Source organism: Vibrio coralliirubri (genome assembly GCF_024347375.1).
Classification (GTDB): domain Bacteria; phylum Pseudomonadota; class Gammaproteobacteria; order Enterobacterales; family Vibrionaceae; genus Vibrio; species Vibrio coralliirubri.
Genome location: NZ_AP025470.1, coordinates 3,628,437 through 3,681,934, shown reverse-complemented (window position 1 = coordinate 3,681,934; position 53,498 = coordinate 3,628,437). Strand labels below are relative to the sequence as shown.

Here is a 53,498-nt window from a genome sequence, read left to right as displayed (position 1 = left end):
GGTGCCCTCACTCTATTTAAAGTAATATGAAATGACCGCTAATTTTACCTGTTGATAAGTCAGATCACCAGCAATTGATCACAGATCCAGTGAATAAGATCCAAGTTATTCACAATAAATTTGTAATTTATCGGTGGATCCACACATCTTGCCCCTAATTTACTCACACAATGATCCACTTATGCCCGGATCCTTGCTAGTTATCCCCAAATCGGGAATTCAATCTGGTTATGGTTAATAACATCTGGTTATTTATTCTAGTGAGCATTTTCCCAGTAACATCCAAACCCATAAATATAAGGAGTTACCAAATGAATAACTGGATTAAGGCTGCAATTGCGGCTATCGCACTCTCTGCTGCTACTGTTCAAGCTGCGACTGAAGTTAAAGTCGGCATGTCTGGTCGCTATTTCCCGTTTACGTTCGTTAAACAAGACCAACTACAGGGTTTTGAAGTGGATTTATGGGATGAGATCGGTAAGCGTAACGATTACAAGGTTGAATACGTAACGGCAAACTTCTCTGGTCTGTTTGGTCTTCTTGAAACGGGTCGCATCGATACCATTTCAAACCAAATTACAATGACGGATGCACGTAAAGCGAAATACCTATTCGCAGACCCATACGTAGTAGACGGCGCACAAATTACCGTTCGTAAAGGTAATGACAGCATTAAAGGCATCGAAGACCTTGATGGCAAAACAGTTGCGGTAAACCTAGGCTCAAACTTTGAACAACTGCTTCGCAGTTACGACAAAGATGGCAAGATCAATGTAAAAACCTACGATACAGGTATTGAACATGATGTGGCACTGGGCCGCGCCGATGCATTCGTAATGGATCGCCTATCAGCACTAGAGCTTATCAAGAAGACTGGTCTACCATTACAACTGGCGGGTCAGCCATTCGAAACAATTGAAAACGCTTGGCCTTTCGTCGACAACGATAACGGCAAAAAACTGCAAGCAGAAGTAAATGAAGCATTAGCAGCAATGCGCGCAGATGGTACGCTAGAAAGTATCTCTCAGAAATGGTTTGGTGCGGACATTACTCAGAAGTAATTACTCACTTTCTCCATTCAAGGCCCACTGCTTTATACAGCGGTGGGCTTTTTGCTTTTGTGCACTGATTAAAAAATCTGATAGAACAGTACTTACATATAGAACAACACTGCCAATAAAAATACGAGATAGATTATGGGATTTGACTTTAATTACATGCTAGAGCTGTTGCCGATACTACTGAAGTATTTAGGCACCACGATGGAGATGGCGACTTGGGGCTTATTCTTTGCTCTAATTCTGTCTCTGATACTGGCGAATATTCGTGTATTCAAAATCCCAGTACTCGACCAACTGAGCCAGTTGTACATTAGCTTCTTCCGAGGCACCCCACTGTTGGTGCAGCTGTTCCTCCTTTATTACGGCTTACCACAAGTCTTCCCGTGGATGGTTGGGTTGGATGCCTTCAGCGCCGCTGTGATTGGCTTAACCCTGCACTTTGCCGCGTATATGGCAGAAAGTATTCGTGCCGCGATTATCGGTATTGATCGCAGCCAGATGGAAGCCAGCCTTTCGGTCGGTATGACAACCAGCCAAGCGATGCGCCGAGTGATCTTACCGCAAGCAACTCGCGTGGCACTGCCGTCGTTGATGAACTACTTCATCGATATGATCAAGTCGACTTCACTTGCCTTCACCCTAGGTGTCGCCGAAATCATGGCTAAAGCTCAAATGGAGGCTTCTTCAAGTTTCCGCTTCTTCGAGGCTTTCTTAGCGGTCGCGCTGATTTACTGGGGCGTGGTGGTTATCCTCACTCGTATTCAAATTTGGGCCGAAGTGAAACTGAATAAGGCGTATGTACGATGATCAAATTACAAAATATCCACAAGCAGTTTGGTGACACCGAAGTTTTGAAAGGGATCGACCTAGAAATCAAACAAGGTGAGATAATTGTCATCATAGGTTCAAGTGGTACGGGAAAATCTACCCTATTGCGTTGTGTGAATTTTCTAGAGCAAGCCGATCAAGGCACGATTTCGATTGATGATATCAAGGTTGATACTCAGAAACACACTAAGGCAGAGGTGCTTGCACTGCGTCGTAAGACCGGTTTTGTGTTCCAAAACTATGCACTGTTCGCTCACCAAACCGCGAGACAGAATATTGCTGAAGGTTTAATTACCGTTCGTGGTTGGAAAAAACAGCAAGCCCATGAAAAAGCACAACAAATACTTGATGATATTGGCTTAGGTGACAAAGGTGATAGCTACCCAGCCGCGCTCTCTGGTGGCCAACAACAACGGGTGGGTATTGGCCGTGCAATGGCACTACAACCCGAGCTTTTACTGTTTGATGAGCCGACTTCAGCGCTCGATCCTGAGTGGGTTGGCGAAGTGCTTAACCTAATGAAAAAACTGGCAAATCAGCATCAAACCATGCTGGTGGTTACCCATGAAATGCAGTTCGCTAGAGAGGTCGCAGACCGAGTGATCTTCATGGCTGACGGTCATATTGTCGAGCAGGGATCTCCACAGGATATTTTTGGTAATCCACAGGATTCTAAATTAAAAAAATTCTTAAATAAGGTTGGGATCGACTAAGGATCCTTGTGATTTTAGTTATTCTACGTATAATCCCCCGACCGGAATTTTAGTTAACCCAATCATTGACACTTTTTGTGACAGTGATTACAATTCCGCCTCTTTGTTGAGAGGCGTCGGTTTTCCTTTCTTATATAAAGAAGTGAAAAAATGCCCACGCCGGGTTTAACAAAAACCTAAAACTACTGATCAGTAAGGTAATTACAATGAAACGCACTTTTCAACCTACAGTTCTAAAGCGTAAGCGTACTCACGGTTTCCGTGCTCGCATGGCTACTAAGAACGGTCGCGCAACAATCAATGCACGTCGTGCAAAAGGCCGTAAGCGTCTTTCTAAGTAATCTTTGATTATTTTGAATAAGCTAGCCTTCGGTCGGGAGTTACGCTTGTTAACTCCCGAACATTATCAAAATGTCTTCAAGCAAGCTCATCGAGCTGGCTCCCCTCATTTCACCATCATTGCCCGAAATAACTCTCTTTCAAATCCTCGTCTTGGATTAGCCGTTCCGAAAAAGCAGATTAAAACCGCCGTGGGTCGTAACCGATTCAAGCGTCTTACTCGTGAAAGCTTTCGTAACACTCAACACAAACTTCCTAACAAAGATTTTGTTGTAATCGCTAAGAAGAGCGCGCAAGATTTAAGCAATGAAGAAATGTTCAAGCTACTCGACAAATTATGGCTTCGCCTGTCTCGCCCTTCGCGTGGATAGCGCTAATACCCATCTATTTTTATAGATGGTTTATTAGTCCACTCATCGGCCCACGCTGCCGATTTACTCCAACCTGCTCTTTATATGCGATAGAAGCGTTGAAAGCTCACGGTTTTGTAAAAGGGTGTTGGTTATCAGGCAAACGTCTATTAAAATGCCATCCTTTGAACGAAGGGGGCTTTGACCCCGTTCCACCAGTCCAAAAACAAGACAGAGATAAATAACGATGGATTCTCAACGTAATATCCTGTTAATCGCATTGGCTTTGGTTTCTTTCCTACTGTTCCAACAATGGAACGTAGCTCAGAATCCAGCACCACAAGCGGTTGAGCAGGCACAATCTGGCAGCACCCTACCAGCGCCATCTTATGCAGATGATCTAGACCCGGCTCCTGGTCAAGTTGCTTCTGCTAAAACTATCACAGTAACAACTGATGTACTGACTCTGTCAATTGATACGGTTGGTGGTGATGTCGTTAAAGCAAACCTAAACGATTACTCTGCTGAGTTCGATTCAGAAGATACGTTTGTTCTTCTTAAAAACGAACCTGGTCACCAATTTATCGCACAAAGCGGTCTAGTGGGTCCTCAAGGTATCGACCTAAGCAGCACAAACCGCCCGAGCTACACGGTTTCAGCAGACAGCTTCACGCTTGCTGATGGTCAGGATGAACTACGCATCCCAATGACTTACCAAGCGAACGGCCTTGATTACACGAAAACATTCGTCCTTAAGCGTGGCAACTACGCAATAGATGTTGAATACGATGTAGTCAACAACTCTGGTAACAACGCGACATTCGGCATGTACGCTCACCTACGTCAGAACGTAATGGATGACGGCGGTAGCCTAACAATGCCAACTTACCGTGGTGGTGCTTACTCTACGGAAGATACGCGTTACAAAAAATACAGCTTCGACGACATGCAAGATCGCAACCTGTCTCTTAACCTAGCAAACGGTCAAGGTTGGGCAGCGATGATTCAACACTACTTTGCAAGTGCTTGGATCCCACGCGACGAAGCAGGCAGCAACCTTTACACTCGTGTAATCGGTAACCTAGGCGACATCGGTGTTCGTATGCCGAACAAGACTATCGCTAATGGCGACGAAGCGAGCTTCAAAGCAACGCTTTGGGTTGGTCCAAAACTTCAAGACCAAATGGCTGAAACTGCACCTAACCTAGACCTAGTAGTTGACTACGGTTGGTTATGGTTCATTGCTAAACCACTTCATACTCTGCTTTCGTTCATTCAAAGCTTCGTATCGAACTGGGGTGTGGCAATCATCATCCTAACTTTCATCGTTCGTGGTGCTATGTACCCACTAACGAAAGCTCAGTACACGTCTATGGCGAAAATGCGTATGCTTCAGCCTAAGCTGACTGCAATGCGTGAGCGTATCGGCGACGACCGTCAACGCATGAGCCAAGAAATGATGGAGCTTTACAAGAAAGAGAAAGTAAACCCACTAGGTGGCTGTTTACCTATCCTTCTGCAAATGCCTATCTTCATTTCGCTATACTGGGCACTAATGGAGTCTGTTGAACTGCGTCACTCACCGTTCTTCGGTTGGATTACTGACCTTTCAGCACAAGACCCATACTACATCTTGCCACTTCTGATGGGTGCTTCAATGTTCCTAATCCAGAAGATGAGCCCGACAACTGTAACGGATCCAATGCAGCAGAAGATCATGACCTTTATGCCGGTTATGTTCACATTCTTCTTCCTGTTCTTCCCTTCAGGTCTGGTTCTATACTGGCTAGTATCGAACATCGTAACTCTGATTCAGCAAACGCTTATCTACCGCGCGCTGGAAAAGAAAGGCTTACATTCTAAGTAAGTTCGATAATAGAAAGAGATAAAGAAAGGCGACCAAAAGGTCGCCTTTTTGTTTTTAGCTGATTACAATTCAGCTAATTGATTAATCGTGAGCGCCCCTTTTTGGCTTTCACATGCTAGCAGGCACAACTATGACTACAGATACGATTGTTGCTCAAGCGACTGCACCCGGCCGTGGCGGCGTCGGTATTATTCGCGTTTCAGGCCCACAAGCAGCCCAAGTTGCGCTTGAAGTTACCGGCAAAGTACTGAAACCACGTTACGCTGAGTACACCCCTTTTAAATCTCACGATGGTTTAGAGCTAGACCAAGGCATCGCGCTTTACTTTCCTAACCCGCACTCGTTTACTGGTGAAGACGTATTAGAGCTACAAGGCCACGGTGGTCCTGTGGTAATGGATATGCTCATCAAGCGCATCCTCGCGATTCCAGGGCTACGTGCAGCACGCCCTGGTGAGTTCTCGGAGCGTGCGTTCTTGAACGACAAAATGGATTTAACCCAAGCAGAAGCGATTGCCGACCTCATTGATGCCAGTTCAGAAGAAGCGGCGAAATCAGCCCTGCAATCGTTGCAAGGTGAGTTCTCAAAACGCATTAATACGCTGGTGGACTCTCTGATTCACTTACGCATCTATGTTGAAGCCGCTATCGACTTCCCAGAAGAAGAGATTGATTTCCTTGCTGACGGTAAAGTAAGTGCTGACTTACAAGCCATCATCGACAACCTCGAAGCGGTTCGCCAAGAAGCCAATCAAGGTGCCATTATGCGTGAAGGTATGAAGGTGGTGATTGCAGGTCGTCCTAATGCCGGTAAGTCGAGCTTATTGAATGCATTATCGGGTAAAGACTCCGCGATTGTGACTGATATTGCTGGTACCACGCGTGATGTTCTGCGTGAACATATCCATATTGATGGTATGCCACTGCACATTATTGATACCGCAGGCCTGCGTGAAGCCTCAGATGAAGTCGAAAAAATCGGTATTGAACGCGCTTGGGAAGAAATTGCTCAAGCCGATCGCGTTTTATTTATGGTCGATGGCACCACTACCGACGCGACCGACCCGAAAGATATCTGGCCCGATTTCGTTGATCGTCTGCCGAATAACATCGGAATGACCGTGATTCGTAACAAAGCCGATCAAACCAGTGAAGATCTCGGGATTTGCCATGTTAATGATCCAACTCTGATTCGACTATCAGCAAAGACGGGACAAGGCGTTGATGCACTACGTAATCACTTAAAAGATTGCATGGGCTTTGCTGGTGGCAATGAAGGTGGCTTCATGGCACGTCGTCGCCACTTAGATGCCCTAGAACGCGCATCTGAGCATCTAGATATTGGCCAGCAACAGCTCGAAGGCTATATGGCAGGGGAAATCTTGGCAGAAGAACTGCGTATAACGCAGCAACACCTTAACGAGATTACTGGTGAGTTCAGTTCCGATGACCTACTCGGCCGTATCTTCACCTCTTTCTGTATTGGTAAATAACCTTTAAAGGCCGGCTCATGCTGGCCTTTTTCTTTAGTAAGGACAGTTTAATGATCCACATTATTACAGGCAGTACCTTAGGTGGTGCAGAGTACGTTGGCGATCACCTTAATGATCTTCTTGAAGAGCAAGGCCACGAGATCACCCTTCATAATCAGCCTGAATTCGATGATATTCCCCAACAAGGCTTTTGGTTGCTGGTGACTTCAACTCATGGTGCTGGTGAATTTCCAGATAATATTAAGCCGTTTATCGACGTATTGACCCAGCAATCTCCAGATTTAAGCCAGGTTCGCTTTGCTGTCGTGGCGCTTGGTGATTCGAGTTATGATACCTTCTGTTTGGCGGGAAAATCAGTCCACAGCCAGATGAAAGAGCTCGGTGCTCAGCCTATTTCTGACTGTTTTACCATCGATGTATTGGAAACTCCGGTACCAGAAGACGCAGCAGAAGCTTGGTTCAACGATCATAGCGACCAGTTTTAACCTCTCTCTTCTCTCAAAAAGCGGCTTATGCCGCTTTTTTTGTCTCTGAACATCGCGATTGTGAATAACTTTTTTTCAAAAACATCGAAAATTAGCGATCTATTTTCAATTTCTGCTGTGGATAAGATCATACATATACGGTGATTAACCTATAGTTATCCAAATAACAAGTTTTAGGCTAATTTCCTCCTGTGAATAAGTAGCCATTTTGATCCCAGCTAATCCTCATCCTGATCAAAGTTAGATCACATCATTTGATCCAAAAAAGATCCATGATCTCGTTGATCATTTTCGACTTATCCACAGACACCCTCGATCCTAATAATAGATCTAATAAAAGATCTCCTTAAAGATCTTATCTATATTAATTAAAAACAGCTTTTTCGAAAAATCCCAAAAACGTTTTCTCAGGCTATGAAAACAGGTAGAATATCGCTCCTTTTTATCAATCTAGAAAACGTTTGAATACCTGAGGTCGGTTCATGCTTTATCACGAAAAATTTGACGTCATCGTTGTTGGTGGTGGCCATGCAGGAACGGAAGCCGCACTCGCATCTGCACGTACTGGTCAAAGTACGTTATTACTTACTCATAATATCGATACACTAGGACAAATGTCTTGTAACCCAGCCATTGGCGGGATCGGTAAGGGCCACTTGGTAAAAGAGGTCGATGCAATGGGTGGATTAATGGCTCAAGCTATTGATCATGCAGGTATTCAGTTCAGAACATTGAACGCATCAAAAGGCCCTGCGGTTCGTGCTACTCGTGCACAAGCTGACCGCGCACTGTACAAAGCCTTTGTTCGTAACGTTCTTGAAAACACGCCAAACCTGACTTTGTTCCAACAGTCGGTTGATGACTTGATCGTTGAACAGGATCAAGTGGTGGGTGTGGTAACGCAGATGGGCCTTAAGTTCCGCGCAAGCGCTGTGGTTCTGACTGTGGGCACATTCCTAGGCGGCAAGATCCATATTGGTATGGAAAGTTCTTCAGGCGGCCGTGCTGGCGATCCACCATCGATCGCACTGGCTGACCGTCTTCGTGATCTTCCATTCCGAGTTGATCGCCTGAAAACAGGTACTCCTCCTCGTATCGATGCGCGTAGCGTTGATTTTTCTGAGCTTGAGGTTCAGCACGGCGATAACCCGACGCCTGTTTTCTCGTTCATGGGTAGCCGAGCTCAACAACCTCGTCAAATTCCATGCTACATCACGCATACCAATGAAAATACGCATGACGTAATTCGTGCCAACCTTGATCGCAGCCCTATGTACGCGGGTGTAATTGAAGGCATTGGCCCTCGTTACTGTCCTTCGATTGAAGACAAAGTAATGCGTTTTGCTGACAAGAACAGTCACCAAATTTTTATTGAGCCTGAAGGTCTAACGACTCACGAGCTATACCCGAATGGTATCTCGACCAGTCTGCCATTTGATGTACAGGTTCAAATTGTTCGTTCGATGAAGGGTTTTGAAAATGCTCATATCGTTCGACCTGGCTATGCGATTGAGTACGATTTCTTTGATCCTCGCGACCTTAAGCTGACTTACGAAACTAAGTTTATCAAAGGTCTATTCTTTGCGGGTCAAATCAACGGTACCACTGGCTATGAAGAAGCGGCTGCACAAGGCTTGATGGCCGGTCTGAATGCAAGTTTGTTTACTCAAGGCAAAGAGGGCTGGAGTCCGCGTCGTGACCAAGCTTACATGGGCGTGCTGATTGACGACCTATCGACCATGGGTACCAAAGAACCTTACCGCATGTTTACATCTCGCGCGGAATACCGTCTGCTGCTTCGTGAAGACAACGCCGATATCCGCTTGACTGAAAAGTCGCGTGAACTTGGCCTTGTTGATGACGCTCGTTGGGCTCGTTTCAACGAGAAGATGGAAAACATGGAGAAGGAGCGTCAACGTCTGAAAGAGACTTGGATTAATCCAAAATCTGAAGATATTGATCAACTGAACCAAATTCTGAAAACACCAATGTCTCGTGAAGCGAGTGGTGAAGATCTTCTTCGTCGCCCTGAAATGACTTATTCACAGCTAACCGCATTGGATCGTTTTGGTCCTGCACTGGAAGATCAACAAGCGTCTGAGCAAGTTGAGATCCAAGTGAAGTACGATGGTTACATTCAGCGTCAACAAGACGAAATTGAAAAATCACTGCGTCATGAAAATACCAAACTGCCTGCTGATATCGATTACAGCAAGGTAAAAGGACTTTCTAACGAAGTGGTTCTTAAACTAACGACAGCTAAGCCTGACTCAATTGGTATTGCTTCGCGAATTTCAGGTATCACACCTGCAGCAATCTCAATTCTGTTGGTTTACTTGAAAAAACACGGCCTGTTGAAAAAAGGTGAGGAAGCATAATGAGCGCATTACGCGAAAAACTGGATCACCTGATTGGCCAGACTGAACTTGAAGTATCTGAAAAACAACGTGGCCAGTTGGTTGGCTACGTTGAGTTACTGAACAAGTGGAACAAGGCTTATAACCTAACATCAGTTCGTGACCCGCAAGAAATGATGGTGAAACATATCTTAGATAGCATCATTGTTAGCACTCACTTACAAGGTAAGCGCTTTATCGATGTGGGCACGGGACCTGGTCTTCCTGGGATTCCGCTCTCAATCATGAATCCAGACTGCGAGTTTTACTTGCTAGACAGCCTAGGTAAGCGTATTCGTTTTATCAAACAGGTGATTCATGAGCTGGGTATCGACAACGTGGTACCAGTTCAAAGTCGCGTTGAAGAATTTCAACCAGAAGAAAAGTTTGATGCAGTGCTCAGTCGTGCATTTGCGTCAATGACAGACATGGTAGAGTGGTGTCACCATTTACCTAAAGAGCAATCCGGTGTATTTTTGGCTCTTAAGGGACAACATCCTAGAGACGAAATCGACCTGTTACCTGAATGGTGTTCAGTGACAGACATTAAAGCTTTGCAAGTGCCAGAGCTTGATGGAGAGCGTCATCTAGTTACTTTATCGCGTCAGGGATAATCAGCGAGGCCATAGTGGGTAGAATCGTAGCAATTGCCAACCAGAAGGGTGGCGTAGGAAAAACAACAACTTGCATTAATTTAGCAGCATCAATGGCGGCAACAAAACGCAAGATATTGGTTGTTGACCTCGATCCTCAAGGTAATGCCACTATGGCGAGCGGTGTCGACAAGTATCAAGTTGAAGCAACTGCTTACGATTTGTTGGTTGAAGACACCCCATTTGATGAGGTGGTTTGCCGGAGTACATCTGGTAATTATGACCTCATCGCCGCGAACGGCGACGTTACTGCGGCAGAAATCAAGCTGATGGAAGTGTTTGCTCGTGAAGTTCGTTTAAAAAACGCACTCGAATCCATTCGCAATAACTATGATTTCATCTTTATTGATTGCCCACCCTCATTAAACCTTCTTACAATCAACGCGATGGCTGCGGCCGACTCCGTATTGGTTCCTATGCAATGTGAATACTTTGCTTTGGAAGGTTTGACTGCATTGATGGATACCATCAGTAAGCTAGCGGCTGTTGTAAACGAGAACCTGAAGATCGAAGGTCTTCTGCGTACTATGTACGATCCTCGCAACCGCTTATCGAACGAAGTATCTGATCAACTCAAAAAACACTTTGGTAGCAAAGTCTACCGAACTGTGATCCCTAGAAATGTGCGTCTGGCAGAAGCCCCGAGTCACGGCAAGCCAGCAATGTACTACGACAAATATTCCGCAGGAGCTAAGGCTTATCTTGCTCTTGCAGGCGAAATGTTGCGTCGTGAAGAAGTCCCAGTATAGGTCCAACCAAAGGAATTCGCTCAATGTCTAAGCGTGGTTTAGGAAAAGGGCTAGATGCATTGCTTGCAACTAGCTCATTGGCTCGTGAAAAACAGCAAGTTGCTTCTCATAGTCAGGCGTTGTCGGCTGATGGTGAGCTTATCGAACTGGCTGTTGGTTGCTTGAAGCCTGGTGTATATCAACCGCGTAAGGATATTGCGCCTGAAGCGCTAGAAGAGCTGGCTGCATCAATTCAATCTCAAGGCATTATCCAACCGATCGTAGTTCGCCCATTGGCGCACGACCAGTTCGAGATCATTGCTGGTGAACGTCGCTGGAGAGCGGCTCGTCAAGCTGGCCTTAAACAAGTGCCATGCCTGATCAAGAGAGTTGAAGACAAGGCCGCTATCGCGATGGCGTTGATTGAGAATATTCAGCGTGAAGACCTGAATGTTATCGAAGAAGCACAAGCGCTAGAGCGCCTACAGAACGAATTTGAGCTGACACACCAACAAGTCGCTGATGTAATCGGTAAATCGAGAGCAACGGTGAGTAACTTATTACGTCTAAATCAGCTCGAAAATGAAGTAAAAAGTTTAGTTTCCAATAAACAACTGGAAATGGGGCATGCTCGAGCATTGCTTGCGCTTGAAGGTGATACCCAGGTTGAAGCAGCAAACACTGCGGCAACCAAAAAAATGACCGTGCGTCAAACGGAGCAACTTGTCAAAAAGTGCTTAAAACCAGACGTTGAAGGTGAATCGAAGCCTGAAGACACAGAAGCTATCGAACTTTCACGAAGACTCACGGAAAAATTGCAAGCAAACGTTTCAGTTACTCGTTCTGTTAGTGGTAAGTCAAAAGTGACGATTACTCTTGATGAGCCTCACAAATTAGAGCAACTTATTGCTAAACTAGAGTACTAAATGAGATAATTGATTTAGGTCAATTATGTAATAAACAAGTAATTTCGTACAAAAGTTGTCGGTTTGTATGCAAAAATGTAAATGATTGCTGCGTTGTTATTGCAATCAATTTGGCTGAACGTATAATTTTCGCCAATTTCTCAGCACGCTTTTAAGCGAGTAGTAAAGAAGGCTTAAAAGAGGAACGAATACATGGTAGCGGCGTTAGCAAGACCAGGACGAGTGCTTGCAAAGCAAATGTTATTGATCGAGCTTAGCGCGGTTATATTAGTGGCGATAGGGTTAGGTTTAGCTGTTAATCCTGATTGGGGTTTTGCTGCATTAATCGGTGGCGGTATTTTTGTCATCGCAAATGCAGTTTTTTGTGTGTGTGCTTTCCTATTTAGTGGAGCTCGTGCAACTAAGTTAGTTGCGGCGTCGTTCTATGCAGGCGAAGCGCTAAAAATCCTTATCACAGTTTTACTATTCTCTATTGTCTACATGTATATGCAGGTGGAATTAGTTCCCCTCAAACTGACCTATTTACTGGTTCTAGGTATTAATATCTTTGCGCCAGTGCTTTTCATTAACAATAAAAAATAGGATGAGTTATGGCTGCGCCAACAGCATCCGGATACATTGAACACCACTTACAAAACCTTTCTTTAGCTAAGTTTGGTCTTGTAGAGGAGACAAGTTTCTGGAACGTACATATAGACAGTCTGTTTTTTTCGGTGTTGACAGGGATGTTATTCCTTTGGGTTTTTCGCTCAGTCGCTAAGAAAGCAACAGTAGGTGTACCTGGTAAGCTTCAGTGTTTTGTTGAAATGGTAGTGGAATTCGTTGGTGACAACGTTAAAGAAACTTTCCATGGCCGCAACCCTCTGATTGCCCCACTAGCACTGACTATATTCTGCTGGATTATTTTAATGAACTTGATGGACTTAGTGCCTATCGATTTCTTACCATATCCTGCAGAGCATTGGCTAGGTATCCCTTACTTGAAAGTGGTTCCTACAGCTGATGTAAATATAACAATGGCAATGGCTTTAGGTGTTTTTGCTCTGATGATCTACTACAGCATCAAAGTGAAAGGTCTAGGCGGATTTGCTAAAGAATTGGCACTGCATCCATTTAATCACCCAATCATGATTCCATTTAACTTGGTACTTGAGGTAATTTCGTTATTAGCGAAGCCACTATCTCTAGGTATGCGTTTATTTGGTAATATGTTTGCGGGTGAGGTGGTGTTTATTCTTATCGCGGCAATGCTACCGTGGTACTTACAATGGGTAGGTGCACTACCTTGGGCTATCTTCCATATCTTGGTTATTTTGATTCAAGCGTTTGTTTTCATGATGTTGACAATCGTTTACTTATCAATGGCTCATGAAGATAGTGATCACTAAAAAAAATTTTTAAGCTTTATTCTAACTATTAATGTTAATCGGAGAACGTAAATGGAAACTGTACTAAGTTTTTCAGCAATCGCTGTTGCTATTATTGTTGGTCTTTGTGCCGTAGGTACTGCAATTGGTTTTGCTATTCTTGGTGGTAAATTCCTAGAAGGCGCTGCGCGTCAACCTGAAATGGCTCCAATGCTACAAGTTAAGATGTTCATCATCGCTGGTCTACTGGATGCTGTTCCAATGATCGGTATCGTAATTGCACTACTATTCACGTTTGCTAACCCATTTGTTGGTCAACTAGCAGGCTAATTAACTCTCAATAGTTAATTAAATTTTTGTAGTTGATTCTTAACGAGGGGTAGCTGTTGTGAATATGAACGCAACTCTGTTAGGTCAAGCAATTGCTTTTTCATTGTTTGTTTGGTTCTGCATGAAATATGTATGGCCACCAATCATGCAAGCAATTGAAGAACGTCAGAAAAAAATTGCTGACGGTCTAGTAGCTGCTGAACGCGCTGCTAAAGACTTGAACCTGGCACAAGCCAACGCTTCTGAGCAAATGAAAGAAGCAAAGCGCACTGCAACTGAGGTTATTGATCAGGCAAACAAACGTAAAGCTCAAATTATTGATGAAGCACGCGAAGAAGCTCAGGCAGAACGCCAGAAAATCTTAGCGCAAGCTGAAGCAGAAATTGAAGCAGAGCGTACACGTGCCCGTGATGACCTGCGCAAACAAGTCGCAACTCTGGCTATAGCTGGTGCTGAGAAAATCCTTGAGCGTACAATCGATAAAGATGTACACGATGATCTTCTTAACAACATTACTGCAAAACTTTAAAGCAAGGGGCTGTATATGTCTGATTTGACTACAATCGCACGCCCCTATGCTAAAGCAGCGTTTGACTTTGCGGTAGATAAAGGTGAGCTAGACCAATGGGGTCAGATGCTTACTTTTGCTGCCGAAGTGGCACAAAATGATGATGTTCATAATTTATTAAGCGGTTCTATGACTGCTGAAAAATTAGCTGAAGTATTCATTGTAATTTGTGGCGAACAATTTGATGAATTCGGTCAGAACTTAATTAAAGTGATGGCAGAGAATGGCCGCTTAATGGCTTTTCCTGATGTTTGTAAAGAGTTCTTTATACTCAAAAAAGAGTATGAGAAAGAGATCGACGTTGAAGTAACTTCAGCGGTTGAACTTTCTGAAGAACAATGCGCAGAGATCAGCAGCAAATTGGAACAGCGCTTAGCGCGCAAAGTTCAGCTGAATTGCAGTATAGATGAGACTCTACTTAGTGGAGTTATTATTCGAGCCGGAGACCTAGTCATCGATAACTCAGCGCGCAGTCGTTTAGACCGCCTGAGCGATGCATTGCAGTCTTAATGGGGATTGGAGCATGCAACTTAATTCCACTGAAATTAGCGATCTAATTAAACAACGTATTGAATCTTTCGACGTTGTTAGTGAAGCTCGCAATGAAGGTACTATCGTTTCTGTAAGCGATGGCATCCTTAGCATCCACGGCCTAGCGGACGTGATGCAAGGTGAAATGATCGAACTACCGGGTGGCCGTTACGCTCTAGCACTAAACTTGAACCGTGATTCGGTTGGTGCTGTTGTAATGGGCCCGTATGCTGACCTACAGGAAGGCATGAAAGTTACAGGTACTGGTCGTATTCTAGAAGTACCAGTTGGTCCTGAAATGCTTGGTCGTGTTGTAAACACGCTAGGTGAGCCAATTGATGGTAAAGGTCCAATCGAAGCTAAATTGACTTCGCCTGTAGAAATTATCGCACCAGGTGTAATCGACCGTAAATCGGTAGATCAACCTGTTCAAACTGGTTACAAGTCTGTTGACTCAATGATCCCTATCGGTCGTGGTCAACGTGAACTAGTAATCGGTGACCGTCAGACTGGTAAAACAGCAATGGCGATCGATGCGATTATTAACCAAAAAGATTCTGGTATTTTCTCTATCTACGTAGCTATCGGCCAAAAAGCGTCGACTATTGCTAACGTAGTTCGCAAACTAGAAGAGCACGGCGCACTAGCAAACACTGTTGTTGTTGTTGCATCTGCTTCTGAATCTGCAGCGCTGCAATACCTTGCACCGTATGCTGGTTGTGCGATGGGCGAATACTTCCGTGATCGCGGTGAAGATGCACTGATTGTTTATGATGATCTATCTAAGCAAGCTGTAGCTTACCGTCAAATCTCGCTACTACTTAAGCGTCCACCAGGTCGTGAAGCGTTCCCAGGTGATGTTTTCTACCTTCACTCTCGTCTACTAGAGCGTGCTGCTCGTGTAAGCGAAGCATACGTAGAAAAATTCACTAACGGTGAAGTGACAGGCAAGACTGGTTCTTTAACTGCTCTACCTATCATCGAAACGCAAGCTGGTGACGTATCTGCATTCGTACCAACGAACGTAATCTCGATTACTGATGGTCAGATCTTCCTACAAACTGAGCTATTCAACGCGGGCGTACGTCCAGCTGTTGACCCAGGTATCTCAGTTTCTCGTGTAGGTGGTTCGGCGCAGACTAAAATCATCAAGAAGCTATCTGGCGGTATCCGTACTGCTCTAGCTCAATACCGTGAACTTGCAGCATTTGCTCAGTTCTCTTCGGATCTTGATGAAGCGACTAAGAAGCAGCTAGACCACGGTCAAAAAGTTACAGAACTGATGAAGCAGAAGCAATACGCTCCTATGTCTGTATTTGACCAAGCTCTAGTAATCTTCGCTGCAGAGCGTGGATACCTTCAAGACGTTGAACTTTCTAAAGTTCTAGACTTTGAAGCTGCTTTACTGTCGTTTGCTCGTGGTCAATATGCCGATCTAGCAACACAGATCGACACAACGGGTGCTTTCAATAAAGAAATCGAAGCTGAGCTGAAGAAGCTTGTTGACGATTTCAAGGCAACCCAGACCTGGTAATTGGTAGGTGGTCTTAGGGCCACCTCATACCATTAACGGAGAGTAACGATGGCCGGCGCAAAAGAGATACGTAATAAAATCGGTAGTGTTAAAAGCACACAGAAGATTACGAAAGCAATGGAAATGGTAGCAGCTTCAAAAATGCGTCGTTCTCAAGACGCAATGGAAGCTACTCGTCCATATGCAGAAACAATGCGTAAAGTGATCGGTCATTTGGCTAATGGTAGCCTCGAGTATAAGCATCCTTATCTTGAGGAACGTGAAGCCAAACGTGTTGGTTACATCATCGTTTCTACAGACCGTGGTCTTTGTGGTGGTTTGAACATTAACTTGTTCAAAAAAGCCATGAACGACATGAAAGATTGGTCTGAGAAAGGTGCTGACGTTGAACTTGCAATTGTAGGTTCAAAAGCGACAGCATTTTTCAACAACAGCGGCGCGAAAGTAGCAGCTCAAGTTTCTGGCCTGGGCGATCGTCCAAGCCTTGAAGACTTGATTGGCTCTGTAAGCGTTATGCTGAAGAAATATGATGAAGGCGAATTAGATCGCCTGTTCGTAGTGTTCAACAAGTTTGAAAACACTATGGTTCAAGAACCAACGATCGATCAATTACTTCCTTTGCCTAAATCAGACAGCGAAGAAATGAAACGCAGTCATTCTTGGGACTACATTTATGAGCCCGAGCCAAAACCACTACTAGATGCACTATTGGTTCGCTATGTCGAATCTCAAGTGTACCAAGGTGTGGTTGAGAACCTTGCTTGTGAGCAAGCGGCTCGAATGATTGCAATGAAATCAGCAACAGATAACGCTGGTGACATTATTGATGACTTAGAACTTGTGTATAACAAAGCGCGTCAAGCGGCGATTACACAAGAACTTTCTGAGATCGTTTCAGGCGCAGCTGCGGTTTAAGCTTAGGTAAAACTAAATAGTTAGAGGATTAACGATGGCTACAGGTAAGATCGTACAGATCATCGGTGCGGTAGTCGACGTAGAGTTCCCACAGGGTGAAGTACCTCGTGTATACGACGCTCTGAATGTTAATGAAGTACAAGAACGTCTAGTTCTTGAAGTTCAGCAACAACTTGGCGGTGGCGTAGTTCGCGCAATCGTAATGGGTAGCTCTGATGGTTTACGTCGTGGTTTGACAGTTGAAAATACTGGCGCTCCAATCTCAGTACCAGTAGGTACTAAGACATTGGGTCGTATCATGAACGTCCTAGGTGACGCGATTGATGAGTGTGGCGAGATTGGTGCTGAAGAGCATTACGCCATTCACCGTGAAGCTCCAAGCTACGAAGAGCAGTCTAACGAGACAGCTCTTCTAGAAACTGGTGTTAAAGTAATCGACTTGATTTGTCCATTCGCTAAGGGTGGTAAAATCGGTCTATTCGGTGGTGCTGGTGTAGGTAAGACCGTTAACATGATGGAACTTATCAACAACATCGCACTTCAACACTCAGGCCTATCTGTATTTGCAGGTGTAGGTGAGCGTACTCGTGAAGGTAACGATTTCTACTTTGAGATGCAGGAAGCAGGTGTTGTAAACATCGAAAAACCTGAAGAATCAAAAGTAGCGATGGTTTACGGTCAGATGAACGAGCCACCAGGTAACCGTCTACGTGTTGCACTGACTGGTCTAACAATGGCAGAGCGCTTCCGTGACGAAGGTCGTGACGTTCTACTGTTCGTTGATAACATCTACCGTTACACACTAGCAGGTACTGAAGTATCAGCACTTCTAGGTCGTATGCCTTCTGCGGTAGGTTACCAACCTACACTAGCTGAAGAAATGGGTGTTCTACAAGAGCGTATCACGTCAACTAAATCTGGTTCTATCACGTCTGTACAGGCGGTATACGTACCAGCGGATGATTTGACTGACCCGTCTCCAGCAACAACGTTCGCTCACTTGGATGCAACGGTTGTACTTAACCGTAACATCGCATCTATGGGTCTATACCCAGCGATCGACCCGCTAGATTCTACTTCACGTCAACTGGATCCATTGGTAGTTGGACAAGAGCACTACGACATCGCTCGTGGCGTTCAGTCTACTCTTCAGCGCTATAAAGAGCTGAAAGATATCATTGCTATCCTAGGTATGGACGAGCTATCTGAAGAAGATAAGCAAGTTGTATCTCGTGCTCGTAAGATTGAGAAGTTCCTAACTCAGCCTTACCACGTAGCGGAAGTATTTACAGGTGACCCAGGCGTTTACGTACCTCTTAAAGAGACTCTACGTGGCTTCCAAGGTCTTCTATCTGGTGAATACGATGACATTCCAGAGCAAGCGTTCATGTACTGTGGTGCAATTGACGAAGCTATTGAGAATGCTAAGAAGCTATAAGGCTAACTAGGAGGCGATATGGCAGCAATAACCTTTCACCTAGACGTTGTAAGTGCAGAGAAACAAATTTTCTCAGGCCTTGTTGAGACGTTTCAGGTGACCGGTAGTGAGGGTGAGCTTGGTATTTTCCATGGTCATACTCCACTGCTGACCGCTATCAAGCCTGGTATGGTGCGTATTGTTAAGCAGCACGGCCACGAAGAAATTATTTATGTTTCTGGTGGTATGGTAGAAGTTCAGCCTGGTACAGCGACTGTACTGGCTGATACAGCTATCCGTGGTGAAGAGCTAGACGCAGCAAAGGCGGAAGAAGCTAAACGCAAGGCTGTGGAGAATATCCAAAATCAGCATGGCGACATAGACTTCGCACAAGCGGCCGGTGAACTGGCTAAAGCCATTGCTCAGTTACGAGTTATCGAACTGACAAAACAGCGTCGTTAATCTTTTTAAGATTATAGACTCTGAGATAAAGGCGACCTAAGGGTCGCCTTTTTGCATTTTTGATTTTCTCAAAAATGCTTCTTTTACGTATCACTACTGGTTAAATGGTTATTGCGATTTAATTTTTTGGCCAAAAACGGTTACAATATCGGCTTAACAAAAATAATGTTGGATAGGTTTACAATGAAGTTTAGCGCAGTAATTCTCGCGGCGGGCAAAGGCACTCGCATGTATTCAAACATGCCAAAGGTTCTGCACACGCTTGCGGGTAAGCCAATGGTGAAACATGTTATCGATACCTGTAATGGTCTAGGCGCCCAAAACATCAACCTGGTTTACGGACACGGTGGTGATCAGATGAAGGCTACCCTAGCTGAAGAATCTGTAAACTGGGCACTGCAAGCTGAGCAGCTCGGCACAGGTCACGCTGTGGATCAAGCATCTGCACATTTCGCTGATGATGAAAAAGTATTGGTGCTATACGGTGATGTTCCACTGATCTCACCTGAAACCATTGAAAACCTATTAGACGCTCAACCAAACGGTGGCATCGCGCTACTTACTGTCGTGTTAGACAACCCAATGGGCTACGGACGTATTATTCGTCGTAATGGTCCTGTTGTGGCTATCGTTGAACAGAAAGATGCAACGGATGAGCAGAAGCTTATCAAAGAGATCAACACTGGCGTTATGGTGGCGACTGGTGGCGATCTGAAGCGCTGGTTGTCTGGCCTAAGCAACGACAACGCACAGGGTGAATACTACCTAACTGACGTTATCGCAGCGGCTCACGACGAAGGTCGTGCGGTTGAAGCTGTACACCCAGTAAGCCCTATTGAAGTGGAAGGCGTGAATGACCGCTCTCAACTGGCTCGTCTAGAGCGTGCTTACCAAGCTGAGCAAGCAGACAAGTTATTGAAGCAAGGCGTAATGCTACGCGACCCAAGCCGCTTCGATCTACGTGGTGAACTGCAATGTGGTATGGACGTTGAGATTGATACTAACGTTATCATCGAAGGCAGCGTAAGCATTGGCGACAACGTGGTTATCGGCACTGGTTGTGTATTGAAAGACTGTGAGATTGATGACAACACCATTGTTCGTCCATACAGCGTGATCGAAGGTGCAACAGTAGGTGAAGACTGTACGGTTGGTCCTTTTACTCGTCTACGTCCTGGTGCTGACATGCGTAATAACTCGCACGTTGGTAACTTTGTCGAAGTGAAGAACACTCGCCTTGGTGAAGGTTCTAAAGCGAACCACTTAACGTATCTAGGTGATGCTGAAATTGGTCAGCGCGTAAACGTGGGTGCGGGTGCAATTACTTGTAATTATGATGGTGCGAATAAGTTTAAGACCATCATCGGCGATGACGTGTTCGTTGGTTCAGATAGCCAATTAATAGCGCCTGTTACGATTGGTAATGGTGCTACCGTTGGAGCTGGCTCTACAGTAACACGCGATGTTTCTGAAAATGAGCTGGTTATCAGCCGTGCGAAAGAACGTAAGATTGCTGATTGGAAACGTCCAACTAAGAAATAATCTCTAACGTTCAAAAGATATTCTTAAGAAAGCCAGTAGCATCGCTACTGGCTTTTTTGTATCGGTCACTCACTGCTAACAAAATAATCAATTTGGCAATTGTATTTTTTTAATAGATTGTTAATATTCGGGCAGTAGTTCGGTATAAATGGGTTGATGTACGGTGATATTGGTTGAAAAGAAATGGCAAACATTGCCGATCATTATTTTGTCTTTTTCAATGTTAATAGGTCTCTATGGCTTTTATGTAACGTTGGAAAAGCTGGTTGTTGAGAATGAGCGTGATCATCTTGTCTCTTTGATGTCAGACGTTATCTATGAAATTCGTGAAGATAGTCAGTTATTTACGGCTGATATGGATGTAGATGATTACATCGGAGACTTAACGCAAGCCAACACTCGACTCCGAATTCAAGTGATCAGTCCCGATGGTGTCGTGATTGGTGATACGGATCTTTCAGACCATGCACTAGCTAGAGTTGAAAATCACGGTAACCGCCCCGAATTCAAGCAAGCCCTTCAACAAGGTACTGGCAGTGATGTCCGTTTTAGTACCGTTACCTCCATCGACCGAATCTATTATTCAATGAAAGAGAGCGTTAACGGGCGAGATTTCGTTATCGTGATCTCTTCGCCAATGCATCAACTGAAACAGATGAACTTCCAATTGATGGGGATTCTGGTTGGTATGGTGTTACTGAGTTTGAGCTTCTTGATCGGCACCTCTTACGTAAGCAATCGCCAAATTGTTCATCGAGTGGAAGAAGAACAGAAGAAGCAAGATGAACGCATTCGCCAACGAACCCACGAAATCGAGTTGATGCACCGCCTCGCAAATATGCTTGCAGCGTGTAACAACATGGTGGAAGCACAGCAGATCGTGTCGGATATCTTGCCGCGAATTCTTGGTAACGTGAACGGCAGTGTTTCTTTGATGCGCGCATCGCGTAACCAGTTGATCACTCAGCTCGATTGGGGAGAGACTTGGCCGGGAAGCGCGAGTTTTGCTCCAGAAGAGTGCTGGTCACTGCGTAAAGGCCGTGCACATCAATCGAATGATGATTTCCACTCGTTAACCTGTGGTCACATGCATGAGATGGAAAACAACCAAACCCTGTGTATTCCGTTGACGGCACACGGCAACACCATCGGCATCATGCACCTTTATTTTGGTGTCGGTGACATCAAGATTGACCCGATTACTGAGCAACTAGCTTTCAGTGTTTCCGAGCATTTAGGCTTGGCATTGGCTAACCTGAGCCTGCAAGAGAAGCTTCGCTCACAAGCATTAAGCGATCCGCTGACTGGTTTATTCAACCGTCGTTTCTTCGAACAAAAACTAGAAGAGCACTCAATGAATTCGGCCACCAGCGAGCAGCCATTATCGCTATTGATGCTCGATTTGGATCACTTCAAACGCTTCAATGACAACTTTGGTCATGATGCGGGTGACTTCGTATTGAAAGAGATCAGTGCGCTACTCAAACAGAGTGTCAGCGAAGACGAGATTGCTTGCCGACTCGGTGGTGAGGAGTTAGCGGTACTGCTTCCACATTATTCAATGCAAGAAGCGACGGAGTTTGGTCAAACCTTGTGTGATGCGGTGCGTTCAATGCACCTTGAGCACAAAGGCCTATCGCTAGGGCAGCTTGGAGTTTCAATTGGTGTGGCCACATATCCTAAGCCAGCCTCTGATACCGAGTCTCTGGTTAAGATGGCCGATAATGCTTTGTACATGGCGAAAGATATGGGCCGCAGCCGAGTGGTTAACTATGATGAATACAGCCGTCATAAAGCGCCTGCGTTAGAAGTCGTCGATGGTGACGTTGCTGAAAAATAAGTAGAAGTGAAATTTAGATATAAAAAAAGAGCGAGTAATCTCGCTCTTTTTTGTTTTCGTTAATCCAGAAATTAGTCTTGCTTCTCGTCAGCGACCACTCGAGAGTTGTCTGGCGTCGCGAAGTGTTCAGAAAGTTCTTTGTTCGAAACAATATAGCCAACCCACAATGCACCCAAACAGATCACAACTGCAATACCCGTCGCACTTAGTGCTTGGCTAGCCATTGCCGCGACCAATGCACTTGATAGGCCACTGATGCTGATTTGCAGGCTGTTTTGTAGACCAGCAGCTGTCGCAGGGCTCTGTTTAGCGCTTGATAGGGCGCGGTTTACTACGATTGGGTAAAGTGCACCGTTTGCGACAGCAATCAAACAGAAAGGTGCTAGTAAAGGCCAGATTGACGTCAGTTCCCACTGTGATGCGATAAAGATAAGCATCGCCGCTACGCTGAACAAACCGATAAGGTTTCTTAGTACAACGCTATCGCCATATTTCTTCACTGCTTGCTTACCGAAGTAACCACCTGCCATGAACGCGATTGTTTGTGGGATGAAGCTTAGGCCGATGTCTTTTGCTTCATAACCTAGTTGAGCCATGATCTCTGGCATACCCGTTAGGTAAGCGAAGAACGCTGCAGATGCCGAAGCAAACATTAAAACATTACCCATGTAAGGCTTTGATTTAAGCAACATCTTGATGTCTGTCTTAATCGATGTCTGTTTTACTTCAGGCGCTTCTTTTGGTTGAGCCATTGTTGTCGCCACTAGCAGTGCACCCATCAAGGTTAATGTGATGAAGATGCTGTGCCAGCCAAAGCTATCCGCCAGTAAAACACCTAGCTGAGGTGCTAATGCAGGAGATAACGCGACCAAAGGCATTATGGTTGCAAAAATTTGCTGGCTACTGCTTTGTGAGTAACGCTTGATAACCATTGCTTGCCAGATTACCGCTGGAGCACATACACCTATCGCTTGAATGAAGCGTAGTGTCAGTAGGTGCCATACCTCGGTGCTGAATGCTAAGCCGAATGAAGCTGCAGTAAAGATAACAAGACCAACCGCCAACGTATTACGGTGACCATATTTGTCACTCGCTAGGCCCCAAAGAAGCTGACCCATTGCCATACCGCCAAGGAATACCGTTAGAGACAGAGCAATTTGCTCTGGGCCGGTTGCGAAATCAACTTCCATTGCCTTAAATGCAGGAAGATACATATCGGTCGCAATAAAGCCAAGCATTGAAAGAACTGCAAGGTAGACCAATTGAAATTTAGAAATATTCATAAGATGCCATTAAGCTAAAGGTAGTGATGTTTTTATCATCAAAAAAATTGTTTGATATACAGAAGTGAAAGCCCCTGTTTATTTATGCTGACATTCTATTTTTCGAACCTGATAAAATAAAACGCTAAAATATGTGGTTATCAATCAAAAAATTTGAAGGCTTATGTTCTCTAAATCCTCTTTAGAAATGCTCGATACGGTAGCTCGCTTAGGCAGTTTTACTGCGGCGGCAGAACAATTGCACAAAGTACCATCGGCGATCAGCTACGGTGTTAGACAGGTTGAGCAAGAACTGGATGTTCTACTCTTCAGACGTTTACCAAGAAAAGTAGAGCTGACACCGGCAGGTGAATTGTTCATTGAAGAGGCACGTGCGTTACTGAGGCAGATGGAAGAAGTCAGTGCCCAGACTCGCCGAGCGGCGCGTGGCTGGAAGAAAACCTTGCGCCTAACGCTCGATAACGTGGTTAAGCTCGACAAGATGAAGCCGATGATTGAAGAGTTCTACCAAACCTTTGAGTTTGCAGAGCTTCAGATCAACATGGAGGTGTTTAATGGCTCTTGGGAGGCGATTGCACAGGGCCGGGCGGATATTGTGATTGGCGCAACCTCAGCGATACCGGTCGGTGGCGACTTTGAGGTTAAAGATATGGGACGCCTAGATTGGGCGTTTGTGATGTCGCCAAGCCACCCGTGCGTGCGAGAGCAAAACCTCAATGAAGCCTTTGTCAGTCAATATCCCGCGATCTGTTTGGATGATACCTCCAGCGTGCTTCCTAAGCGACACACAGGCCACTACTCAAGTCAAAGACGCCTGTTGTTACCTAATTGGTATAGCGCCATAGAGTGCCTTAAAAATGGAGTCGGGGTGGGTTATATGCCGAGGCACATTGCCGCGCCTATTATCGAACAAGGCCTGCTGGTGGAGAAAATACTGCCGGAACCGAGCCCGCAGAGTCATTGTTGTTTGGTGTGGCGAAAAGACGATAACCATAAACTGATCGAATGGATGGTGAAGTACTTAGGATCGAGTGAGCAACTTCACCAAGATTGGTTGGATCATCGCAAGGCGATCTAATGATCTGTTTACAAGAAGATCCTTTTCAAGCTTAAGCTGAATCAGCACCAATAAAAAGAGCGAGTAAATACTCGCTCTTTTTTGATCCGGTCGTTAACTCTTAAGACAAGAAGAACTTGTAGGAAGGGTTATCGGTTTCATCTTTACACTGATAGCCAAGCTCTCGTAGATGTGTCGAGAACTGAGCCAAATCATCATCATCAAGCTCAAAGCCACACAATACACGACCGTAGTCGGCACCGTGGTTACGATAATTGAACAGGCTGATATTCCAGTGGGTACCTAAGGTATCAAGGAATTTAATCAATGCACCTGGGTATTCTGGGAACTCAAAGCTGTATAGACGTTCTTTCAGAGGTTTCGATGGTTTACCGCCAATCATGTAGCGAATGTGCAGTTTTGCCATCTCGTCATCAGACAGGTCGACAACTGGGTAGCCGCCCTCGCGTAGGTCGTTGATGATGTGTTCGAGTTCTTCTTGGCCACCTTGTAGACGTACACCAACGAAGATATTCGCGAGGCTTTCGTCGTTGTGGCGGTAGTTAAACTCAGTCACCGCTCGACCACCAATGATATTACAGAACTCTAGGAATGCCCCTTGTCGCTCTGGAATCGTGACCGCAAGTAGACCTTCTCGCTTCTCACCCAGCTCACAACGTTCGGAGACATAACGTAGACCGTGGAAGTTGGTGTTAGCACCAGACAGTACCGTTGCCAATTGCTTGTCTTGCAGTTGGTTCTGCTCAGCAAATTTCTTCAAGCCAGCCAGAGCAAGCGCTCCTGAAGGTTCAGCAATCGCACGAGTGTCTTCAAAGATATCTTTCACCGCAGAGCAGATCTCATCACTAGAGACTGCAACGTGACCGTCAATGTATTGCTGGCAAAGGCGGAATGTCTCTTCGCCAATGCGTTTAACCGCAACACCATCAGCAAACATGCTGACCTGATCCAGTACCACAGGTTCACCAGCATCGAGAGCCGCTTTTAAGCAAGACGAATCTTCAGGTTCTACTGCAATGACTTTAATCTCTGGCATCAGTTGCTTAACTAGCACAGCTACACCAGCAGCCAAGCCACCACCGCCAACCGGCACAAAGATGTAATCCATGTGACCATTCTGCTGCAGCATCTCCATACCCATCGTACCTTGCCCTGCAATCACCAGTGGGTGATCGAAAGGAGGCACAAAGGTAAAGCCATGTTCAGCAGAAAGACGCTCGGCCTCTGCCTTGGCTTCATCAAAGTTGCTGCCGTGCAAAACAACGTTACCGCCAAATCCACGTACCGCATCAACTTTTATGTCTGGCGTGGTTTTTGGCATCACAATCGTAGTTTGGATACCCAACTTAGAACCAGACAGCGCCATACCTTGAGCATGATTACCCGCCGATGCAGCAATCACACCCGCGGCTTTTTGCTGCTCAGAAAGGCTTGATACCATGTTGTAGGCGCCGCGTAGCTTGAACGAGTGCACCGGCTGACGGTCTTCTCGCTTAAGCTGAACCTGATTACCAATACGCGCGCTTAAACGCGGCATATCCTGTAGAGGTGTCACGATTGCCGCTTCGTAAACCGGCGCTCTCAGGATCTGACGCAGGTAATCTGCGCCAGTTTGTTTCTGGGGACTGGAGGTGTCATCACTCATAGTTAGCCCTCAAGTTTAGACTTATCACGTACTGCGCCTTTGTCGGCACTGGTCGCCATGCTTGCGTAAGCCTTCAGTGCAAAAGACACTTCACGCTGACGGTTTTCTGGTTTCCAGCCTAGTGCATCTTGCTTAACACGACGTGCTTCAAGCTCTGCTTCAGGCACATCAAGTGTGATTGAGCGGCTAGGGATGTCGATAGTGATAATATCGCCCGTGTTCACTAGACCAATCACACCGCCACTTGCTGCTTCTGGAGAAGCGTGGCCGATAGACAGACCTGATGTACCACCAGAGAAACGTCCGTCAGTTAGAAGAGCACAAGACTTACCTAGACCCATAGATTTTAGGTAAGTGGTTGGGTAGAGCATTTCTTGCATGCCCGGACCACCTTTAGGACCTTCGTAACGGATAACAACCACTTCGCCTGCTTTTACTTTACCCGCTAAGATACCGTCTACTGCTGTGTCTTGGCTTTCGAATACGATTGCAGGGCCTTGGAACTTAAGGTTTTCTTCATCAACACCCGCGGTCTTAACGATACAACCATCAACGGCGATGTTACCTGAAAGTACCGCTAGGCCACCTTCTTGGCTGAATGCGTTCTCTTTGGTACGAATACAACCATCGACGCGGTCATCATCAAGGCGATCCCAACGACAATCTTGTGAGAAAGCTTTGGTAGTACGGATACCAGCAGGGCCTGCGCGGAAGAACTTAAGCACGGCTTCGTCTTCTGTCTGCATGATGTCATATTGAGCAAGTTGCTCTTGCATGCTTAGACCAAGAACGGTGCGAGTTTGGTTGTTCAATAGACCTGCACGATCAAGCTCACCTAGGATAGCCATTACACCACCAGCACGGTGAACATCTTCCATGTGGTATTTAGGCGTTGAAGGCGCAACCTTACATAAGTGTGGGACGCGGCGAGACATCTCGTCGATATCACCCATATCAAAATCAATCTCACCTTCTTGAGCTGCCGCTAAAAGGTGAAGTACTGTGTTACTTGAACCGCCCATCGCGATATCTAGCGCCATTGCATTATCAAAGGCTGCGCGGTTAGCGATGTTGCGTGGCAGTGCTGATTCGTCATCTTGCTCGTAGTAACGCTTAGTTAGGTCAACGATACGTTTACCGGCATTGATGAACAGCTCTTCACGGTCTGCGTGCGTTGCTAGCATAGAACCGTTACCTGGCTGAGATAGGCCAAGCGCTTCTGTTAGACAGTTCATTGAGTTCGCTGTGAACATACCTGAACATGAACCACATGTTGGACATGCAGAACGCTCCACTTGCTCACTTTGCTCATCAGAAATGGTTGGATCGGCACCCTGAATCATCGCGTCAACAAGGTCTAGCTTGATGATTTGATCTGAAAGTTTGGTTTTACCCGCTTCCATTGGGCCACCAGACACAAAGATCACTGGGATGTTAAGACGCATTGCTGCCATCATCATTCCCGGAGTGATTTTGTCACAGTTAGAGATACACACCATCGCATCTGCACAGTGCGCATTGACCATGTATTCTACTGAATCTGCGATAAGCTCACGTGATGGCAGTGAGTACAGCATGCCGCCGTGACCCATTGCGATACCATCATCAACTGCGATGGTGTTGAACTCTTTAGCGATACCGCCCGCTTTCTCGATTTCACCCGCAACCAGTTGACCCATGTCTTTAAGGTGAACGTGGCCTGGTACAAATTGAGTGAACGAGTTTACAACTGCGATGATTGGCTTACCGAAGTCATCATCTTTAACGCCAGTTGCACGCCATAAAGCGCGCGCACCAGCCATGTTGCGTCCGTGGGTAGTCGTTGCTGAACGATAGATTGGCATTGCTTAAATCCTTATAAAATATTTGGCTGTTGCTTACTTAGCTGTTTGCGTTTGGTTTTCTGAAGTTTGGTCTGCTGGGTAAACATAATCTAACCAGCCCCACTTATCTTCAGTGGTTCCATTGAATAGACCAAAGTAAGCCGCTTGAACTTTTTCAGTGATAGGGCCGCGTTTGCCTTCACCTACTGTAATTTTGTCTACGCTGCGAACCGGAACGATCTCGGCAGCTGTGCCTGTCATGAAGACTTCATCGGCAAGGTATAGCGCTTCACGAGCAATGTTCTCTTCACGGATCTCATAACCCATGTCTTTTGCTAGTGTCATGATCGAATCACGAGTGATACCCGGCAGAATTGCGCTGGTCGCTGGTGGCGTTGATAGCACGCCGTTACGTACCACAAAGATATTCTCACCAGCCCCTTCAGAAAGGTAACCATCAACACTCAGAGCGATGCCTTCATCGTAACCATGACGACGAGCTTCACCACCAACTAACAGTGAAGATAGGTAGTTACCACCGGCTTTTGCTGCGGTTGGGATCGTGTTTGGCGCAGCACGGTTCCAGCTAGAAATCATCGCATCAACGCCATTTTCTAGCGCTTCTTCGCCTAGGTAAGAACCCCAAGGGAAAGCAGCGATGATCAGCTCCATCTCTGTGTTTTCTGGTGGGCAGACACCCAAACCAACGTTACCTACGAAACCTAGAGGGCGGATGTACGCTGACTCTAGCTTATTTTGGCGTAGCGTTTCGCGAGTCGCTTCCATAATTTCTTCCTCAGTGTAAGGAATAGGGAAGCGGTAGATTTTTGCTGAATCTTTTAGGCGCTTAGCATGTTCAGGGTGACGGAAGATAACCGGCCCCTTTGGTGTGTTGTAGCAACGAACACCTTCAAACACAGAAGTACCGTAGTGCATTGCGTGAGTCAGGACGTGAACGTTCGCCTCTGCCCAAGGAACCATCTCACCGTTAAACCAAATATAGTCTGCTGTTTTAGCTGTCATGTTTGCGGTTCCTTATGCGTTTATCTTTTGTTGTAAGTTGTTGTTTGGCAGTTCATTACGGCTGATCGAGATAACGTCAACGGTACGCACATCCCACAGCTTTTCGATTTGGTTTACCAAGAAAGAGATCGGACGGTCACTGTCTACGATGATCTCAACACTCGCCACTTTGCTTTCGTGGTTTTGAGTGCCCGCAACTTGCTTAACAATGAAGCCACGGTGGCGGATAACACGAAGAACACGCTCTAGTAGTACAGGCTTATCATCGGCTTTGATGTCTAATAGGTATCTTTTCATGTTATGTGTTCTCCAACATCTCACTGTTTGAAGCACCTGGCGGTACTAGTGGCCATACGTTTTCTTCTTCATCGATAAGAACATGAAGTAGGTAAGCGGTTTTGCTCTCTAGCATCTCTTTCAATGCTGGTTCTACTTCTTCTTTACGAGTGATGGTTTTGCCCGGGATATCGAACGCTTTCGCGAGCATCACGAAATCTGGGTTGTCATCCAAGATAGTTTCACTGTGGCGGCCATCAAAGAACAGCGATTGCCATTGGCGAACCATGCCCAAACGAGAGTTATTAAGCAGTACCATCTTCACTGGGATCTGACGACGCTTCAATGTACCAAGCTCTTGAATGTTCATCATGAACGAGCCGTCACCAGAGATAAGTATAGATTGGTCATCAGGACGCCCAACCGATGCACCCATTGCAGCTGGCAAGCCAAAGCCCATGGTGCCTAAACCGGCAGAGGTAATGAAGTTCTGTGGATCGCGCGGCTGAATGTGCTGAGCTGCCCACATTTGGTGTTGGCCCACATCGGTCGAAACGATAGAGCTTGCTGGCATCATGTCTGATAGTTGCTTCAACAACAGTGGAGCAAAGATCAGATCGCCAGGGTGGTCGTAACGCCATTTGAATGAGCTACGAAGGCCTTCAGAGTGGTGAACCCAAGAGGAGATGTCTTGGCTTAGCTCTAGTTGAGGCATGATCTTGTTGATGTCACCGCGAATTGGCGCATTGGCAAGACGCAGTTTGCTGAACTCAGCGGCATCGATATCGATATGGATAACCTTAGCATGCGGTGCAAAGGTATCGAGTTTGCCTGTTACTCGGTCATCAAAACGAGCACCAACAACAATCAGTAGGTCACTCTCTTGAACCACAAGGTTAGCAGCTTTGGTGCCGTGCATACCCAGCATACCAAGGTAGTGTGGGTCATCACGTTCGATAGTGCCCAAGCCTTTCAGTGTGCTTACTGCTGGCATTGGGTTAAGGCGTAAAAACTCACGAACCGCATCGGTTGCTTTAGCAAGTTGAACACCACCACCTACGTATAAAACAGGACGGGTTGCTTGAGACAAAAAGTACTGTGCCTGTTCAATGGCATCAGTTGTCGCAACAGGAATTGCAGGTGGAGTAAATTCAGGAAGAGCGTTAACAGGTGCTTCTGCTAGTTGAACATCTTTAGCGATATCGACGATAACCGGGCCAGGGCGGCCAGACTTTGCTACCACAAACGCTTCTGCGAGGGTTGGAGCAAGATCTTCAATATCAGTTACTAGGTAGCTGTGTTTAGTACATGACAGAGACATACCAATCACATCCATTTCTTGGAATGCATCGGTACCAATGTGGGAACTTGCAACCTGACCTGTGATTGCAACCATTGGGATAGAGTCCATAAAGGCATCAGCAAGGCCAGTGACTAGGTTGGTAGCACCTGGGCCAGACGTTGCCATGCAAACAGCGACATCTTGTGTTGCACGAGCCATGCCGATCGCGGCCATAGCAGCGCCTTGCTCATGACGACATAGGATATGTTCAACCCCGCCGTCATAGAGTGCATCGTAGATTGGCATGATGGCACCACCTGGGTAACCAAATACGGTCTCAATTCCTTGTTGCTTGAGTGCGGATACGACTAGTTCTGCGCCTTTCATCGGAATTCTCCCGTATTACCTTTATTTTGGTAACTGTTTCCTTTGTCTCTGCACATCTTGTGCTCCCATTCTTCCTGTAAATCGGCAAAGCCGAAAATGCTCAAAAATATAAAAATCGAATGTTTAAATTAGAAAAAACCCCCGGACTTGTCAGTGCGGGGGTTTTTTCTAATTCGTGGTTACTTTCTTCCCACTCGCCCCCGCGCAGTCTTAATAATGACTACGATAATCAGGTTAATCAGTGCGTAAATGCGAGCGTTAAAAATCATAATATTCGAGTTTTCTCGTTTATTGTCTTCAGTAAATGTCTACATCTCTAGTGTTATCACACAAATCTGCCGCATGACAAGGAAAATGTCATTCTTTTTTCACATTAAAACACCATTCCACCAAGCTATATAACAACCTTATAGCTTTGGTGAGCAACGAATATCCAGAGCGAATACTTTTAAATCAAAGACAAAGGAAAGTTATGGGACTCGCGATAATTCATAGCCGAGCTAGTGTGGGTGTAGAGGCGCCAGAAGTGACCGTTGAGGTCCATATAAGCAACGGAATGCCTGGCTTTACGCTGGTGGGTCTGCCTGAAACAACGGTCAAGGAATCTAAAGATCGAGTGAGAAGTGCCATCATCAATTCTCGCTTTGAGTTTCCATCAAAAAGAATCACGGTCAACCTCGCCCCTGCCGATTTGCCCAAAGAAGGGGGCCGTTTCGACCTGCCAATCGCGCTTGGAATTTTAGTGGCATCGGATCAGCTTCCGACATCAAAAATAGCTCAGCATGAATTCATCGGTGAGTTGGCGTTGTCAGGAGAATTACGCTCAGTAAAGGGCGTGTTGCCAGCGACGTTAGCCGCCGATAGTGTCGAGCGATGTTTAGTTGTCCCACATCATAACGGTGATCAGGCTGCGCTGGTGGGCAAGGGAGCGCATAAATCAGCACAAACCTTGTTGGAGGTTTGCGCTGACATGTGTGGACAGGCTCAGCTTGGCCTATATAGAACAGAACATCATCAGACTGATGTTTCAGAGCTTCGCGACCTACAAGATATTATCGGCCAACAACAAGGCAAGCGAGCTCTGGAGATAGCCGCTGCTGGGAATCACAACTTACTGTTCCTTGGCCCGCCCGGAACAGGCAAGACTATGCTCGCTTCTCGACTGCGTGACCTGTTACCTGAAATGAGTGATGACGAGGCGATGGAAACCGCGTCGGTGGCCTCGTTAACGCAACAAGAGATCAATCAATACAACTGGAAACAACGACCTTTTCGGTCTCCTCACCATTCCAGTTCGATGGCGGCATTGGTCGGTGGAGGCTCGGTGCCTCGCCCCGGAGAGATCTCTTTGGCGCATAACGGCTTATTGTTCTTGGATGAAATGCCGGAGTTTGAGCGCAAGGTGCTTGATTCATTGCGAGAGCCACTAGAGTCTGGTGAGATCATTATCTCCCGTGTTGCGGGCAAAACTCGTTTCCCTGCTCGTTTCCAGTTAGTGGGTGCACTCAATCCAAGTCCAACTGGTTATTACGAAGGTAATCAGGCGCGCGCCAACCCACAGATCATCCTGCGTTACCTTAATCGCTTATCTGGCCCTTTGCTGGATCGATTCGATATGTCGTTAGAGATCCCTCTGTTGCCAAAAGGAATGTTAGCCGAAGGTGGCGACCGCGGTGAAACGACTCAAGTAGTTAGGCAAAGGGTCAAACAGGCTCGAGAGTTGATGCTATCTCGCAACCATAAATCGAATGCACTGTTAGGTAGCCGAGAAATTGAGAAGTATTGCCCATTGAGGCGTGAGGATGCGGAGTTTCTGGAAACGGCGTTGCACCGATTAGGTTTATCGATTCGTGCTTATCATCGAATCATTAAGGTGGCACGAACCATTGCCGACCTTGACGGTAACGAGCAGATCGAAAAGAAGCATCTATCGGAAGCGCTAGGCTATCGCGCGATGGATCGCTTGCTGAAACAACTCATGGCTCAAGCTGTCTAGCAAGCAGAAAAAAGCCTGCTTAGATGCAGGCTTTCGTTGGATTGCAGTTCATACTCGCTAAGGTTAGAACTTGTAGTTCAAGCCAACTGAAACGATATATTGCGATTCGTCGTAGAAGGTAATGTTCGAGTCGCTGGTGCCGTAGCCCGCCAGTGAAATAAACGACCAGTTTTCCCAATCCATGAATTGATCATATTCATAGGCGGCGAATAGATTGATGTTGTCGTCGCTACGTTTCGTATTGTTGAACAAAGAGCTACCCGCATCGTAATCTCGTTGGTTGTAACCAGCGGTTAGAGCATATTGGTGACGACCTACGGTGCCGAATAGGCTCACTTCTGCACCAATTTGGTCGTAAGACTCAGCTTTACCATCTGCATCACGTGTTTGGTAAATGATAGATGGAATAAGCATCATGGTACGACTCAGAGGCTGTCGATACTGGCCTTTAAGGTAGAAGGTATCCGCATCACGCTTTAGTTCATCGGGCACATCATCTTGCTCAACATCTTTGGTTGCGTAAGCCATGTCTAGCGAGAAAGCTGAGCCCGCAATGCTGCTTAACTTCAAACGAAAGGCATTGCCAGTCTCATCGGTCTTTGTGCGAGCTGATGTGGTGTTGTACGGATCAGCCCAGGTATCACCTGACATAATGGTCGGCAGCAGTGAAGCGTCGATCACCATGCCTGACTCAAGCTGGTATTTATAACCAACCTCTAGCACAACAGTACCCGTTGCTATGTCATCACGAGCGGTACCCGTGTAAACCTGATGGTTTAGCTTTTCACCGAAGGTATAAGCAACGCTGCCTAAAGGGGCGACAAGAAACGAGCTTTCTGAAGAAGCCTTCTGATCTGTGGATGAAAGATTGCTATCAGCATCGGTATTAAAGTTCGAGGTGGAAGAGGCAACCCCGGTATTTATAGAGATTTCACCACTGAAACCTTGTTGGTCTGCAAGCTTGGCAAAAGCAGGAGAAGCCGCAACGCTCAATGCCAAGAGAGTTATTTTTATTTTCATTTAAGGGCTCCTTGCCCACCGATTCTTAGGACGGGTTATTAATATCAGCAAAGCACTGCGTTTTCTGGCTGATTATTTATCAATAATGATTTTTGAACTAGCAAAAAAAAAGGAAGCCGAAGCTTCCTTTCATCAATGGCTTACTTCTTTAATAAGAAGTTCACGAGCTCGAAGTACTCATCAAGAGAGTTGATACCTTGAGCTTCTACTAGGTAGCGGTTGTTAACCACAACAGCGGGTACACCTGAAAGGCCGCTGTCTTTGAATGCTTTGTCGAAGCGACGAACCATAGAATCTACAGCAAAGCCGTTGTATGCAGCATCGAATTTCTTCGCATCAACGCCTTCGTCTAAGAAGATTTGACGCAGTTCTTCTTCATCACGTGGTGGCTTGTTCATGGTGTGGATGCGGTTAAACATCACTGGCACCATTTTATCTTCAACTTTCAGTGCAATCATAGTCGCGTAAGCTTTGCTCATTGGCAGACCCATGTTGCCACCCATGAATGAAACATGGTTCTTCTGTAGCTTAGCGTCTTTAGGTAGCTGTTGTTTTAGCTGCTGGATGATTGGCTCAAAGCTATTACAGTGTGGGCAGTAAAAAGAGAAGAACTCTGTCACCATTGGTTTTTTTGATGCTTCTAGGTCGAGAACTTTGTAGTGTTCACCTTCGTTAAATTTCGCAGCGTGAGCTGAAAGGCTCAACATGATCAATGAGAAAAATGCGAATAGCTTTTTCATTTATCCAATCTCCATTATGTTTGAATTTTTATCTAGTTGTATGTTGCGATTGCTGTTACCACTGAGGCATTAACGAAAGTGGTGGCTCTTGCAGGGTAGCAATTTGCTCTTTACAAGCAAGTACTTGTTGCTCCCAATATTTCGGATCATTAAACCACGGGAAGGCCAGAGGAAACGCAGGATCGTGCCATCGTTTCGCCAACCATGCCATGTAATGCACCATACGTAGACCGCGTAGTGGTTCGATTAGTTTCAGTTGTGCGGTATTAAAATCGCAAAATTCTTGGTAACTCTCGAGCAAAATATCCAGTTGCATCAGTTTATCTTGGCGTTCGCCATTAAGCAGCATCCACAGATCTTGTATCGCAGGGCCGTTTCGTGCGTCATCAAGGTCGACGAACATTGGCCCATCGCGCCACAAGATATTGCCAGGGTGGCAGTCACCATGCAGGCGGATATTTTCAATGTTGCTCGGCCACTGGCTCTCTAGCTCTTTGATCAGAAGGTCAACGTCATTGAAGAAGGCATTTTCTAGGTGCGTCGGGATAAACTGAGAGTTCTCTAGAATCTTACGTGGCTGATAAAGGTATTCATCTAAGCTGATGGTCGGGCGATGTTGGAATGTCCTTCCTGCGCTGGCTTTGTGAATACGTCCAAGAAAACGCCCTACGCCTTCCAATTGGTCTAGGTTATCCACCTCATACTGTCTGCCGCCAACACTTTCAAATAGTGCAAATAGGTAGCCTTGGTATTCATGTAAGGTTGCACCGTTGATTCGCATTGGAGGCGCAACCGGCATCTCTTGTTCGATAAGATCGAGTGCGAAGTCATGCTCTTCTTGGATCTGTGCTTTGTTCCAGCGTTGCGGACGATAAAACTTAACGACGTAGCGCTTACGGTCTTCATCGGTGAACTGATAGACACGGTTTTCGTAACTGTTGAGAGCGAGAAGCCCGGATTCAGCGCGAACCCCGATGCTCTCCAGTGCGTACCACATGAAGTCAGGAGTCAGGTTATCAAAGTTAAAGGCTTGCATCGTCATAGAATAAAAAAGGCTCATTACTGAGCCTTTTTCCATTTATTGGGTTGTTATACCAAGCACTAAGGTGCGGGTATCAGAGCTTCTTGATAAAGCGGCTTTCGACTTCCATCGTAAACTCTTCATTATCCGAGAGTATAAACTGAATTGTCGAAACTGGTGAGCTCAGTTTTTCTGGGTCGGCGCCTAAACTGATAGGTAGGTTCAAAACCTCGCCTGGATCGACAGTAATCGTCTGTTTGCCGTACCAGATAGAATCGGGCAGTCCGCTAACATCGAGTTTGTACTCTTGCTCTTGTTGAGTCTTGTTGATCACTTTCAAGGTGTAGGTGTTTTCAACCAACCCTTGGTTATTGACTCTGAACAGCTGGTTTCTATCGCGTAGAACACTTAGGCCGGCAGGGTCAACGCTCGCGATTTGGGCGAAGAACAAGCCCAACATCACGATCAAGATGGCGCCATAGCCCAATAGCTTAGGACGCATTACCTTGGTCGAGTGACCTTCAAGTCTGTGCTCGGTGGTGTAGTTAATCAGGCCTTTCTCGTAGCCCATACGCTCCATGGTGTTGTCACAGGCATCAATACACGCGCCGCAGTTAATACACTCGTATTGTAGGCCATCACGGATATCAATCCCCGTTGGGCACACTTGAACACACAGGTTACAGTCAATACAGTCGCCTAGACCAAGCTCTTTTGGATCGGCTTTACGAGAGCGAGGGCCACGGCTCTCACCACGTTCTGTGTTGTAACCAACAATGAAGGTGTCTTTATCGAACATTGCCGATTGGAAACGCGCGTAAGGACACATGTGCAGACAAACAATTGAACGCATCCAACCTGCATTGGCATAAGTACATCCAGCAAAGAACAGTACCCAAAACACCGGCCAGAAAGACGAGTTAAAGGTAAAGAAGCCAACCACTAACTCTTTGATTGGGATGAAGTAACCAACAAAGGTTAAGCCCGTCGCAATGGCAATCGCCCACCACGCAATGTGTTTGAGGGTTTTTCTGAGGATTAAATTGCTCGTCAGTTTGCCCGAGTCTTGTTTTCTTCGCTTGTTGGCAGCGCCTTCTAGCTTCTCTTCGAACCAGATATACATGAAGGTCCAGACGGTTTGCGGGCATAAATAGCCACACCAGACACGGCCTAAGAAGGTGGTTATGAAGAATAAGCCAAACGCGGCAATCATAAATAGGATCGCGAGTAGGGTCAGATCTTGCGGGTATAAGGTGGTGCCAAAGAAGTTGAACTGTTGGCTGCCTATATCGAGCAAGATCGCTTGGCGTTCACCAAATGGAATCCATGGGATAAGCGCAAAAAGTAAAAGTAAGAACCAACCGCCATAGCGACGCAGTTGTTGGAATTTACCTTTGCTTTCTCGAACATAGATTCGGTTACTTGGGTTAAATCGATCTCCATTACCTTTATGTGTTTTTGGGTTAAAGGTTTTAGGAGTCACATCTTTGATATCGATTTTATCCTGACTCATGGACTATCCTTTTTGTGGCTTGTTTGCCCGGTTAAGTCGGGCATGACGACATTACTTGAAAGTATGGTTTAGAGAACCTGTTGAAATTGAGCTTGGTGCATTTGTTGTTATCGCACTCACTCTTATTATTTTAGAAGATTCTTATGGATGGCGATTATAGCGACAATCTTGTTCTCATTTCTTTAACGCTATCAACCTTTAACAACAAAAGTCATAACAGTTGTGACGAAAAAATAGCGAACAGAAACAAAAAAGCGACCTGGTGGTCGCTTTTTAAAATTGAGTGTTTTATCTATACGGTAATTGAGCTCTAAACAAACGGGCGACTAAAGAAGGCCACGTGCTTTTAGAATTGCGGTTTTGAAATCATCTTCTTGGTCTTTTTTCAGGCCCGGGATCATTTCATCTTTTTCGCTGTTGCGCATTTTTAGGTGGTAGATAAGAACATCGTCAGTCAGTTCTTCAAGCTTGCCTTGGTAGCCCGCTTCTTTTGATAGCTTAATAATGAACTCTAATAGGTTAAGCTCTTGATCTTTCTGCCACTCAGGCTCCATCAGTTCAAGCAGTTCTTCAATGCGGTGACACTTCATACTTTATTTCTCCACAAATTTTATAATGATTTGTGGCTAAGGTATCAAATCGGGTAGGGAATACCAATGTGTAAACACATTTCAAGATGGGAGCGGGCAAGAAAAAAGCGCAGTAAAAACTGCGCTTTTTGTTAAGCGGCTTTAATCACTTTCGTTGTAGTCGGTGCTAATAAAGCAGTCTTCTCAACTAGAGTCATTGTAGGAGCCAATTTCTTAGCCGTTGGAGCAGCAACAAAGCCACTACGACGACGCATCGCACTACGGTTGGTGTGCGAGAACCTGACAGCTGTTGGGCGCATTAATTTACCTAACGGTCAGGCATATCCATTGCCAATCTAATGGCCTGATTTACCATGAGCTCCACCTCAATTGCTTGAAGCGTCACTCGTCTGGCTTTCGCCAATCCGAAGAATAAATCAGGATAATGATATGCATGCATATCAAGGCTTAGATTATCACTATCTAAGTTATCGATCGACGCCTGAGTGATAAATAGACGATATTAGAGCTAAAATAGTGTGAGCAGTATATTTGAGTTTGAACCTCTTTCAGGCTTAAGATGATGCTTTAAAGGAGGTGCATATGTCGTTCTTAAAGAAAACGTTAGCAAGTTTTGGAATTGGATCTGCCAAGGTGGATTCGGTATTGCAACAGGAAGTGCTTTATCCAGGCAAGAAGGCGAGCATTATTGTGCATGTCTATGGTGGCGCTCAGCCACAAGAGATCGACAACATCGATCTCAACTTGTGCTGTCGTTACGTCAAAGAAGTTACCATGAACTCGCAAAGGCAAGAGGGCGGTCAAACACGTCGAATGCACCAGACATACTCGTTGGCCAAATGGAGCCTGCCGTATGCCTTTGTTATTCAGCCGGGTGAAACCCGTGATTTTGAATGTGAGTTTGATGTCCCGCTGAATACACCAGTCACGATTGGTGATTCAAAGGTGTGGCTAGAAACCGGGCTCGATATTGCGATGGCGATTGATCCATCGGATAAAGACATCTTAACGGTGCGCCCTGATGCACTCCTCGATGGTATTTTCAACGAACTTGAAGCTCAAGGGCTGCGCATTCGCCAAGTGGAATGTGAAGCGGTAGAAGGCTTTGAACTGCCATTTGTACAAGAGTTCGAGTTTGTTCCGACGACGGGTCCTTATCATGGCCGTTGGCGTGAGCTTGAGGTTGTTGCCCATCGTGATGAAACTGAGCTTAAGTTGTGGTTTGAGATAGACCGGAATCGCGACGGTGCCAAAGGCATGTTGGCGAGCTTATTGGGAGTGGGTCAGCTACAGCGTCAATTGAGTGTGCCATTGGATACCTCACCGGAAGAAGCCGGCAAGATGGTACTTGAGTATCTAGATAGCGCCTCTTAGTCAGCTTTTTGGTTCTTTAGCTTTAGAGAGCCTAGCCTCATCACATAGTTTAGGCGTCATTAATGTCATAAAAGATGTCATAAAAATTTAAGCTTACACGTGTAAGCTTAATGTGCAATACTAGGTCAATTGAACATTTACTCTAGTAGGATACTCATGTCTGCATCATCAGCGAGCGAATACAGCGACATCGAAGAACGCGCTAACGCGATAACCCATGGCTTGGGCGTCGTGCTTGGCGTGGTTGGTCTGATCTTGCTCCTGGTTCGCGCGTTTGATTTCCAAGCCGACATGTTGACGGTTGCCAGTATGACAATCTATGGCAGCAGCATTATCCTGCTCTTTCTTGCTTCCACGCTTTATCATTCGATCACTACAGAAAAAACCAAGCGTTTATTGAAGACCCTCGATCACTGTGCAATTTACTTACTCATCGCAGGTAGCTACACCCCGTTTTTATTGGTTGGCTTAAGAACCCCATTAGCGATGGGCTTGATGGCGGTTATCTGGGGAATTGCGCTGGTCGGTATCATCATGAAGATTGCCTTCGTCTACCGATTTAAGCGTCTATCGCTGTTCATTTATTTAGCGATGGGTTGGTTGTCGTTGATTGTGGTGTATCAACTGGCGATGAATATTGAGATGGGCGGCTTGGTGTTATTGGCGCTCGGCGGCGTGATCTACTCGTTGGGTGTTATTTTCTATGTGGCCAAACGCATCCCTTACAACCACGCCATCTGGCACTTGTTTGTTTTGGCGGGCTGCGCTTGCCATTTCTTCGCTATTTATTTGTACGTGACTCCGGTTTAGCGAGCCAGTACCTCACTAATCTCAGCTTTAATCTGATATTCAGGGTGTTGTTCTAGGTCGAGCTTGATGAGCTTGCCTTCTTCACCCGTCTTTGGTCGCAGATATGTGTCGGCCATTCGTTTGATTGATTTCCACACTGCAACTTCTTCTTCTGCCAACAACTCACCTTCTGCAGTAAATACGCTGATGTTAAGTGATACCAAAATAACCGCTTGAGTGCCTTGGTTGGTGATGGCTGTCGGAATGATAAGCTCACCATCTTCATAGCGACTTGCACCCAGTACAACATCCACTCCTGACTGAGAGAGCTGTAAGCTAGGCTTTTTACTATTAACCACAATCGTAGTGCCACGCGTGTTCGTTGCGACAGGTACGGCTACGACAGGGGCTGCTGCAATAGGCGCTGCTGAAACAGGCACTGCGATCTCTGATGTTGTCGCTGCTGCTTCCGTTTGCTTCGGTGCCACGTATTGCCAAGTAAAATCATCTTTGAGTAACACTTGTTTGCCATCAGGCAAGGTGACCATTTGATCAGCAAAGGCAGAACTTACGAATACTGAGTTTGCGAGCAATGCGCCAGCGAGAAGTACGTATGATTTCATCTGTGTTTCCTTGATTTTGTGCTTGGTTAACGTCGCCAAAAGGCTGGGAAAAATAGAACAATGAGCGTCAATATCTCAAGTCGCCCCATTAGCATTCCTAAGCTTAGCAACCATTTAGCGGCGTCGGGCAGTGGAGCAAAGTTCCCGGTTGGACCGATCACGCTGCCCATGCCTGGACCAACGTTGGCAACGGCTGTGATAGCGCCAGATATACTGGTCACGGGATCAAGCCCCATCGCGCTCAAGCCACCTGCAATTAAGATAATCGTAATAAAGAACATCAAACCAAATGCGACCAGTGAACGCACAATGTCGTCATTTACGGGTCTTTGGTTATAGCGTTGAACAAACACACCCGACGGGTGAATCAGTTTCATCATTTGTTTGTGGAGCATGGTCATCGCGATCTGGAAGCGGAAGATTTTGATACCGCCAGAGGTTGAACCTGAGCACGCGCCCGCCATCATTAAAAAGGCAAACAGCGTGGTAGGCAAAGCGCCCCACGCGGTGAAGTCTTCTAAGCCAAAACCGGTTGTGGTTACGACTGACACAATGTTGAACATCGAAACACGCATCGCATCCATAACTGTGTAGTCATCTCTAACCACCAACCATGTCGATATCACGGCACTGGTGACTAGGAATAGATAGGTGAAGCCTCTCACTTGCGCGTCTTTGTACAGGATTGAGAGTTTTCTACCACGCAGTGCGCTAACGAACAGTAGGAACGGCAGACCACCAAGGAACATGAACAGAGTTCCCACCCAGTGAGCACTGTTAGAGAAGTGGTTCATCGAGCCGTCTGATGTTGAGTAACCACCCGTAGACAGTGTTGTGAAGGCATGATTGATCGCGTCAAAGATGCCCATGCCTGCAAACAGATAGCTAATGATGCATAAGCCAGTCAGAACCAGATAAACCGCCACGATGTTCTTGGCGACCGTTTTCGCTCGTGGGCTGCTTTTATCTGACCAATCGGATGATTCGGTTTGGAACAGGCGCATACCACCGACGTTGAGCATTGGTAGAACCGCTACCGCCATAACGATGAAGCCGATGCCACCTAACCATTGCAGTATTGAACGCCATAACAGAATGCTTGGTGCCATGCTGTCTAAGCCGCTTAATACGGTTGAGCCTGTTGTGGTGATACCAGACATGGTTTCAAAATAGGCGTCAGTGAAGCTGATGTGGTTGATGAAGACAAACGGCAGTGCAGCAAAGGCACTGGCTATCGTCCATACCAGAGAGGTGATCAGGAACATGTCCCGCACCCCAAGTCGGAACTTAGCTGAACGGCCTAAGCTCAAGCAGATGAACGCCACAATGTGCGTGATCACTACCGACTGACCAAACTCGAGGAAGCCACCGGTGCCTGTGAAAAAGGCAACCAATGTGGGGATGTACATGAAAAGGGCGAGTTTTGATAACACTAACCCTATCACTAATAATATCGGACGAAAGTTGACCATAGCTTAATAGACCATCGCTTTGAGCCGGAGCATCGTTCTCACAAGAAGAAGGTTGTGGAACAAGCTTACGAGAACAAGGCTATAAGAAGAACGGGCTCGGTTGGAATAGAGACTCAACATCAGGTACGTATTTCTTGTCCACTAGGAACATCACTACGTGGTCATCTTGTTCGATTACGGTTCTATCGTGCGCGATAAGTACTTCTTCTCCGCGAACAATCGCACCAATAGTGGTGCCCGGTGGTAGTTTGATGTCGCCAATCGCTCGGCCAACCACTTTCGATGTGGTTTCGTCACCGTGAGCAATGGCTTCAATCGCTTCAGCAGCGCCGCGACGTAGAGAGGATACGTTTACAATATCAGCACGACGAACGTGAGTAAGCAGTGCAGAAATGGTCGCTTGTTGTGGCGAGATAGCAATATCAATCACACCACCCTGAACAAGGTCGACGTAAGCGCCACGCTGAATCAGCACCATTACTTTCTTGGCACCCATTCGCTTCGCCAGCATCGCTGACATGATGTTGGTTTCATCTTCATTGGTTAGGGCAATGAACACGTCCACTTGATCGATATTCTCTTCGGTCAGCAGCTCTTGGTCGGCTGCATCACCACAGAATACGATGGTGTTTTCTAATTCTTCAGACAGCTTCTCGGCACGAGTGTAACTGCGCTCAATAAGCTTGATGCTGTAGCTCTGCTCAAGGCGTTTTGCCAAGCTTGCACCAATGTTACCACCACCGACAATCATGATGCGGCGGTACGGTTTCTCTAGGCGCTGTAGCTCACTCATTACTGAGCGGATGTGGTTACTCGCTGCCACAAAGAAAACCTCATCATCGGCTTCTATGATGGTAGTGCCTTGTGGGCGAATAGGGCGACCTTGACGGAAAATAGCGGCTACACGAGTATCGATGTGCGGCATGTGCTCACGCAAAGCAGACAGTGCATTACCGACCAGTGGACCACCGTAGTAGGCTTTTACTGCGACTAGGCTTACCTTCTGTTCAGCAAAGCTCACAACCTGCAGTGCACCTGGGTATTGAATCAGGCGCTCGATGTAGCTGGTCACTAGCTCTTCGGGTGCGATCAGGTGATCGACTGGGATGGCACCTGATTTGAATAGCGCTTCTTTCTCTTCTAGGTACTGAGGAGAACGAATACGGGCAATTCGGTTCGGCGTATTGAAAAGAGAGAAAGCAACCTGACACGCAGCCATGTTGGTTTCATCCATGTTGGTTACAGCAACCAACATGTCGGCATCTTGCGCACCCGCTTCACGTAGTGTGTTTGGGTGGCTGGCATAACCGTTTACAACCCTAAGGTCGTACTTATCCTGAAGTTCACGAAGTCGGTCAGCGTTACGGTCGACAATGGTGATGTCGTTGTTTTCACCAACCAGGTTTTCAGCAAGGGTACCGCCAACTTGTCCAGCACCTAGGATAATGATCTTCATAGCCTTTCTCTTTTCTTTACCGTGGTAATTCTAGTTATCTAACTTTATTTTGATAATGCACTAGAAAGAAACAGCGGCTAAGAAATAATTTCTTAGCCGCTGTTAGTTGTTATGCCTGTTTTACTAGAACTGCGTAGTAGAAGCCATCCATATCTTCTTCTCCAGGTAGTATTTGACGACCCGGATTTTCGATATCAGACCCAACCAGCGTTGCATTCTCAGTACGTGCTAGGAATGCTTTCACTTGCAGCACGTTTTCTTGCGGCGTGATAGAACATGTCGCATAAACCATGGTGCCGCCTTCTTTCAGCTGACGCCACATTGCATCCATAATCTCGCTTTGCAGTTCAGCCAGTGCATCAATGTCAGATGCACGACGTAGCCACTTGATGTCAGGGTGACGGCGAATTACGCCTGTCGCTGAACAAGGTGCATCAAGCAGGATACGGTCGAACTTATCACCCATCCACCACTCTTCAGGGTAGCGAGCATCACCACAAATTACGTCGGCACGCAGTTGTAGACGCTCAAGGTTATCGTAAACACGGTCTAGACGTTTAATGTCGCAGTCAATCGCAACCACTTCAGTGTCTTGAGTGTGCTCAAGAATGTGTGCCGTTTTACCACCTGGCGCAGCACAACAATCTAAGATCAGCTCACCATCTTTTGGTGTTAGGTAATCAACTGAAAGCTGAGCGGCAGCGTCTTGCACTGATACCCAACCTCTGTCGAAGCCAGGAAGCAAAGTAACATCACAAGGTGCAGCTAATTTTATTGCATCAGCTGCTTCTGGGTGCAATGTGTATTCAATGTTTTCGTTTTTAAGCAGTTCAACATACTCGTCACGAGTGTGGTGTTGGCGGTTAACGCGCAGCCACATTGGTGCCTTGCTGTTGTTTGCTTCAACCAATTGCTCCCACTGATCTGGGTAGCTTTCTTGAAGCATTTTTAGGATCCAGCTTGGGTGGCCGTATTTGCCTGCATTGTGGCTAACGGCTTTTTCGTCTAGTTCTTCTTGGTCACGTAGGTAGCTACGTAGCACAGCGTTGATCAAACCACTCAGGCTTGGACCGCGCAGTGTTTTAGTGCCCTCAACCGTTTCAGCAACTGCGGCGTGCGAAGGGATACGCATGAAGCTTAGTTGGTAAATGCCCACCAAGATTAGGTGGTGGAATACACGCTTCTTACCTTTAAGCGGGTTTTCCATCAGTTCGTTAGCGATTGACTCTAAACGAGGCAGGTAACGAAGTGCGCCGTAGCAAATCTCTTGCAGTAGAGCATGGTCTCGCGGACGGATCGTTTTTTGAGCCGCAGGGAGAGCGTGTGAAAGAGAGTGGCCTTTATCGACAACTTGGAATAGGACATTTGCAGCAGCAGCGCGAACATTCATGAGGGGTACCGAATATTTATTTGAATACATGAGGACATCTCTGCCCTCGTAAAGGTTTTCTAAGCTGTGTAATTAACAGCTTTAAAAGCGGATTAAGAAAGTTGAGTACCAACTTCAAACCAGCTTGCACGTGAGTTCAAGATATCCTGAACTGACATGGCTTTCTTACCTGGAACTTGTAGCTGTTCAAGAACAAGTACGCCTTGTCCTGTTGCTACGTAGATACCAGTTTTATCCGCTTGCAGAATTGTACCTGCAGGCTTATCAGAAGTTTGCTCTGCCACACGGCTTTGCCATACTTTAATGCTGTTCTCAGCAGCTTCAAAGTGGCTCATTGGCCATGGGTTGAAGGCACGAACGCAGCGCTCAATATGCGCAGCTTCATCACTCCAGTTGATACGAGCTTCTTCTTTGCTTAGCTTCTTCGCGTAGTTCGCAAGCTCATCGTCTTGCTTTTCTGCAACTGCTTTGCCAGAAGCGATGTCCGCTAGACATTCAACAAGCGCATCAGGGCCAAGGCCCGCTAACTTCTCGTACATCGATGCGCTAGTATCTGTCGCTTCGATAGGCAGCGTTGCGATGCTTAGCATGTCGCCAGTATCTAGGCCGATATCCATCTGCATGATCGTTACGCCTGTCTCTTTATCACCGGCCCAAATAGAGCGTTGAATCGGAGCAGCACCACGCCAGCGCGGTAGGATAGAGCCATGTACGTTGATACAACCCAAGCGAGGCGTATCTAATACAACCTGCGGAAGCAATAAGCCGTAAGCGACAACAACCATGATGTCAGCGTTCAATTCAGCTAGCTCTTGCTTAGCCTCATCTGACTTGAAGTTTTCTGGTTGGTAAACCGGAATATTGTTTTCAAGTGCGATGTTTTTTACTGGGCTCGCAGTGAGTTTTTTACCGCGGCCTGCTGGGCGATCTGGCTGTGTGTAAACAGCAACAACTTCATGCTCCGAAGACAACAACGCCGCCAAGTGACGGGCGGCGAAATCCGGAGTACCTGCAAAGACAATTCTTAAAGACTGACTCAAGGTAGGCTTCCTTCTAATTTAGTAATAGCAGCGGTTATTAACCTTGTTTCTCGTTGAAACGTTTGATCTTCGCTAGCTTATCTTGGATACGTTTACGCTTTAGTGGCGATAGGTAATCAACAAACAACTTGCCTTCTAGGTGGTCAAGTTCGTGCTGAACACAGATAGCCAGAAGGTCGTCAGCGTCGAATGTGAATTCGTTGCCGTCACGGTCTAATGCTTTAACCGTTACTTCTGCAGCGCGAGGTACTAGAGCTCGAGCGCCTGGTACAGATAGGCAGCCTTCTTCGATACCATCTTCGCCGCGCTTCTCTGTAATTTCAGGGTTGATAAGCACCATTGGCTCATCACGTGTTTCTGAAATATCGATAACAACGATGCGTTGGTGGAAATCTACTTGCGTTGCCGCAAGGCCGATACCTTCTTCGTCGTACATGGTTTCAATCATGTCATCAACGAACTTTTGAATCTCTGGGGTAACTTCTTTTACCGGTTTCGCCACGGTACGTAGACGATCATCTGGTAATGTTAATACTTGTAATACAGACATATACACTCGAAATATTGAACTGTGCCGAAACAGCTTAAACCTTGTTGGCTCAATTCTAGACATTTTAGAGGTCAAATGACAGCATCCTGAAGGTAATTCTCAAATCAAATGTCATATATTCAGACCAAGGAACCTAGGTCATGCGTCATTTTTCTCCCATTTTTTCTCTTGTTTGTGCCTCGCTTTCGTTTGCCGCTACGGCTGAAAATAGCGCTCAACCTTTAACCATTAAGCGGGGCGCACCTGAGGCGTATGTGGTGGTAAAGGGCGATACCTTATGGGATATATCTGCGATGTATCTTGATAGCCCGTGGTTGTGGCCAAGGTTATGGCAGGTAAACCCTGAGATAGAAAACCCTCATCTTATATACCCCGGAGATAAACTGTCTTTGGTTTGGATTAATGGTGAGCCGGTATTGAGTCTTAAACCTGTTATCAAGCTGAGCCCTAAGATTCGTGTCTCGGAGAAGAAAGCGGTGCCAACCGTCAATGAGGGGCTGGTTCTGCCTTACCTGCAATCTGATCGCTTGGTTGAACAGCAAGATATTCAATCGGCTCAACGAGTGTTAGGGCCCAGTGATGGAAAGAGATTCTTATCGGGTGAAGACCGGTTGTTTATCTCGGGCAACCAACAACATCAAAAGTGGGGTATCTACCGCGCCGTTGAAACCTACCAGCGACAGCAACCTCAAGCGAGTATGACCTCGTTGCGTCTGGTCGCTACGGCACGCTTAAAAGAAGTGGATGCGGAGTTCAGTAGCTTGCAGATAGAGACTCAGCTGCAAGAAGTACTGCTTAACGATCTTGTGTTGCCAGAGCTTGGTGTTGATCAGGTGAAGCTCTCAACCACATTTTATCCAGCGCCTAGTGCTGCGGGTCAGTTTGCTAATATCTTGGGTTCATTAGATGGCAGCCAATACAGCGCAAAGAATCAGGTCGTTGTTATCAACAAAGGCTCACAGGACAATCTTCGCCAAGGCTCTATGTTTACCCTCAGCGAAAGCGGTGCTGTGGTGTTTGGTAAGCAAGGTGAATACAGCTATAAAGAGTCAGCGGCGAGCGATAAGGTGCAGTTGCCAAGTACCTCACTCGGTAGTTTGATGGTTATTCGCCCTTACGAGTATTTTAGCTTGGCGTTGATCACTCAAAGCTCTAAGCCGGTTAGCAATGACATTCTGGCGGTATCGCCTTTGGATCTGGCTTTGAAGGAAGAAGCTAAGGGCACCGAGTGAATGAGCAACAACTGATCGCTTGGCTCTCGCTGAGCTTTGTTCCGCAACTGGGTGGTAAGCGTCTTTCTCGTCTGCTGAGTGTTGATTCCCCATCGAATATTGTTGGTTACTCCAGCCAACAACTGCAAGCGATTGGTTTGTCAGCCAAGCAAATCTCGTACTTAAGACAGCAAGCCCCTAAAGAAGTGGAGGCTTGTCTGGCGTGGCAAGCGAGGCAGCCCAACCATCACATCATTACCCCTAATTGTCCTCATTATCCCAAACTGCTGAACGAGACCGCCTCCACGCCAAGTGTGCTTTTCGTTAAGGGGCACGTTGAAAAACTGATTGAGCCTCAAATCGCTATGGTTGGCAGTCGCAACGCCAGTCTCGAAGGGCTGCAAACCGCGAAGTCCTTTGCTAAAGAGTTTGTCCAAAACGGTTTGATTGTCACCAGTGGCTTAGCGCTTGGTATTGATGGTTATGCTCATGATGGTGCTTTAGATAAAGGAGGGGAAACTTTTGCGGTGTTGGGTTCTGGCTTGGATTCTATTTACCCTGCGCGACACCGAAATTTAGCCGATAGGATCTGTGAGAATGGCGCGCTGATCTCAGAATTCCGCCCAAGCGCTAAGCCTCGACCTGAACATTTCCCTCGGCGTAACCGTATTATAAGTGGGTTGTCTTTGGGGACTCTCGTTGTTGAGGCGGCTGAGAAAAGCGGTTCTCTGATTACGGCGCGTTATGCGATGGAGCAAGGTCGCGAAGTGTTTGCGCTTCCCGGTTCGATTCATAACCCAACCAGTCGCGGAGGCAACAGTCTAATTAAGGCAGGAGCATGTTTGGTACAGAGTGCTCAAGATGTTCTAATTGAAATAAAGAGTCTGTTAGACTGGTCTATAGATCAGCAGCCCAGTTTGTTCGAACCTACGCCGAACAAGAGTGAAAATGAACAATTGCCATTTCCACAGCTGTTAGCTAACGTAGGATTAGAGGCGACACCCGTTGATATTTTGGCACAGAGAACCCATATACCTGTGCATGAGGTCATGATGCAGCTTTTAGAGCTTGAGCTCTCAGGGCATGTTGTTGCAGTTTCCGGTGGCTATATTCGAAAGGGGAGAGGCTAGCTATGATGATGGACATACTGATGTACTTGTTTGAAACCTACATCCATAGCGATTCTGAATTGCAGGTGGATCAAGACGAACTGGAAGATGAGCTTCTTCGAGCAGGGTTTCACCAAGATGATATTTATAAGGCCCTCCATTGGTTAGAAGATCTTGCTGCACTGCAAGATACCGACAACCAAGCGGCGATTACTATGTGCTCCAATACCTCGATGCGTGTTTATACCAGTCGAGAAATTTCACGTATTAATATGGAGTGTCGAGGCTTCTTATTGTTCCTTGAGCAGATCAACGTGCTTACGACAGAGATTCGTGAAATGGTGATTGATCGTGTGATGGGGCTTGAGACCAACGAATTTGAATTGGATGATCTGAAATGGATTATCTTAATGGTGCTATTTAATGTGCCGGGTAATGAAAGTGCTTACACGCAAATGGAAGAGCTGTTGTACACCAAAGAGCAAGGTATCTTGCATTAATACAGGCTTGTCATGAGTAGTAAGATTGATAATCAGCTTTTTTCAGCACATGAACATGCGTTAGAGCATGAACCATGTCCACAGTGTGGTGGGGAGCTTCAGCTTCGCCATGGTAAGCACGGCCCATTTTTAGGCTGTAAGCAGTATCCGAGCTGTGATTACATTAAGCCTCTTCATCAAAATGATGGTCATGTGGTGAAAGAGCTGGGCGTGCCGTGTCCTAAATGCCAAAACGAATTGGTATTAAGGCAAGGTCGCTTTGGGATGTTCATTGGTTGTAGTAGTTACCCAACGTGTAATCACATCGAATCTTTGGATCAACCGAAAGAACAACCTGAAGAACAGCCACTTGTTGCCTGCCCTGAGTGTGGTCGAGGCAACTTGGTTGAGCGTAAATCTCGCTATGGTAAAACCTTCTATGCGTGTGATAACTACCCTAAGTGTAAGTTTGCCGTTAATCAGCCACCTGTTATAGGTCGCTGTGAACAGTGCCAGTTCCCACTGTTACTGGAGAAGAAAACGGCCAGTGGCACTAAGAAGCAATGTGCTGATCGCAAGTGTCATCACATTCAATCTCAGTAGTAATACTAGTCGCAGTAAGTGACTGATCAGAAATAAAAAAACGGCGCTCAATGAGCGCCGTTTCTATATCCAATGAATTTTTATATCAATAAGCCAATGTAGGCTTACTTCATCTGCTCAGCAAACTCATGCACAGCTGGGTAGGCTTGCTTATCAAGAATGTCTGCCAGTGAGTACAACGCTCTTTGCAGCTCTGCGTTGTAGTCAGCGCTCACGTTAATGTGGCCCATCTTACGACCTGCACGCTTCTCTTTGCCATACCAATGAACATGACAGCCACCTTGAGCAAGAATTGCTTCAGGAAGAGTATCTTCACCAAGAATGTTGATCATTGCGGTTGGACGAATCAGTTTAGTGCTGCCTAGTGGCATGCCACACACTGCACGCAGGTGGTTTTCAAACTGACAAGTCTCTGCGCCTTGTTGCGTCCAGTGGCCCGAGTTATGAACACGTGGTGCAATCTCATTAACCAGCAGTGAACCTTGAACATCAAAGAACTCAAGTGCTAGCACACCAACGTAATCTAGGCGCTCAGCAATGGCAGTGAACATGGCTTTCGCTTGCTCTTGCAGTTCAATGTCATCAATCGCTGTCGATAAGCTCAACACGCCGTCGGTGTGAACATTTTCAGCCAGTGGATACACTTGAATCTCGCCATTGGTACCACGAGCACCAACCAGTGATACTTCGCGGTCAAACGGAACAAACTCTTCAGCCACAATCGCTTGGTTGTCTGTTGCGGCAATGCACTCGGCCATTTCTGTCCAAGTCGCGTCAACATTGTCTAATGTCTTTAAGCGCCATTGACCTTTGCCATCGTAACCACCCAGTGTGCTCTTCAATACCATTGGTAAGCCAACGTGAGCGATCGCAGTGTCAAAGTCTTCGCGAGAGTTAATCACGTAGTATTTGGCATTTTTCACATTTGCTTCGTCTAACAGGGCTTTTTCAAGACGACGGTCACCGCCGGCTTTAATTGCTTCTGTTGTCGGTAAGAACTTACCGCTGCGTTCACACACCTCAAGTACATCGTGAGGAATATGTTCGAATTCAGCAGTAATGACGTCCGCACGCTCAATCGCATTTTCTAGGCCGTTGCCCATAATCGCTTGCGTTAATGGGTGAACAATATTTTTGCTGCCAACATCAAAAGCAGAAATTTCAATATTCAGCGGTGCCCCAGCTAGGGACATCATGCGAGCAAGTTGGCCCGCGCCTAACACAAGAACATGCATTGAAATTAGTCCTCTGCAGGGTTTGGATTAGCTAGAACCGTTTCTGTTTGCTCAGAACGGAACGCTTCTACTTTTGCCATTACTTCTTCATTGTGTGTACCAATGATTTGAGCCGCTAGGATGCCTGCATTGGCAGCGCCAGCTTCACCGATAGCCAAAGTACCTACCGCGATACCTTTTGGCATCTGCACGATAGAAAGCAGAGAGTCCATGCCTTTCAGTGCTTTAGACTGAACTGGAACACCCAGAACTGGTACGCTTGTGAAAGCAGCAGCCATGCCCGGAAGGTGCGCTGCACCGCCAGCACCAGCAATAATCACTTTAATACCGCGCTCTTTCGCACTGGTTGCGTAGTCTGCAAGCAACTGAGGTGTGCGGTGAGCAGAAACCACTTTTGTTTCGTACGCCACGCCAAACTGATCCAACATTTCTGCAGCTAGCTTCATTGTTGGCCAATCAGATTTAGAACCCATGATAATACCGACAGTCATCTCAAACTCCTTCAGGTACGATTTAATTAGTGATTAGATATTTTGCGCGCATTATACGGGTAAAATTGCTTAAGGAAAACGTTTGCGTCAGTCTAAGTTGTTAATTGATACATTTTATAAACAAATAGCTTTAGTCACAGTGAATGATAATTTGTACACTTAGTGAGTTAGATAACTGAATTAATGAGGCAACCCGTGGATAACTTTCAACATACTTTGCAGGCATTACAACAAGGTGAAGTCATTGCTTACCCGACCGAAGGCGTTTTTGGGGTCGGTTGTGATCCCGATAATCCACAAGCCATCAAGAAATTACTCGACCTAAAACAACGACCGATCGAGAAAGGGTTGATCTTAATTGCTGCGAGTTACGAGCAACTGTTACCTTACATTGATGAAAGCCAATTGACGGAAGAACAGTTGGCAACAGTGAAATCGACATGGCCAGGTCCTGTCACTTGGATCATGCCAACCAGCAGCAAAGTTACTGACTGGGTAAGTGGTCAGTTTGATTCCATCGCGGTACGAGTGACTGATCACCCTTTGGTTCAAAGAATGTGTAATGAGTTTGGTAAGCCGTTAACCTCTACCAGTGCTAACCTGACCGGCGAGCCGCCTTGTATGACGACTGAAGAAGTTCAGCAGCAACTTGGCCAACATTTGGTGGCTATTTTAGAAGGTCAAACGGGTGGCCGTGAGAAGCCAAGCGAAATTAGAGATGCAAAAACGTCGAAAATATTAAGACAGGGTTAAACCCTGCAGAGGAAGAAAGATGTCAGCAATTGATAAAGAAGCAGTAAAGCAGTTTTTACTGAGCCTACAAGATTCGATTTGCCAGCAGCTTGAACAAGCTGATGGTACTGCACTGTTTGAAGAAGATGCATGGGAGCGTGAACCTGGCGAGCGCCTGGGTGGTGGTGGTCGAACTCGTGTGATGACCAACGGTGCGGTATTTGAGCAAGGTGGGGTTAACTTCTCTCACGTAGCGGGTAAGGCTATGCCTGCCTCAGCTACAGCTCATCGCCCTGAATTGGCCGGACGTAAGTTTGAGGCGATGGGGGTTTCATTAGTTATACACCCGAAAAACCCATATATCCCAACCTCACACGCGAACGTTCGATTCTTCATAGCAGAAAAAGAAGGGGAAGACCCGATTTGGTGGTTTGGTGGTGGTTTTGACTTAACGCCATTTTATCCTGTCGACGAAGACTGCCAATCTTGGCATCAAACAGCCAAAGATCTTTGTGCGCCATTTGGTGACGATGTTTATCAAGAGCACAAAGAATGGTGTGATAAGTACTTCTATCTTCCACATAGAGATGAAACACGTGGTGTGGGTGGTTTGTTCTTTGATGACTTAAATGAGTGGGGCTTCGATAAGAGCTTTGCTTACATGCAGGCGGTCGGTGAGGGCTTTGCTGCGGCGTACTTACCAATTGTAGAACGACGCAAAGAGACACCTTATGGCGAACGTGAGCGTGACTTCCAACTATACCGTCGTGGCCGCTATGTTGAATTTAACCTAGTCTATGACCGTGGCACCCTATTTGGTCTACAAAGCGGTGGTCGCACAGAGTCTATATTGATGTCGATGCCGCCATTGGCTCGCTGGGAATACCGCTACGAACCACAAGCGGGTTCACCAGAAGCTCTGC

General features: G+C 46.3%; 54 protein-coding genes (1 of these 54 only partly in view). 34 read left to right on the top strand and 20 right to left on the bottom strand.

The annotated features are described in order from the left end of the window. Positions 1–311: 311 nt before the first annotated feature. The 24 genes from OCV20_RS16700 (at position 312) to OCV20_RS16585 (ending at position 22,344) form a co-directional block, all read left to right on the top strand. Positions 312–1,061, top strand: coding sequence for an amino acid ABC transporter substrate-binding protein (locus OCV20_RS16700; protein ID WP_009848135.1), 750 nt, complete (start codon positions 312–314; stop codon positions 1,059–1,061). A gap of 135 nt (positions 1,062–1,196) precedes the next feature. Beyond that, positions 1,197–1,868 carry an amino acid ABC transporter permease gene (locus tag OCV20_RS16695; protein WP_009848134.1) on the top strand — a complete coding sequence of 224 codons (672 nt, stop codon included), beginning with the start codon at positions 1,197–1,199 and terminating at the stop codon, positions 1,866–1,868. Further along, positions 1,865–2,602: an amino acid ABC transporter ATP-binding protein gene (locus OCV20_RS16690; protein WP_086775433.1), complete on the top strand. Its 738-nt coding sequence runs from the start codon at positions 1,865–1,867 to the stop codon at positions 2,600–2,602. Before OCV20_RS16695 ends, OCV20_RS16690 begins: the two co-directional genes overlap by 4 nt. A 206-nt stretch (positions 2,603–2,808) precedes the next feature. Next, the gene (rpmH, locus tag OCV20_RS16685; protein WP_004735800.1) at positions 2,809–2,943 is read left to right on the top strand and encodes a 50S ribosomal protein L34; all 135 of its coding nucleotides are present in this window, start codon (positions 2,809–2,811) and stop codon (positions 2,941–2,943) included. Between the two features lie 45 nt (positions 2,944–2,988). After that, positions 2,989–3,312 carry a ribonuclease P protein component gene (gene rnpA / locus OCV20_RS16680; RefSeq protein WP_017055478.1) on the top strand — a complete coding sequence of 108 codons (324 nt, stop codon included), beginning with the start codon at positions 2,989–2,991 and terminating at the stop codon, positions 3,310–3,312. Then, positions 3,279–3,536, top strand: a complete 258-nt coding sequence (gene yidD, locus OCV20_RS16675) for a membrane protein insertion efficiency factor YidD (RefSeq protein ID WP_004735802.1) — start codon at positions 3,279–3,281, stop codon at positions 3,534–3,536. Before rnpA ends, yidD begins: the two co-directional genes overlap by 34 nt. 2 nt (positions 3,537–3,538) lie before the next feature. Further along, positions 3,539–5,158, top strand: a complete 1,620-nt coding sequence (gene yidC / locus OCV20_RS16670) for a membrane protein insertase YidC (RefSeq protein WP_086775434.1) — start codon at positions 3,539–3,541, stop codon at positions 5,156–5,158. A gap of 130 nt (positions 5,159–5,288) precedes the next feature. Then, positions 5,289–6,650: a tRNA uridine-5-carboxymethylaminomethyl(34) synthesis GTPase MnmE gene (gene mnmE / locus OCV20_RS16665; RefSeq protein WP_048618388.1), complete on the top strand. Its 1,362-nt coding sequence runs from the start codon at positions 5,289–5,291 to the stop codon at positions 6,648–6,650. A 50-nt stretch (positions 6,651–6,700) separates the two neighbouring features. Further along, on the top strand, positions 6,701–7,135 hold the full coding sequence (mioC, locus tag OCV20_RS16660) for an FMN-binding protein MioC (protein ID WP_086775435.1): 435 nt from the start codon (positions 6,701–6,703) through the stop codon (positions 7,133–7,135). 482 nt (positions 7,136–7,617) lie between these two features. Next, positions 7,618–9,513 (top strand): tRNA uridine-5-carboxymethylaminomethyl(34) synthesis enzyme MnmG, encoded by a 1,896-nt coding sequence (gene mnmG / locus OCV20_RS16655; protein ID WP_017058802.1) that lies wholly within the window; start codon positions 7,618–7,620, stop codon positions 9,511–9,513. Continuing rightward, the gene (rsmG, locus tag OCV20_RS16650) at positions 9,513–10,145 is read left to right on the top strand and encodes a 16S rRNA (guanine(527)-N(7))-methyltransferase RsmG (RefSeq protein WP_017058801.1); all 633 of its coding nucleotides are present in this window, start codon (positions 9,513–9,515) and stop codon (positions 10,143–10,145) included. The genes mnmG and rsmG overlap by 1 nt, the downstream gene beginning before the upstream one ends. 14 nt (positions 10,146–10,159) lie before the next feature. Continuing rightward, the gene (locus tag OCV20_RS16645; protein WP_019825554.1) at positions 10,160–10,933 is read left to right on the top strand and encodes a ParA family protein; all 774 of its coding nucleotides are present in this window, start codon (positions 10,160–10,162) and stop codon (positions 10,931–10,933) included. A gap of 23 nt (positions 10,934–10,956) precedes the next feature. Continuing rightward, positions 10,957–11,838 (top strand): ParB/RepB/Spo0J family partition protein, encoded by an 882-nt coding sequence (locus tag OCV20_RS16640; protein ID WP_086775436.1) that lies wholly within the window; start codon positions 10,957–10,959, stop codon positions 11,836–11,838. A 192-nt stretch (positions 11,839–12,030) separates the two neighbouring features. Further along, positions 12,031–12,420, top strand: a complete 390-nt coding sequence (locus tag OCV20_RS16635) for a F0F1 ATP synthase subunit I (protein WP_017058798.1) — start codon at positions 12,031–12,033, stop codon at positions 12,418–12,420. 8 nt (positions 12,421–12,428) lie between these two features. Continuing rightward, complete coding sequence (gene atpB, locus OCV20_RS16630; protein ID WP_017632650.1) at positions 12,429–13,226, top strand: F0F1 ATP synthase subunit A; 798 nt, start codon at positions 12,429–12,431, stop codon at positions 13,224–13,226. A 51-nt stretch (positions 13,227–13,277) separates the two neighbouring features. After that, on the top strand, positions 13,278–13,535 hold the full coding sequence (gene atpE / locus OCV20_RS16625) for a F0F1 ATP synthase subunit C (RefSeq protein ID WP_004411110.1): 258 nt from the start codon (positions 13,278–13,280) through the stop codon (positions 13,533–13,535). Between the two features lie 58 nt (positions 13,536–13,593). Next, complete coding sequence (gene atpF, locus OCV20_RS16620) at positions 13,594–14,064, top strand: F0F1 ATP synthase subunit B (RefSeq protein WP_010433231.1); 471 nt, start codon at positions 13,594–13,596, stop codon at positions 14,062–14,064. A gap of 15 nt (positions 14,065–14,079) precedes the next feature. Next, positions 14,080–14,613, top strand: coding sequence for a F0F1 ATP synthase subunit delta (atpH, locus tag OCV20_RS16615; RefSeq protein ID WP_048618352.1), 534 nt, complete (start codon positions 14,080–14,082; stop codon positions 14,611–14,613). Positions 14,614–14,626: 13 nt separating this feature from the next. Then, positions 14,627–16,168: a F0F1 ATP synthase subunit alpha gene (atpA, locus tag OCV20_RS16610; RefSeq protein WP_010433235.1), complete on the top strand. Its 1,542-nt coding sequence runs from the start codon at positions 14,627–14,629 to the stop codon at positions 16,166–16,168. A 48-nt stretch (positions 16,169–16,216) separates the two neighbouring features. Continuing rightward, positions 16,217–17,083 carry a F0F1 ATP synthase subunit gamma gene (atpG, locus tag OCV20_RS16605; protein WP_016794171.1) on the top strand — a complete coding sequence of 289 codons (867 nt, stop codon included), beginning with the start codon at positions 16,217–16,219 and terminating at the stop codon, positions 17,081–17,083. Between the two features lie 34 nt (positions 17,084–17,117). Continuing rightward, positions 17,118–18,521, top strand: a complete 1,404-nt coding sequence (atpD, locus tag OCV20_RS16600; RefSeq protein WP_048610850.1) for a F0F1 ATP synthase subunit beta — start codon at positions 17,118–17,120, stop codon at positions 18,519–18,521. An 18-nt stretch (positions 18,522–18,539) separates the two neighbouring features. After that, positions 18,540–18,962, top strand: coding sequence for a F0F1 ATP synthase subunit epsilon (locus OCV20_RS16595; protein ID WP_004735742.1), 423 nt, complete (start codon positions 18,540–18,542; stop codon positions 18,960–18,962). Positions 18,963–19,145: 183 nt separating this feature from the next. Continuing rightward, positions 19,146–20,504, top strand: a complete 1,359-nt coding sequence (glmU, locus tag OCV20_RS16590) for a bifunctional UDP-N-acetylglucosamine diphosphorylase/glucosamine-1-phosphate N-acetyltransferase GlmU (protein WP_086775437.1) — start codon at positions 19,146–19,148, stop codon at positions 20,502–20,504. A 220-nt stretch (positions 20,505–20,724) separates the two neighbouring features. Beyond that, a complete protein-coding gene (locus OCV20_RS16585; protein WP_086775451.1) occupies positions 20,725–22,344 on the top strand; it encodes a sensor domain-containing diguanylate cyclase in 1,620 nt (539 codons plus the stop codon). A gap of 71 nt (positions 22,345–22,415) precedes the next feature. Here OCV20_RS16585 and punC read toward each other — a convergent pair whose 3' ends face one another. Continuing rightward, positions 22,416–23,627 carry a purine nucleoside transporter PunC gene (punC, locus tag OCV20_RS16580; protein WP_086775438.1) on the bottom strand — a complete coding sequence of 404 codons (1,212 nt, stop codon included), beginning with the start codon at positions 23,625–23,627 and terminating at the stop codon, positions 22,416–22,418. 163 nt (positions 23,628–23,790) lie between these two features. On the opposite strand from punC, the gene punR reads away from it, so the two are divergent. Further along, on the top strand, positions 23,791–24,705 hold the full coding sequence (punR, locus tag OCV20_RS16575; RefSeq protein ID WP_086775439.1) for a DNA-binding transcriptional activator PunR: 915 nt from the start codon (positions 23,791–23,793) through the stop codon (positions 24,703–24,705). A 100-nt stretch (positions 24,706–24,805) separates the two neighbouring features. On the opposite strand, the gene ilvA is transcribed toward punR, so the two are convergent. The 5 genes from ilvA to ilvG are packed head-to-tail and all read right to left on the bottom strand — an operon-like array spanning position 24,806 to position 31,141. Further along, entirely contained in the window at positions 24,806–26,350 is a 1,545-nt protein-coding gene (ilvA, locus tag OCV20_RS16570) for a threonine ammonia-lyase, biosynthetic (RefSeq protein WP_050622186.1), read from the bottom strand. Positions 26,351–26,352: 2 nt separating this feature from the next. Then, a complete protein-coding gene (gene ilvD, locus OCV20_RS16565; RefSeq protein ID WP_048610861.1) occupies positions 26,353–28,194 on the bottom strand; it encodes a dihydroxy-acid dehydratase in 1,842 nt (613 codons plus the stop codon). Between the two features lie 33 nt (positions 28,195–28,227). Next, positions 28,228–29,196, bottom strand: a complete 969-nt coding sequence (locus OCV20_RS16560) for a branched-chain amino acid transaminase (RefSeq protein WP_050622187.1) — start codon at positions 29,194–29,196, stop codon at positions 28,228–28,230. Positions 29,197–29,208: 12 nt separating this feature from the next. Next, the gene (gene ilvM / locus OCV20_RS16555; RefSeq protein WP_017055442.1) at positions 29,209–29,493 is read right to left on the bottom strand and encodes an acetolactate synthase 2 small subunit; all 285 of its coding nucleotides are present in this window, start codon (positions 29,491–29,493) and stop codon (positions 29,209–29,211) included. A gap of 1 nt (position 29,494) precedes the next feature. Beyond that, positions 29,495–31,141, bottom strand: a complete 1,647-nt coding sequence (gene ilvG / locus OCV20_RS16550; protein WP_050633566.1) for an acetolactate synthase 2 catalytic subunit — start codon at positions 31,139–31,141, stop codon at positions 29,495–29,497. A 472-nt stretch (positions 31,142–31,613) separates the two neighbouring features. On the opposite strand from ilvG, the gene OCV20_RS16545 reads away from it, so the two are divergent. Continuing rightward, positions 31,614–33,137: a YifB family Mg chelatase-like AAA ATPase gene (locus OCV20_RS16545; protein ID WP_086775440.1), complete on the top strand. Its 1,524-nt coding sequence runs from the start codon at positions 31,614–31,616 to the stop codon at positions 33,135–33,137. Positions 33,138–33,200: 63 nt separating this feature from the next. Here the strand turns inward: OCV20_RS16545 and OCV20_RS16540 are convergent, their stop codons facing one another. From OCV20_RS16540 to OCV20_RS16515, 6 genes are all read right to left on the bottom strand, one after another. After that, positions 33,201–34,157 carry a DUF2860 domain-containing protein gene (locus tag OCV20_RS16540; protein WP_086775441.1) on the bottom strand — a complete coding sequence of 319 codons (957 nt, stop codon included), beginning with the start codon at positions 34,155–34,157 and terminating at the stop codon, positions 33,201–33,203. A gap of 140 nt (positions 34,158–34,297) precedes the next feature. Beyond that, positions 34,298–34,897, bottom strand: coding sequence for a thiol:disulfide interchange protein DsbA/DsbL (locus OCV20_RS16535; protein ID WP_048610871.1), 600 nt, complete (start codon positions 34,895–34,897; stop codon positions 34,298–34,300). A gap of 55 nt (positions 34,898–34,952) precedes the next feature. Beyond that, the gene (locus tag OCV20_RS16530; protein ID WP_086775442.1) at positions 34,953–35,939 is read right to left on the bottom strand and encodes a serine/threonine protein kinase; all 987 of its coding nucleotides are present in this window, start codon (positions 35,937–35,939) and stop codon (positions 34,953–34,955) included. A 73-nt stretch (positions 35,940–36,012) separates the two neighbouring features. Further along, positions 36,013–37,431: a cytochrome c oxidase accessory protein CcoG gene (ccoG, locus tag OCV20_RS16525; RefSeq protein WP_065584151.1), complete on the bottom strand. Its 1,419-nt coding sequence runs from the start codon at positions 37,429–37,431 to the stop codon at positions 36,013–36,015. A 326-nt stretch (positions 37,432–37,757) separates the two neighbouring features. Continuing rightward, complete coding sequence (locus OCV20_RS16520) at positions 37,758–38,021, bottom strand: YihD family protein (protein ID WP_009848104.1); 264 nt, start codon at positions 38,019–38,021, stop codon at positions 37,758–37,760. Positions 38,022–38,152: 131 nt separating this feature from the next. Beyond that, on the bottom strand, positions 38,153–38,320 hold the full coding sequence (locus OCV20_RS16515; RefSeq protein ID WP_004739323.1) for a hypothetical protein: 168 nt from the start codon (positions 38,318–38,320) through the stop codon (positions 38,153–38,155). Positions 38,321–38,603: 283 nt separating this feature from the next. Between OCV20_RS16515 and OCV20_RS16510 the strand changes: the two genes are divergently transcribed. Together OCV20_RS16510 and trhA are read left to right on the top strand one after the other, a co-directional pair. Beyond that, on the top strand, positions 38,604–39,395 hold the full coding sequence (locus OCV20_RS16510; protein ID WP_048610874.1) for a sporulation protein: 792 nt from the start codon (positions 38,604–38,606) through the stop codon (positions 39,393–39,395). 156 nt (positions 39,396–39,551) lie between these two features. Beyond that, positions 39,552–40,205 carry a PAQR family membrane homeostasis protein TrhA gene (trhA, locus tag OCV20_RS16505; protein ID WP_048611214.1) on the top strand — a complete coding sequence of 218 codons (654 nt, stop codon included), beginning with the start codon at positions 39,552–39,554 and terminating at the stop codon, positions 40,203–40,205. On the opposite strand, the gene OCV20_RS16500 is transcribed toward trhA, so the two are convergent. The 6 genes from OCV20_RS16500 to def form a co-directional block, all read right to left on the bottom strand. Then, a complete protein-coding gene (locus OCV20_RS16500; RefSeq protein WP_048611212.1) occupies positions 40,202–40,807 on the bottom strand; it encodes a DUF3157 family protein in 606 nt (201 codons plus the stop codon). The genes trhA and OCV20_RS16500 overlap by 4 nt on opposite strands. A gap of 26 nt (positions 40,808–40,833) precedes the next feature. Further along, positions 40,834–42,279: a TrkH family potassium uptake protein gene (locus OCV20_RS16495; protein WP_048618336.1), complete on the bottom strand. Its 1,446-nt coding sequence runs from the start codon at positions 42,277–42,279 to the stop codon at positions 40,834–40,836. Positions 42,280–42,358: 79 nt separating this feature from the next. After that, on the bottom strand, positions 42,359–43,735 hold the full coding sequence (gene trkA / locus OCV20_RS16490; RefSeq protein ID WP_004735766.1) for a Trk system potassium transporter TrkA: 1,377 nt from the start codon (positions 43,733–43,735) through the stop codon (positions 42,359–42,361). A gap of 109 nt (positions 43,736–43,844) precedes the next feature. Further along, entirely contained in the window at positions 43,845–45,125 is a 1,281-nt protein-coding gene (gene rsmB, locus OCV20_RS16485) for a 16S rRNA (cytosine(967)-C(5))-methyltransferase RsmB (protein WP_017058774.1), read from the bottom strand. Positions 45,126–45,217: 92 nt separating this feature from the next. Then, positions 45,218–46,165, bottom strand: coding sequence for a methionyl-tRNA formyltransferase (fmt, locus tag OCV20_RS16480; protein WP_017058773.1), 948 nt, complete (start codon positions 46,163–46,165; stop codon positions 45,218–45,220). 37 nt (positions 46,166–46,202) lie between these two features. Beyond that, entirely contained in the window at positions 46,203–46,715 is a 513-nt protein-coding gene (def, locus tag OCV20_RS16475; RefSeq protein WP_017058772.1) for a peptide deformylase, read from the bottom strand. 140 nt (positions 46,716–46,855) lie between these two features. On the opposite strand from def, the gene OCV20_RS16470 reads away from it, so the two are divergent. From OCV20_RS16470 to OCV20_RS16455, 4 genes are read left to right on the top strand one after another with little or no spacing between them, the layout of a single operon-like run. Continuing rightward, on the top strand, positions 46,856–47,947 hold the full coding sequence (locus OCV20_RS16470) for a LysM peptidoglycan-binding domain-containing protein (protein ID WP_086775443.1): 1,092 nt from the start codon (positions 46,856–46,858) through the stop codon (positions 47,945–47,947). Continuing rightward, the gene (gene dprA / locus OCV20_RS16465) at positions 47,944–49,056 is read left to right on the top strand and encodes a DNA-processing protein DprA (RefSeq protein ID WP_086775444.1); all 1,113 of its coding nucleotides are present in this window, start codon (positions 47,944–47,946) and stop codon (positions 49,054–49,056) included. The genes OCV20_RS16470 and dprA overlap by 4 nt, the downstream gene beginning before the upstream one ends. Before the next feature lie 2 nt (positions 49,057–49,058). After that, a complete protein-coding gene (locus OCV20_RS16460) occupies positions 49,059–49,535 on the top strand; it encodes a DUF494 family protein (protein ID WP_029235873.1) in 477 nt (158 codons plus the stop codon). Positions 49,536–49,547: 12 nt separating this feature from the next. After that, positions 49,548–50,117: a DNA topoisomerase family protein gene (locus tag OCV20_RS16455; RefSeq protein ID WP_086775445.1), complete on the top strand. Its 570-nt coding sequence runs from the start codon at positions 49,548–49,550 to the stop codon at positions 50,115–50,117. Between the two features lie 104 nt (positions 50,118–50,221). On the opposite strand, the gene OCV20_RS16450 is transcribed toward OCV20_RS16455, so the two are convergent. Both OCV20_RS16450 and purE read right to left on the bottom strand, forming a co-directional pair. Next, positions 50,222–51,352 (bottom strand): 5-(carboxyamino)imidazole ribonucleotide synthase, encoded by a 1,131-nt coding sequence (locus tag OCV20_RS16450; protein ID WP_086775446.1) that lies wholly within the window; start codon positions 51,350–51,352, stop codon positions 50,222–50,224. A 5-nt stretch (positions 51,353–51,357) separates the two neighbouring features. Further along, a complete protein-coding gene (gene purE, locus OCV20_RS16445) occupies positions 51,358–51,843 on the bottom strand; it encodes a 5-(carboxyamino)imidazole ribonucleotide mutase (protein WP_004735777.1) in 486 nt (161 codons plus the stop codon). A 195-nt stretch (positions 51,844–52,038) separates the two neighbouring features. On the opposite strand from purE, the gene tsaC reads away from it, so the two are divergent. Both tsaC and hemF read left to right on the top strand, forming a co-directional pair. Further along, on the top strand, positions 52,039–52,596 hold the full coding sequence (gene tsaC / locus OCV20_RS16440; protein WP_086775447.1) for an L-threonylcarbamoyladenylate synthase type 1 TsaC: 558 nt from the start codon (positions 52,039–52,041) through the stop codon (positions 52,594–52,596). A 19-nt stretch (positions 52,597–52,615) separates the two neighbouring features. Continuing rightward, positions 52,616–53,498, top strand: the 5' portion of a protein-coding gene (gene hemF, locus OCV20_RS16435; RefSeq protein WP_086775448.1) for an oxygen-dependent coproporphyrinogen oxidase. 35 nt of this gene lie beyond the right edge of the window; the window shows 883 of its 918 coding nt (coding positions 1–883); the start codon lies at positions 52,616–52,618; its stop codon lies off the right edge, out of view.

Coding starts and splice junctions, on each gene's coding strand:
- OCV20_RS16545 (WP_086775440.1), top strand. CDS start 31,614: ATGGGACTCGCGATAATTCATAGCCGAGCTAGTGTGGGTGTAGAGGCG.
- punC (WP_086775438.1), bottom strand. CDS start 23,627: ATGAATATTTCTAAATTTCAATTGGTCTACCTTGCAGTTCTTTCAATG.
- purE (WP_004735777.1), bottom strand. CDS start 51,843: ATGACTGTCGGTATTATCATGGGTTCTAAATCTGATTGGCCAACAATG.
- mnmE (WP_048618388.1), top strand. CDS start 5,289: ATGACTACAGATACGATTGTTGCTCAAGCGACTGCACCCGGCCGTGGC.
- OCV20_RS16540 (WP_086775441.1), bottom strand. CDS start 34,157: ATGAAAATAAAAATAACTCTCTTGGCATTGAGCGTTGCGGCTTCTCCT.
- glmU (WP_086775437.1), top strand. CDS start 19,146: ATGAAGTTTAGCGCAGTAATTCTCGCGGCGGGCAAAGGCACTCGCATG.
- OCV20_RS16535 (WP_048610871.1), bottom strand. CDS start 34,897: ATGAAAAAGCTATTCGCATTTTTCTCATTGATCATGTTGAGCCTTTCA.
- OCV20_RS16595 (WP_004735742.1), top strand. CDS start 18,540: ATGGCAGCAATAACCTTTCACCTAGACGTTGTAAGTGCAGAGAAACAA.
- OCV20_RS16500 (WP_048611212.1), bottom strand. CDS start 40,807: ATGAAATCATACGTACTTCTCGCTGGCGCATTGCTCGCAAACTCAGTA.
- OCV20_RS16530 (WP_086775442.1), bottom strand. CDS start 35,939: ATGACGATGCAAGCCTTTAACTTTGATAACCTGACTCCTGACTTCATG.
- ccoG (WP_065584151.1), bottom strand. CDS start 37,431: ATGAGTCAGGATAAAATCGATATCAAAGATGTGACTCCTAAAACCTTT.
- ilvG (WP_050633566.1), bottom strand. CDS start 31,141: ATGAAAGGCGCAGAACTAGTCGTATCCGCACTCAAGCAACAAGGAATT.
- atpE (WP_004411110.1), top strand. CDS start 13,278: ATGGAAACTGTACTAAGTTTTTCAGCAATCGCTGTTGCTATTATTGTT.
- mnmG (WP_017058802.1), top strand. CDS start 7,618: ATGCTTTATCACGAAAAATTTGACGTCATCGTTGTTGGTGGTGGCCAT.
- def (WP_017058772.1), bottom strand. CDS start 46,715: ATGTCTGTATTACAAGTATTAACATTACCAGATGATCGTCTACGTACC.
- OCV20_RS16585 (WP_086775451.1), top strand. CDS start 20,725: ATGTTAATAGGTCTCTATGGCTTTTATGTAACGTTGGAAAAGCTGGTT.
- OCV20_RS16495 (WP_048618336.1), bottom strand. CDS start 42,279: ATGGTCAACTTTCGTCCGATATTATTAGTGATAGGGTTAGTGTTATCA.
- atpA (WP_010433235.1), top strand. CDS start 14,627: ATGCAACTTAATTCCACTGAAATTAGCGATCTAATTAAACAACGTATT.
- OCV20_RS16450 (WP_086775446.1), bottom strand. CDS start 51,352: ATGCATGTTCTTGTGTTAGGCGCGGGCCAACTTGCTCGCATGATGTCC.
- OCV20_RS16560 (WP_050622187.1), bottom strand. CDS start 29,196: ATGACAGCTAAAACAGCAGACTATATTTGGTTTAACGGTGAGATGGTT.
- OCV20_RS16470 (WP_086775443.1), top strand. CDS start 46,856: ATGCGTCATTTTTCTCCCATTTTTTCTCTTGTTTGTGCCTCGCTTTCG.
- ilvA (WP_050622186.1), bottom strand. CDS start 26,350: ATGAGTGATGACACCTCCAGTCCCCAGAAACAAACTGGCGCAGATTAC.
- OCV20_RS16700 (WP_009848135.1), top strand. CDS start 312: ATGAATAACTGGATTAAGGCTGCAATTGCGGCTATCGCACTCTCTGCT.
- yidD (WP_004735802.1), top strand. CDS start 3,279: ATGGCTTCGCCTGTCTCGCCCTTCGCGTGGATAGCGCTAATACCCATC.
- rpmH (WP_004735800.1), top strand. CDS start 2,809: ATGAAACGCACTTTTCAACCTACAGTTCTAAAGCGTAAGCGTACTCAC.
- atpB (WP_017632650.1), top strand. CDS start 12,429: ATGGCTGCGCCAACAGCATCCGGATACATTGAACACCACTTACAAAAC.
- OCV20_RS16690 (WP_086775433.1), top strand. CDS start 1,865: ATGATCAAATTACAAAATATCCACAAGCAGTTTGGTGACACCGAAGTT.
- OCV20_RS16455 (WP_086775445.1), top strand. CDS start 49,548: ATGAGTAGTAAGATTGATAATCAGCTTTTTTCAGCACATGAACATGCG.
- ilvD (WP_048610861.1), bottom strand. CDS start 28,194: ATGCCAATCTATCGTTCAGCAACGACTACCCACGGACGCAACATGGCT.
- OCV20_RS16460 (WP_029235873.1), top strand. CDS start 49,059: ATGATGATGGACATACTGATGTACTTGTTTGAAACCTACATCCATAGC.
- mioC (WP_086775435.1), top strand. CDS start 6,701: ATGATCCACATTATTACAGGCAGTACCTTAGGTGGTGCAGAGTACGTT.
- atpG (WP_016794171.1), top strand. CDS start 16,217: ATGGCCGGCGCAAAAGAGATACGTAATAAAATCGGTAGTGTTAAAAGC.
- trkA (WP_004735766.1), bottom strand. CDS start 43,735: ATGAAGATCATTATCCTAGGTGCTGGACAAGTTGGCGGTACCCTTGCT.
- OCV20_RS16520 (WP_009848104.1), bottom strand. CDS start 38,021: ATGAAGTGTCACCGCATTGAAGAACTGCTTGAACTGATGGAGCCTGAG.
- OCV20_RS16635 (WP_017058798.1), top strand. CDS start 12,031: ATGGTAGCGGCGTTAGCAAGACCAGGACGAGTGCTTGCAAAGCAAATG.
- OCV20_RS16640 (WP_086775436.1), top strand. CDS start 10,957: ATGTCTAAGCGTGGTTTAGGAAAAGGGCTAGATGCATTGCTTGCAACT.
- ilvM (WP_017055442.1), bottom strand. CDS start 29,493: ATGAAAAGATACCTATTAGACATCAAAGCCGATGATAAGCCTGTACTA.
- OCV20_RS16515 (WP_004739323.1), bottom strand. CDS start 38,320: ATGCGCCCAACAGCTGTCAGGTTCTCGCACACCAACCGTAGTGCGATG.
- OCV20_RS16510 (WP_048610874.1), top strand. CDS start 38,604: ATGTCGTTCTTAAAGAAAACGTTAGCAAGTTTTGGAATTGGATCTGCC.
- atpH (WP_048618352.1), top strand. CDS start 14,080: ATGTCTGATTTGACTACAATCGCACGCCCCTATGCTAAAGCAGCGTTT.
- rsmG (WP_017058801.1), top strand. CDS start 9,513: ATGAGCGCATTACGCGAAAAACTGGATCACCTGATTGGCCAGACTGAA.
- OCV20_RS16695 (WP_009848134.1), top strand. CDS start 1,197: ATGGGATTTGACTTTAATTACATGCTAGAGCTGTTGCCGATACTACTG.
- atpD (WP_048610850.1), top strand. CDS start 17,118: ATGGCTACAGGTAAGATCGTACAGATCATCGGTGCGGTAGTCGACGTA.
- punR (WP_086775439.1), top strand. CDS start 23,791: ATGTTCTCTAAATCCTCTTTAGAAATGCTCGATACGGTAGCTCGCTTA.
- yidC (WP_086775434.1), top strand. CDS start 3,539: ATGGATTCTCAACGTAATATCCTGTTAATCGCATTGGCTTTGGTTTCT.
- trhA (WP_048611214.1), top strand. CDS start 39,552: ATGTCTGCATCATCAGCGAGCGAATACAGCGACATCGAAGAACGCGCT.
- rsmB (WP_017058774.1), bottom strand. CDS start 45,125: ATGAATGTTCGCGCTGCTGCTGCAAATGTCCTATTCCAAGTTGTCGAT.